Annotated in this window: 31 protein-coding genes, 1 tRNA gene, 1 other RNA gene and 3 pseudogenes (1 of these 36 only partly in view); 9 read left to right on the forward strand and 27 right to left on the reverse strand. The window is 57.2% G+C overall.

The window, feature by feature from the left end; genetic code table 11:
* The 9 genes from ACUTSU_RS15945 to bcsR form a co-directional block, all read right to left on the reverse strand.
* Window positions 1-1,116 carry the 5' portion of a M16 family metallopeptidase gene (locus tag ACUTSU_RS15945; protein ID WP_445652228.1) on the reverse strand. 378 nt of this gene lie to the left of the window's left edge, so 1,116 of the gene's 1,494 nt are visible here — the first part of the coding sequence; its start codon is at window positions 1,114-1,116; its stop codon lies beyond the left edge, outside the window.
* 282 nt (window positions 1,117-1,398) lie between these two features.
* Window positions 1,399-2,688: a dicarboxylate/amino acid:cation symporter gene (locus ACUTSU_RS15950; protein WP_445652229.1), complete on the reverse strand. Its 1,290-nt coding sequence runs from the start codon at window positions 2,686-2,688 to the stop codon at window positions 1,399-1,401.
* Between the two features lie 291 nt (window positions 2,689-2,979).
* Entirely contained in the window at window positions 2,980-4,986 is a 2,007-nt protein-coding gene (hmsP, locus tag ACUTSU_RS15955; RefSeq protein ID WP_445654382.1) for a biofilm formation regulator HmsP, read from the reverse strand.
* Between the two features lie 290 nt (window positions 4,987-5,276).
* Window positions 5,277-8,750, reverse strand: coding sequence for a cellulose synthase complex outer membrane protein BcsC (gene bcsC / locus ACUTSU_RS15960; RefSeq protein WP_445652231.1), 3,474 nt, complete (start codon window positions 8,748-8,750; stop codon window positions 5,277-5,279).
* Window positions 8,732-9,844 carry a cellulose synthase complex periplasmic endoglucanase BcsZ gene (bcsZ, locus tag ACUTSU_RS15965; protein WP_445654383.1) on the reverse strand — a complete coding sequence of 371 codons (1,113 nt, stop codon included), beginning with the start codon at window positions 9,842-9,844 and terminating at the stop codon, window positions 8,732-8,734. Before bcsZ ends, bcsC begins: the two co-directional genes overlap by 19 nt.
* Window positions 9,845-9,849: 5 nt before the next feature.
* Window positions 9,850-12,159, reverse strand: coding sequence for a cellulose biosynthesis cyclic di-GMP-binding regulatory protein BcsB (bcsB, locus tag ACUTSU_RS15970; protein WP_445654384.1), 2,310 nt, complete (start codon window positions 12,157-12,159; stop codon window positions 9,850-9,852).
* A gap of 55 nt (window positions 12,160-12,214) precedes the next feature.
* On the reverse strand, window positions 12,215-14,818 hold the full coding sequence (bcsA, locus tag ACUTSU_RS15975; protein ID WP_445654385.1) for a UDP-forming cellulose synthase catalytic subunit: 2,604 nt from the start codon (window positions 14,816-14,818) through the stop codon (window positions 12,215-12,217).
* Window positions 14,815-15,552: a cellulose biosynthesis protein BcsQ gene (gene bcsQ, locus ACUTSU_RS15980; protein ID WP_445652235.1), complete on the reverse strand. Its 738-nt coding sequence runs from the start codon at window positions 15,550-15,552 to the stop codon at window positions 14,815-14,817. Before bcsQ ends, bcsA begins: the two co-directional genes overlap by 4 nt.
* Window positions 15,553-15,555: 3 nt before the next feature.
* Window positions 15,556-15,747, reverse strand: coding sequence for a cellulose biosynthesis protein BcsR (gene bcsR, locus ACUTSU_RS15985; protein WP_318430272.1), 192 nt, complete (start codon window positions 15,745-15,747; stop codon window positions 15,556-15,558).
* Window positions 15,748-15,945: 198 nt separating this feature from the next.
* On the opposite strand from bcsR, the gene bcsE reads away from it, so the two are divergent.
* The 3 genes from bcsE to bcsG are packed head-to-tail and all read left to right on the forward strand — an operon-like array spanning window position 15,946 to window position 19,352.
* A complete protein-coding gene (gene bcsE, locus ACUTSU_RS15990; RefSeq protein ID WP_445652236.1) occupies window positions 15,946-17,514 on the forward strand; it encodes a cellulose biosynthesis protein BcsE in 1,569 nt (522 codons plus the stop codon).
* Window positions 17,501-17,716, forward strand: coding sequence for a cellulose biosynthesis protein BcsF (gene bcsF, locus ACUTSU_RS15995; RefSeq protein WP_445652237.1), 216 nt, complete (start codon window positions 17,501-17,503; stop codon window positions 17,714-17,716). Before bcsE ends, bcsF begins: the two co-directional genes overlap by 14 nt.
* Window positions 17,700-19,352, forward strand: coding sequence for a cellulose biosynthesis protein BcsG (gene bcsG / locus ACUTSU_RS16000; protein WP_445652238.1), 1,653 nt, complete (start codon window positions 17,700-17,702; stop codon window positions 19,350-19,352). The genes bcsF and bcsG overlap by 17 nt, the downstream gene beginning before the upstream one ends.
* A 279-nt stretch (window positions 19,353-19,631) precedes the next feature.
* On the opposite strand, the gene dppF is transcribed toward bcsG, so the two are convergent.
* The 14 genes from dppF to ACUTSU_RS16070 form a co-directional block, all read right to left on the reverse strand.
* Window positions 19,632-20,621 carry a dipeptide ABC transporter ATP-binding subunit DppF gene (gene dppF / locus ACUTSU_RS16005; RefSeq protein WP_445652239.1) on the reverse strand — a complete coding sequence of 330 codons (990 nt, stop codon included), beginning with the start codon at window positions 20,619-20,621 and terminating at the stop codon, window positions 19,632-19,634.
* Window positions 20,618-21,598 (reverse strand): dipeptide ABC transporter ATP-binding protein, encoded by a 981-nt coding sequence (gene dppD, locus ACUTSU_RS16010; protein WP_445652240.1) that lies wholly within the window; start codon window positions 21,596-21,598, stop codon window positions 20,618-20,620. Before dppD ends, dppF begins: the two co-directional genes overlap by 4 nt.
* 14 nt (window positions 21,599-21,612) lie before the next feature.
* Complete coding sequence (gene dppC, locus ACUTSU_RS16015) at window positions 21,613-22,515, reverse strand: dipeptide ABC transporter permease DppC (RefSeq protein ID WP_445652241.1); 903 nt, start codon at window positions 22,513-22,515, stop codon at window positions 21,613-21,615.
* Window positions 22,516-22,526: 11 nt separating this feature from the next.
* A complete protein-coding gene (gene dppB, locus ACUTSU_RS16020; protein ID WP_020824728.1) occupies window positions 22,527-23,546 on the reverse strand; it encodes a dipeptide ABC transporter permease DppB in 1,020 nt (339 codons plus the stop codon).
* Window positions 23,547-23,716: 170 nt separating this feature from the next.
* A complete protein-coding gene (dppA, locus tag ACUTSU_RS16025; protein ID WP_445652242.1) occupies window positions 23,717-25,324 on the reverse strand; it encodes a dipeptide ABC transporter periplasmic-binding protein DppA in 1,608 nt (535 codons plus the stop codon).
* Window positions 25,325-25,926: 602 nt separating this feature from the next.
* Window positions 25,927-27,618, reverse strand: a complete 1,692-nt coding sequence (locus ACUTSU_RS16030; protein WP_445652243.1) for a glycosyl hydrolase family 18 protein — start codon at window positions 27,616-27,618, stop codon at window positions 25,927-25,929.
* A 385-nt stretch (window positions 27,619-28,003) separates the two neighbouring features.
* Window positions 28,004-28,131, reverse strand: a non-coding RNA gene (locus ACUTSU_RS16035) — RtT sRNA.
* A 34-nt stretch (window positions 28,132-28,165) separates the two neighbouring features.
* Window positions 28,166-28,242: transfer RNA gene (locus ACUTSU_RS16040), tRNA-Pro, on the reverse strand.
* 120 nt (window positions 28,243-28,362) lie between these two features.
* Window positions 28,363-29,694: an MFS transporter gene (locus ACUTSU_RS16045; RefSeq protein WP_445652244.1), complete on the reverse strand. Its 1,332-nt coding sequence runs from the start codon at window positions 29,692-29,694 to the stop codon at window positions 28,363-28,365.
* Between the two features lie 94 nt (window positions 29,695-29,788).
* Complete coding sequence (gene uhpB / locus ACUTSU_RS16050) at window positions 29,789-31,330, reverse strand: signal transduction histidine-protein kinase/phosphatase UhpB (protein ID WP_445652258.1); 1,542 nt, start codon at window positions 31,328-31,330, stop codon at window positions 29,789-29,791.
* Window positions 31,330-31,920 (reverse strand): transcriptional regulator UhpA, encoded by a 591-nt coding sequence (uhpA, locus tag ACUTSU_RS16055; RefSeq protein WP_445652245.1) that lies wholly within the window; start codon window positions 31,918-31,920, stop codon window positions 31,330-31,332. The genes uhpB and uhpA overlap by 1 nt, the downstream gene beginning before the upstream one ends.
* Before the next feature lie 119 nt (window positions 31,921-32,039).
* Complete coding sequence (gene eptB / locus ACUTSU_RS16060) at window positions 32,040-33,734, reverse strand: kdo(2)-lipid A phosphoethanolamine 7''-transferase (RefSeq protein WP_445652246.1); 1,695 nt, start codon at window positions 33,732-33,734, stop codon at window positions 32,040-32,042.
* Between the two features lie 224 nt (window positions 33,735-33,958).
* The gene (locus tag ACUTSU_RS16065) at window positions 33,959-34,384 is read right to left on the reverse strand and encodes an organic hydroperoxide resistance protein (RefSeq protein WP_004950797.1); all 426 of its coding nucleotides are present in this window, start codon (window positions 34,382-34,384) and stop codon (window positions 33,959-33,961) included.
* Window positions 34,385-34,540: 156 nt separating this feature from the next.
* A complete protein-coding gene (locus ACUTSU_RS16070; RefSeq protein WP_445652247.1) occupies window positions 34,541-35,005 on the reverse strand; it encodes a MarR family winged helix-turn-helix transcriptional regulator in 465 nt (154 codons plus the stop codon).
* Window positions 35,006-35,113: 108 nt separating this feature from the next.
* Between ACUTSU_RS16070 and ACUTSU_RS16075 the strand changes: the two are divergent.
* Window positions 35,114-35,320 (forward strand): annotated as a pseudogene (locus ACUTSU_RS16075) (GTP pyrophosphokinase); the annotation flags it as partial.
* A 12-nt stretch (window positions 35,321-35,332) separates the two neighbouring features.
* Here the strand turns inward: ACUTSU_RS16075 and ACUTSU_RS16080 are convergent.
* A complete protein-coding gene (locus tag ACUTSU_RS16080) occupies window positions 35,333-36,091 on the reverse strand; it encodes an SDR family NAD(P)-dependent oxidoreductase (RefSeq protein WP_445652248.1) in 759 nt (252 codons plus the stop codon).
* A 114-nt stretch (window positions 36,092-36,205) separates the two neighbouring features.
* Between ACUTSU_RS16080 and ACUTSU_RS16085 the strand changes: the two genes are divergently transcribed.
* Both ACUTSU_RS16085 and ACUTSU_RS16090 read left to right on the forward strand, forming a co-directional pair.
* Window positions 36,206-37,069: a LysR family transcriptional regulator gene (locus ACUTSU_RS16085; protein WP_445654386.1), complete on the forward strand. Its 864-nt coding sequence runs from the start codon at window positions 36,206-36,208 to the stop codon at window positions 37,067-37,069.
* A 93-nt stretch (window positions 37,070-37,162) separates the two neighbouring features.
* On the forward strand, window positions 37,163-37,912 hold the full coding sequence (locus tag ACUTSU_RS16090) for an NAD-dependent epimerase/dehydratase family protein (protein ID WP_445654387.1): 750 nt from the start codon (window positions 37,163-37,165) through the stop codon (window positions 37,910-37,912).
* On the opposite strand, the gene ACUTSU_RS16095 is transcribed toward ACUTSU_RS16090, so the two are convergent.
* Window positions 37,909-39,357, reverse strand: a complete 1,449-nt coding sequence (locus ACUTSU_RS16095; protein WP_445654388.1) for an alpha/beta hydrolase — start codon at window positions 39,355-39,357, stop codon at window positions 37,909-37,911. The genes ACUTSU_RS16090 and ACUTSU_RS16095 overlap by 4 nt on opposite strands.
* Before the next feature lie 103 nt (window positions 39,358-39,460).
* The gene (locus ACUTSU_RS16100; protein WP_445652252.1) at window positions 39,461-39,697 is read right to left on the reverse strand and encodes a DUF4282 domain-containing protein; all 237 of its coding nucleotides are present in this window, start codon (window positions 39,695-39,697) and stop codon (window positions 39,461-39,463) included.
* A 199-nt stretch (window positions 39,698-39,896) separates the two neighbouring features.
* Between ACUTSU_RS16100 and ACUTSU_RS16105 the strand changes: the two are divergent.
* Window positions 39,897-40,022, forward strand: a pseudogene (locus tag ACUTSU_RS16105) (histidine phosphatase family protein); the annotation flags it as partial.
* 70 nt (window positions 40,023-40,092) lie between these two features.
* Here the strand turns inward: ACUTSU_RS16105 and ACUTSU_RS16110 are convergent.
* A pseudogene (locus ACUTSU_RS16110) lies at window positions 40,093-40,248 on the reverse strand (transposase); the annotation flags it as partial.
* 258 nt (window positions 40,249-40,506) lie between these two features.
* On the opposite strand from ACUTSU_RS16110, the gene ACUTSU_RS16115 reads away from it, so the two are divergent.
* Together ACUTSU_RS16115 and ACUTSU_RS16120 are read left to right on the forward strand one after the other, a co-directional pair.
* Window positions 40,507-42,153, forward strand: coding sequence for a ShlB/FhaC/HecB family hemolysin secretion/activation protein (locus ACUTSU_RS16115; protein WP_445654391.1), 1,647 nt, complete (start codon window positions 40,507-40,509; stop codon window positions 42,151-42,153).
* 68 nt (window positions 42,154-42,221) lie between these two features.
* Window positions 42,222-50,834: two-partner secretion domain-containing protein (locus tag ACUTSU_RS16120; RefSeq protein ID WP_445654389.1), on the forward strand; the 8,613-nt coding region annotated here is incomplete at its 3' end.

Consider the following 50,834-nt stretch of genomic DNA (forward strand, 5'->3'; position numbering starts at 1 on the left):
AAACTCGTCCTGCGACAAGCCGTTATTACGCACGTTAGCCAACTCACGGGCGATAAAGTCCAGGCTGTTGTTCAGGTTGTTGTTTGGGGTGTCCAGATGGATGGCACATTGGGCGCGTTGGTATTGCACGCGGCAATCGAAGCCCAGATGCAGGTTTTTCTGGTCACTTTTGTCCAGTACCTGTTGGAGATGCCAGAACAACGCTTCGCGAGCCATATCACCGCGCCAATAGCGGCTCAGATTTTGCGAATCACGGATCGGGTGCCAGGGTGCATCCCACATGATTGACAGCGTATCCTGTTTCACCTGCTCGCTGATCAGGCTGACCGGCTGCGGTGGCAGGGACGTCAGCGTTGGCATCAGGGCCGGCGTTTCACGCTTGCCTTGCAGCGGCGAGAAGGCTTTGTTGATTTGCTCGCTCAGGCTACGGATGTCTACCTTGCCCACCACGTACAGCGTCATCGCGTCTGGGGTGTACCACTGCTGGTAGAATTTCTTCAGTTGATCAACATTCACCGGTCGCTTGGGTGGCTGGGCCGGATCGTGCGCCAGCATCGCCGAGCCTTTCAGCCGATAGCGCCACCAGGCATCTTTGGGATTCGGTGGGAAAGTGCCAACCGGATCGACACTGGAGTTGACCACCGCATGCACCGTCTGTTCGTCAATCGCCAGTTTGCCGGTCGTATCGGAAAGCCATGCCAGCGCTTCTTTCAGCAGGTCTGGGCGGTTATTCGGCAAACTGAGATTGTAAATGGTGAAGTCATAAGAACTGATGGCCGGCGGCAGAGGCCGTTCGCTGTCTACGCTTTGTTGCCACAGTGAACGCAACTGCGGTGGCGTAAAGCTTTCGCTGCGCGCCAACGACAGGCGCGGCAACAGATGGGCAAAGCCAATCTGCTGTGAAGACTCCACTAAAGAGCCGGTGTTAACCATCAACCGCAGCTCGACGCGATCGCTCGGCCGCTGCGGTGTGTCTAATATCTGCCATGAGAACCCGTTGGCCAAGGCCCCCTGCTGCCAGGCAGGATCGGGTTGTAGTGCTTCAGCCTGCACGCTGCTGTTGGCTGCAGCCAACAGCAGCCCACCTGCTATGAGATGAATTCTGGTGCCCTGCATGTGAACCCCTACTTAATGACTATCCAATTTCTTTATGCAAATGCGGATATTCCATTTACCGGAATATTAGGCTGCAACCAACAGCCTACAAACAAAACGCCCTGAGTTTCACAGTGGGGCGGGAAGCAGAAAGTGTACCATCGAGTTAGACCGCGCGCCTTTGCGGATGTCACTCATTAGTGTGAAAAATAATGGATAACCGTATTTTTAATGCAAGAAATCATTACGCGGGGGGATAAAACATCACCGATTGCCGTGGCAACCGGTGATTTGAGGATAAAATCAGGCTGAAGGCAGCGTTTTATCGGCTCCTGAGCCAGGATTGTTGGACAGGGTGTCATGCAGCTGTTTTTCATCCAGCTGTTTACACCATTTTGCCACCACCACCGTGGCCACACCGTTACCGACCAGATTGGTCAGCGCACGGGCTTCAGACATAAAGCGGTCAATGCCCAGAATCAGCGCCAGACCGGCCAGCGGCAGATGGCCGACGGCAGAAATGGTGGCGGCCAGCACGATAAAGCCACTGCCGGTCACCCCTGCCGCCCCTTTCGAGGACAGCAACAGCACCACCAGCAGCGTCACCTGATGGATAACATCCATATGGGTGTTGGTCGCCTGCGCGATAAATACCGCAGCCATGGTCAGGTAGATTGAGGTGCCGTCCAGGTTAAACGAATAGCCGGTCGGAATAACCAGGCCCACCACCGATTTTTTGCAGCCCAGTTTTTCCATCTTGTCGAGCATGCGTGGCAGTACCGACTCGGAAGAAGAGGTGCCGAGCACGATCAGCAACTCTTCTCTTATATAACGAACAAACTTGAAAATGCTGAAGCCGTTGGCGCGGGCAATCGAGCCCAACACCACCACCACGAACAGAACGCAGGTGAGATAGAAACAGGCGATCAACTGACCGAGCTGCAGCAGCGAGCCCACGCCGTACTTGCCTATGGTGAACGCCATGGCCCCAAAAGCCCCCAACGGCGCCAGGCGCATAATCATATTGATGATGCCGAAGATCACGCGGGAGAAGCTTTCAATCACATTGAAGATCAGTTGGCCCTTATCACCCAGGCGATGCAGGGCAAAACCGAACAACACGGCAAACAGCAGCACCTGCAGAATATTGCCGCTGGCGAAGGCACCAATCACGCTACCGGGGATGATGTCCAGCAGGAACGGGACAATGCCCTGCTGCTGGGCTTGTTCGGCGTAAACGGCCACCGCTTTGGCATCCAGCGTGCCGGGGTCGATGTTCATCCCGGCGCCCGGTTGTACCAGGTTGACTATCAGCAAACCAATCAGCAGCGCAATGGTACTGACAATTTCAAAATAGAGCAGTGCAATCGCACCGGTGCGACCTACAGCCTTCATGCTCTCCATACCCGCGATACCGGTCACCACGGTACAGAAGATCACCGGAGCGATGATCATTTTAATCAGTTTGACGAATCCATCGCCCAGAGGTTTCATCTGCGCGCCAATGTCAGGGTAAAAATGGCCAAGCAGGACGCCCAGCGTAATCGCTGTCAGCACCTGAAAATAGAGGCTCTTAAAGATAGTGAGTTTCATATGAACATCCTTTGGGGGAAATACACGCACCAGGCGGTAGTCTAGTTATCTCGCCTGTTCATCGCTTGCGCGGAAAATAACACCCACCTAACAACATGGAAATAATTTGTTGCACCAATAGATACATGTTGATACGAATTTAAGAGCTGAAACGCGCCAGCTCGAATGCAAGGCTGTAAATTGCGTAACCCATTGTTTGCATTAACTCAAAAGGGGTAGGAACCACTGGCGGTTTTCGGGCGGGCTTAGCGGGCGACGCGGATGTCGCCCAGACGGAAGGCAAAAGGCGGATCAGGCCGAAGGCCGGCAAAACTCGGCTTCAAACTCACTGCGCGGCAGCGGGCGAGAAAACAGGAACCCCTGACCGCTGTGAATGCCGTGCTGCAACAGCCAGTCACGTTGCTCGTCATTTTCGACGCCTTCGGCCATCACCGGCAGCGCCAGCACCTCAGAAATCGAACTGACAATACGCACTATGGCGTCGTCCGTCGGCAGGCCCTGAATAAAGCTCTTGTCGATTTTAATCAAATCGATCGGCAGGCATTTCAACCGGTTAAGGTAATTAAGACTGGAATACCCCATGCCAAAATCGTCCAGCGCAATGGAAAGCCCCAAGCCGTGCAACTCCCGGAACAACGCCAATGCACGGTCGAGATCGTCAATACGCACCGTTTCGGTAATTTCCAGCAGCAATTTACACGGGTCAATCTGATACTGCGCCAGCAGGCTCTTAAGATGTGGAATAAAATCTTCATGCTTCATCTGGATCGGGGAGACATTGACCGCCAGCGGCAGCGTAATGCCCCGGGCCTGCCAATCCGCCAGGATCAGGCAAGCCTCTTCCAGTACCCAGTTGCCGAGCGGCACAATCACACCCAGCTCTTCGGCTAATGGAATGACCTCGGCCGGCAGGGTAAAGCTGCCGTCGTACTGCTGCCAGCGCAGCAGGGCTTCGGCACCGATCACCGCGTTGGACTGCATCTCGACCTGCGGCTGTAAAAACAGGGTGAAACGGCGTTGCTCGATGGCTTGCAGGATTTCACTTTCCTGCGTCAGTCGTTTCTGCGTACGCTCCGTCAGGCTTGGCTCGAAGAACAACACCTGATTTTTACCTTCACGATGCGCCGACATCATCGCCGAGGTAGCACTGCGCAGTAGCTGTTCCGCGCTTTCCCCCGGATTAAGAGAATGGGCGATACCGATGCTGGCGTTGGGTCGCAGCGGCATGTCCTGCAAGCTCAGCGGCGCATTAATCTCTGCCATGATACGCCGCGCCAATTGCATGGCGTGGAACGGCCGCTCAACACCTTTAGCCAGAATGGCAAACTCGGTTTTGCTCAGTTGCGCCAGCACGCCGTTTTCATCGATGCACTCACGCAGTTTTTTCACCAACGTCAACAGCAGCGCCTCACGCATTGCCGGGTTGAGCACACCGGAGGCCTCATGTAAGGTTTCGATGCCGATAACCAGCAAGTTAAAACGCTCAGGCCGCAGGCTGGAAGCAATATGCTGCTCCAGCAGCGCGGTAAACAGCGCCTGATTCGGCAGCTCGGTAACCGGATGATGGGTGCTCATACGGCTCATTTCGGCATAGGCTTTGGCCAGCCGCTGCTGATTGCGGTTGTAATTGCGCACCAACAACCCCAGTTCGTCGTCCTGGTGTAACGCCGGCAGCATCAATTGATGGTAAGGCGCTTCTTCCTGGGAAATATTTTCCAGCTCTTTGGCCATCGCGCGTAACGGATGCACCATCAATCGGTTCATACACCAGCTGATAGAAACCGACAGAATCAACGCCAACAGCAAGTAGGTCGATAACATGGTCGACAGAATGCTGAGAATGAATTGGTACATGCGGAACGAATCGGCCTGCAGCACCAGATAAGCCAGCGGCTGCGGGTTGGTCGGCACGCGCTCCAGCGAATAGAGCGGCACGGAAATCTGGATTGGCAGCTCGAACAGGCGAGCAATCAGCGTCGGTACCGGGCGCTCTGGCGGAAAATTGGCGTGCAATGCCTGGAATTCGTTCGGCAGTACGATATCCGCCCGGCTCAGGATACCTACCGGCAGCAGGGTGTTCAGCACCCGCTTGGTTTCCGGCACGTCCATGCGCAGCACGGCCTCCGCCAGCGGCTGGCGTACGGAATAAGCAATATTTTCCAGTTGCTGGGCATAGTCATCCCTGCGCTGCTGCACAAAATGGAATAACTGGATCACGATAAAGATACAGATTGTCACCAGCGCCACGCCGGAAACCGTTGCCATCTGTTTAATCGTTAATGAACGCCTGACCCGCAAACCTGCTCTCCGCTAATTCGGGCTGAAATAAAAAAGGGATGAATAATACCCATCCCTCATACCGGTCTGAGTATACTCGATCGTCAGATGTTTTTATCTGGCCATACCCAGGACAAAACCTAGAAAACCGCGGGTTTCAGTCTTTTCCTAATGAAACGCGGCTTGCGAAGCCGGTTATTAGTGATAGCGCACCTCGGTGCACCAGGCCCGGATATCTCAGGCTACATACCAAACTCACACAGGGTAGCAAAACTACCCTGTGCCGACACTCTGAATCTACCTGAGTTGGGTTACTTGAAATCGGCGTATGGCGTCAGCGGCTGCGGCGGTAAATCCAGGTCGCCTTGCCAACCGGCCATCGAATAGCGCAGATAAATCAATGCGTGGCTCGGCGTATAGTCTTTCGCCTGCTGGATATCGAACCCGGCACCCAGCGTCCAGTGTGAACTGAGGCGTCGCTCGACAATCGCCCGCAGGGTATAACCGACACCGGAAGAGGAACTGCCGTCTTCTACCGCAAACTTGTCCGGCAGCGAATCCGGGATCAGCCCCTGCAGCGGATAACGTTGCTGACTGTTGGTTTTCGAATGGGACAACGACACCGACCCACCCAGCTCCCATGACCAGTTCTCGGTCCGCTGGCGATAATTGACCGGCACCGCCAGCGACATATATTGCTGCGGACTGTAATAGCCCCCCTGGCCGAGAGAGTAACCACTTAAATCCTTCTGATAGTGCCACAGCATGGTGTTCAGCCCGACGGTGACGCGGCGATTATCTTCATTGACCAGCTTGTAATAATAACCGGCCATAAAGCGTTCACGTTGGTTATCCTCAACGTTTTTACCGGTCAACTGATGCGCGCTGAGATCGGCCCAGACGCCATGAGCCTCGCCACGATCGTAGCTGCCGCTCAGACTGACCCCGGTGGCGCGTACGCCGCCCCAGGTGGTGCCGGTGTTCGGATCTTTGGTGCCACCAAACGCCAGCAATGAGCTGGAAATCGGTCGACGCGAAGCCGCCAACGTCCAGCCAATGTGGTTCCAGTCATTGCTGTAGGCCAACCCGCCTACCCAGTCGACCACCTCAAAACCCATCGGCGTGGTGCCGATGTCCCCTGACCAGCGATCGTTCTGCCAGCCAACCGCCACGCTGGTGCCGGTAGTTTTCTGATGTTCGTCGCCGCTACAACCCTGAGTATTACAGGTGCCAAAGGTCTCGTAATATTTGCCACTGCCGTCGGTAGAGAAACTGCCGGCATCCAACTGCACGGTATCGGAACGGAAAAATGCCCGCCCGTCGTACAGCGGCATATCCACCTGCAGCATGGTGTCATGCGCTTTGTAATCGGAGATACCACCGGTACCGCTCGAGCCCCAATAATCGTGATCGAGCGTGACGTTAACATCCTGCTGGCGGTACAAATCTGCCGCATCCGAGCGAATACCCCGCTTGAGCCAGTCGTCACCCGGATTGTTGCGTGTCAGATAGGTATAACTGTCGTTATCCTGCGGCACGTCTGGCGCAATGCCGCTGGCCACCATCGCCTGTTTGTAATCCTGTTGCGCCAGCGCCGGTTGTAGCTGGTCGCGCTCGAGCCGCGCCGCATCACGGTAAATCAACGCCTTCGACTGGCTTGCCGGCTCTGGTTGGGCGGCGGTTTTTAGCCGGGTAAAGATATCGGTGGCTTTTTGCGGTTCGCCAACGGCAGACCAGGCGTTAGCCTCCCGTCGCTCGCTGTTAGCTGATGGTGTCGGCTCCGGCGTTTTAGTTTGCAGCTGTTGGCGTGCTTCGCTCAGCTTGCCCTGCGCCACATAGGCCTCGATTTCGCCCAGCCGCGCATCCGGGTTATTCGGTTCGCGTGTCCGCACCCGCTGATAGTCAGCCAGTGCAGCGTCATAATCACCGCGTACCAGCGCCCAATCGGCCAACTGGAGATCGATACGGGTATCCGCCGACTGCCGACGCAGGTAAGCCACCGCGCCCGGCTCGTCACCCGCGGCGCGTAACTGCTCGGCATGCTCCAGGGTCGCCTGCATTTTCAAGCGCTGCGCCAGTTCGCGCATATTGTCGTTCCACTGTGCGCTGGGCAAGGCATTCAACTGTGCGAGCGCCTGCGGGTCGCGATCGCTGCTGGAAAGATACAGCGCATAGGCATAGGCTAACTGTGGATTATCATGCTGTTTTTGCGCCAACCGAGCGAACAGGGCATCCGCCTGCTGTGGCTGCCCAGCCTGACGCAGCGTTTGCGCGTAGTGATAGGTCAACCAGACATCATCGGGGTCCATCTGCTGGGCGCGACGGTATTTTTCCGCCGCCTGATGCCACTGCTGCTGCTGTACCAGCTGCTCGGCCTGCTGCTTGAGCATATCGAGCTGCAAACCCTCGAGCGTCTTGCTCATTTTGTTTTGCTGGCTGCGCGGCAGGCCGTTGAGATAGGCCAGCGCCTTTTCCGGCGATTGCCGTTGGTAAATATTCACCAGGCCACGCACCGCACTACCGCTGCCCGGATCCAGCCGTAATGCCTGCTGATAAAAACGTTCGGCGGCAGCGTCATCTTTACGCGCGACCGCAACATCACCCAAGCCGATCACCGCACTGCTGTCGGTGTTGTCGAATTGCCGTGCCTGTTGGTATTTTTGCTGGGCCAGTGCCAGATTGCCGGCTTTCAACGCCTTGTCACCTTCGTCGACCGCCAGCCAATAGCTGTTGCTCTTGATCAGACTCTGCCATTTACTGCTGCCATAACCGCTTTTGTCGGCCTGCAATGCCTGGCGGAACAGGCTCAAGGCCTGCGGCCGATTACCGGCGCGGGAGTAAGCCTGCCCGAGCGCGCCCAGCACTTCGGCATCATTGGGGGAAGCCGCCAGCGCTTTCTTCAGTTCGGGAATGGCGGCACGGCTGCCGCCCTTGTCGACCTGCGCCAACCCACGCACCCGTGCCTGATAGGCCGGATCCGACAACAACGCCTGCTGCCGGGCCAGCTCTTGCCGGGCGCTGACCGCCTGATCGCCGGTTTCAAACACCCCGAGAAAACGGTTAAGGGCCGCCACGCTTTGCGGGCTGACCGGCATGGCTTTCACTTTCTCCAGCCACAGATCGGCCGCCTCCCCGCGCCCGACCGGGTCGGCCGCCACTTTCTGCAGCAAATCATAGGCCTGCGCGTCACGATCCTGACTAAACAGCATCCGCGCCAGCGACATGCGCAGCGGCACGTTGCCGGAATATTGTTGATCCAGCGCCTGCAGTTTTTTCAGTGCCGCCGCTTCCTGCCCCGGCAGCCGTGCCACCAGTCGCCAGTATTCCACCGCCAGTTCAAGCGTCGGCGGATCCCCGTGGAACAGGGCATCATACTGCGCCTTGGCCTCCGGCAAACGACCCGCAGTCGCCATCAACCGCGCCTGCTGCAGCTTTTGGCGGGTTTCCGGCTGGGTCAGCAACATATTCATTTCCGCCTGGCGATAGGCGCTGGACTGCGGCGCAATCTTTTTCAGCTTATCCAGCTGCTGCTGCGCCAACGCCTGATTCCCCTGGCGTAACGCCAGGCGCATACGCGCTGAAATCACCTCCGGGTTGTTCGGATCCATCAGCTCAAGCCGATAGAGCGATTGGCGAACCAGCTCATCTTTATTGCCGGCCTCGCCAACGCGCACCTGCTCCAGCAGCCATTGTTCCGGCGCAACGGTTTCTGCCCCCTGCGCCTGTGGCAATATCGCCAGACTTAAAGGCACCAGACCCAGCCAGTTTATTCGGAAGTTACGCATTGGCCGCCCCAAGAGGGTTGAAGTTCACCCTGCCGATTAAAACGATAACGTTGTTGATCCCATCCCTGGCCGAACAGCGCCAGCGAGGCGCTGAAATAGGCGGTGTCGCCCGGCGGGTTTTGCTTAATACGTTGGCGCTGTACCTGCAACGCCTCGGGTTGATTGGCCAGCATCGGCAGTATCGAGGCAGAGAAACCCACCGGGCCGTCACCCGTGGTTTTGCCGTTGGCGGTGTCGGTTTTCTCCGGCGGTACGCCCTGTTGAACGGTGAGCTGTGCCATAGGTTGCAACTTTTTGAGCAGCGCCGCCTTGTGTTGATCGTCGTCTGCCAGCATACCGGCCCACAAATAGGCCCGGATGGCGTCATAGCTGCCGATGTTCGGTTTGACGGTGTCCGGCTGCCAGCCTTTTCCGGCCTGCCACACTACCCAGTCCGGCAAGAAGCCGTGGGGGGCAGTTTCCAGCCATAGCCGTTGATTGGTCTGCTGCATCGCACGCCACGGACCGTTCAACGCGGCAAAACGCACCAACAGTTGCGGCGGCAGGTAGCTTGGATTGAGCCGCCAGCGATCTTCCGCCACAAACCCCACCTTACCCGGTAACAGCATCAGCCCCAGACCGGGAATATCAGTCACTTCTTCACGGGCAATACGCTGCAACAGCAAGGTACCCAGGGTCTGATAGCGACGACTTTTCCACAGGCGTCCGGCCTCCAACAGGTTATAGGCAATCCACAAGTCGGAATCGGAGGCCGAATTGCTGTCCAGCACCGTCCACTGTTTTTTATCGTCCTCACCCCATAGCCAGGCCGGCAAATGGGCGCTGAGATCGCCCGCTGCCAGATTATTTTCCGTCCACGCCAGCAGTTGGTCGAAAGCAGGCCGATCGTTGGCCACCAGCGCGAAGAACAGGCCATAACTCTGGCCTTCCGAGGTAGTAATACGGTTCGGGCTACTCGGGTCGATCACCCGCCCCTGCTCGCTGATATAAAACTGTTTGTACTGTTGCCAGGCAGGCCACTCGCAGGTGGCTACCGCGCTGAATGAGCACAGTAGCAACATGCCGAATGTCAGACGCTTCAATACCGCAGGCATAGCGATTAATCCCGATCTTCAGGCGACAGACGGCGACGACTGAAGGCCTTCAGGCCACGCCACAGCATCAGCGCCAGAACCACCACCACCACTACCGCAATCACCGCCAACAGCATCGGGTGAGTCGACAGCGCATGCCAGATACGCTCCCACCACGGCAGGTGACCGACATAATAAACGTCGCCCACGCGCAGGCTGTTCACCCCCGATTCCCGGATCACCGCCACCGAACCAAACACCGCCGCACGCTTGCCACTGTCCAGCAGTGCATCGTTGAGCAGGTCGTAGCCTCGCGGGCTGTCGGCCAGCAATGCCACGATGCTGCGCTGACTGTTAAACGGTGACTGCACGCCGACAATCGCCGACATCGCGCCTTCGGAACTGATGGTGGTCTGGTTGTCGGGTTTGGTGTCCTCCGGCAATACATCCATTGTCGGCAGCGCCAACTGCCGCGTCGGCACTTTCACCCAGCTTTGGGTGGCATCGACCAGCAGGTTGATTTTTTTGTCGTCCCGCAGTTCCGGCGGAATAGTGCCGATCATCAGAATATCGGCGTCACGCTGTTTGGCTTGCGACCAGTCGTCACTCACCGTCACCGCCAGCGCCGGATAACCGGTCTGGGCGCCGATAACGCCCATCGCGTTCAGCAGTGCGCTAACCTGCGGTGGCTGTGGCTGCTTGTTCACCAGCACCAGCGTTTGCGACAAATCAGCCAAACGGCTGAACGGGAAACCGGCATTGGCGAAGGCGCGCAGGTCCGGCATCGCCATAAAGTGACGGTACCCGGAGAAATCAATGGTCGATGAACCGTCGATGATTGCGTGGTTTTGGGTGAAGGAATACGTCTCGCAACGCCCTTCCGCCCCACTGGCCAGCAGCGTGGTGTAATCAAAGTCGAAACGCATCTGGTTGCTGGCACCCAGCCGCAGCGCCGGAATATTGACGCTCTTGTCGGAATCGATCAGCCCCTGGGTCAGTGGCAAATGCAACAGTTGGGTACCCTGTTCGTGCTCCGGCACCAGCGAATAGGCCTGCACAAACTGGTTGTTCAGGCTGACGCTCAGGCGCGAGCCGTCCTGAATGCGCGGCGCGGTGTAACGATATTTCAGATGCATATCAATGCCGGTACTGCGGATCAGGAACAGGTCCGGCGGCAGGTTCATGGTCAGCGAGATCGGGCCAGGCTCGATGCCGCTGGTCTGCAGTTGTTCAGCGTACTGTTGCAGCTCGGCAAAGGTCATCGGCCTGTCGGTACGCACCCAGTTCGGCGCGTCGTACGGCTGGCGCGGCGCCAGTTGTTCGACCTTATCCACCGTGACGTTCTGACCGCGGAACAGGATGTTACCCTGCGCAATGCCTTTCACGGCGGTGATCAGGTCGTTGTCATCACGCCCCTGCACCAGCAGCAGTTTGATGTAGGGATTATCCGGATGGCTGATCATCTCCACCGTCGGGCCGTTGACCGGCGGATAATCGCGCAGGAAGTCCGGGCGCTGCTTGTTGGTGGCAAAGACGATGGCATGCTGTTCCGGCAGCTTGTTATACAGCGTCGGGAACGACTGGCCGCGCCACTGAGCTTTGCTGCCGAACCACGAGGCCAGAATGCCCGCAGCCCGCTGCTGGGTGACATCGGGCTGACCGGCAAACACCATTGGCAGGGTCAGCGGTCGGTTGTCGCGACTGTCAAAGAAAGGCTCCGGGAAATGCGAAAGCTCGTTTTTCACCGGCAGGGTTTGGTAGCGTAGATTCAACGAACTGGATTTGCTGACTTCGAGCCACAGCGTGGTGTTTGCCGGGTTTTCACAAATGTTCTGGTAATGGCCAACGAACACCAACCGCACACGGTTAAAATCGGTGATATAGCGCGGATCGATCGCCATCTGGATACGATTGGGTTTGCCGAGCTGCTCTTTGGCGAGGGTGGTCACGCCCATCAGTTCGTCATTGAGGTACACCTTGACGTGTGACTCCACCGGGATCAGCGAAGGTGACGGGGTGAATTCCAGATCGAGCATCGCCTGCGACACCACTTCATCGCTGCGCACACCGAATTCGACCTGGCCATCCGGCCGGGTGCCACGCAGGGTAAAGGTGCCCGGTGGCGGCGCAATTTTGGCAAACTGCAATTGCACGTCACGCACCGGCGCATTCGGATCCTCCGGCACGACCGATCTCATGGGTGTCGTCACCACTGCGTCGGCAGGCACCGCCAGCGGCGGTTGTGCGGCAACGGTCGGCGCGGTGGCAGTTTCAGCCTGAGACAGGGTGCTGATGCCTAAGGCCAGGGCGGTAAACCAGGTTATTTTTCTCGTCATCGTATCATCATCAATGTTAGAGCCTGGGAGCCAGGCGAGTAAGCAGGCGGTTTGCCTATACCACTGTCTCTTTTTGGCTGAAGGCCGGAGCCCTGCCGACGCCGTGCGGGATAAATGACGCTATCCAGCCAATCAGCGTCGTGGTTCCAACCAGCAAGCGGCGCACCAACGGCGGTGCATAATCCGCCATACGTATATAACCCCGGAAGCCCAACGCCAGAACGTCGCGCAGGCTTTCGATCGGTTTATCTTCAGGGAAGCCGTCCTGCCACAACGCCCAGGTATCGGCACGGGCAAAGGTGCACTGAATAAAATCAATATGTTCACGGGTGCTGAGGCCAACCATGCGGATGCCCACCTTGCTGCCGAAAGCGCGCGTCACCACGCACGGGAAGCTGTATTCCTGCTGGCCGCGCTTGAGCAGCAGCGACACCTTGTCACCATCTTTGAGCGCATCCTCCACGCGCATCTCAATCCCCACCCCACCGTCGGAATAATCACGCAGCGTGCAGGGGAACAGATGGCCGTCGGCACGAGCAATGGCGGCCGGCATGGCAATCTCCACCCGGTGCGCCTGGCGAACCTGCTTGGCCTCTACCGCCACCGCCACCGCGCCACCGAGAATGGTCATGTTGTACAACACCCACACCAGGCTGATGATCACCGTCATCACTTCGTCCGTCGGGCCGTAACCCAGACGCCAGACACCGAACACCAACCCGGCCAGGTTCAATATCACCAGGAACATATAGGGCCGGGTAATCACCCAGTCGACATGCTCTTCCCCCACCAGCCCGCCTTTGGCGGTCACGTTGAATTTGCCCTTGTGCGGATTAAACAGCGCCACCGTGGTCGGCCGGGCGATGTACCAGGCCAGCACCGTCTCGTAGATCTCGCTCCAGAAAGAGTGGCGGTATTTACCCTGAATGCGCGAGTTGGTCAGGCTGGCGTGGATCATATGCGGCAGCACATACAGCGCGATCGCCAGTGCCGGAGCAAAGATGATATAGGCGTGCAACAGCAGGAAGGCCAAAGGTGCGGTGAGGAAGATCAGCCGCGGAATGCCGGAAAGGAAGTGCAGCATGGCGTTGGCATAACACAACCGCTGCGCCAGTTTCAGCCCCTTGCCGAACAACGGGTTATCCAGTCGGAAGATCTGCACCATGCCCCGCGCCCAGCGAATACGCTGGCCAATGTGCGCCGACAGGCTTTCGGTCGCCAACCCCGCCGCCTGCGGGATACGGATATAGGCCGAAGTATGCCCACGACGGTGCAAACGCAGCGAGGTGTGGGCATCTTCGGTAACGGTTTCCACCGCAATACCGCCGATTTCATCCAGCGCGCTGCGCCGTAAGATAGCGCAGGAGCCGCAGAAGAAAGTCGCGTCCCACATATCGTTGCCATCCTGCACCAGACCATAGAACAGCGTGCCTTCGTTCGGCGTCTGACGAAAACGACCGAGGTTGCGTTCAAATGGATCCGGCGAGAAGAAGTGATGCGGAGTCTGTAGCATCGCCAGCTTTTTGTCTTTGAAGAACCAGCCCATAGTCAATTGCAGGAAAGAGCGCGTCGGCACGTGGTCGCAGTCGAAAATCGCCACAAACTCACCGGTAGCCTGCTTCAAGGCGTTATTGATGTTACCGGCCTTGGCGTGTTCATGGGTGGGTCGGGCAATATATTTCACCCCCACCTCTTCGGCGAAGGCCTTGAATTCAGGCCGGTTGCCGTCGTCGAGAATGTAAATGGTGACTTTCTCTTTCGGCCAGTCGATACCCAATGCAGCGTAGATAGTAGGCTTCACTACCTCCAGGTCTTCGTTATAGGTGGGAACCAGTAGATCGATGGTCGGCCAGGTCGAACTGTCGGCGGGCATAGGTACCGGCTGGCGGTTAAGCGGCCAGACGGTCTGGAAATAACCCAGTACCAGTACCACCCAGGCATAGGTTTCCGCCACCAGCAACAGCAGACCACAGGTCAGACTTAGCGGATCGTCCCAGTTCAGCGTGGCGGTATAGCGCCACCACAGGTAGCGGCAGGACACGGTCAACGACAGCACGATCAGCATCAGCGCTGGCAGGCGGCCCGGCACCCGGCGCACCACCATGGCGATGCCCCACAACAACAGCACAAACACAAACTGCGCTGGCAGGTCGAACGGCTGTGAAATACACAGGATCGCCAGGATTGCCGCCAATACACCGACAAGAATAAACAGCACGCGGCGCACACGCCGGTTCATCCGGCTCAGCCGTGCTACCGAGCGCTGCTCCAGCCCGGTATTTTCCAGCCGCTGTGGCACCGTCTTCAGCCAATTGGCGTAGCGTAATTGCAGGCGCTGCCAACCAGCAAAACGAGGGCTAATCAGCGGTTCACGATCGGTACGGAACACCAACAGCCACAGTCCCTGCAACAGATAACGCAGCACATCCGCCGGCCGCGGGCGGCTAAACGACAGATGCGGAAACCAATAGGCACGACCGACCCGTAGCCGTTGCCAGCCCGGGGATTCAAAGCGCAGAAAAATCCAGCCCAACGCCACCAACAGCGTAGTGAAAAAGGCGGTAAAGGCCGAAGAGCCATGCCGGCGGTAAGCGCGATAACGCGTCTGCACCGCCTGTTGGACAGGCGGCACCAGCAGCAGGCTCATCACCCGGCTCATGGGGCCGTATCCTTCAGGTTGATCAGACACCAGTTTGCCAACGTCAACACTTCATCTGCGGCCAGGCTTTCCGGTCGGTACTCGCCCAGCGGCTGCTTGACCGCCAGCGCCTCGGCCATCGCCTCATCACGGTGGATAACCACCGGCAACAGCCCGCCCAGGGTTTGCAACCATAGCTGATGCAAATCCTGCTGGAGCTGGCTGGCAGCGAAATAGTGGTTAATCAGGAAACGGCAGCCTTCCGGCAATGCCTGTTGATGCAACCGCACCTGGCAGTTAGCGTCTGGGGCGATCAGTATAAACACAGAGTCCGCCAACGGCAGTGCCTGCGCGGCCAACAGTGGGTCATCCGCCGGTAAATCCAGCAGGATCCAGTTGTACTGAGCACTGGCGCTTAGCTGCGCCAGATTCTCCTGCCAGTGGTTAGGATGTTGCCGGCAATATTGTTGTAAACTTAACCGCCCTGCCGCGGTGAGTCGGCCAAAGGGGAGAAAGTCGAGGTTTTCGCAGTAGTGCATTGCGCCCTGCTGCCATTCGCCGCCATCCTGCTCCGCTCTGGCCCAGCCGCGCGCCAGCTCAAACGGCGTATTAAAATGCAGACGCAGCTGGTTATCCGGCGCGAAATCGACGGCCAGCACCGACTCGCCCAACTGCTGTAATGCCCACGCAAGCGCCGCGGTGACCGACGTTGTGCCCATCCCGCCTCGCAAACCCTGCAGCGCAATCACTGGCATAAATTACTGGCTCCCCGTGGTCTGCACAAGTTCGGCCAGCAGTGGCCAGCGAGTCATCATCTGCGTTAAACGCTCCTGACGCGAAATATCGATATAACTTAATTTGGGTAAGGAAAATGCATGACTGAGGGCCAGCAGATCATCCTGTGTTTCTGGCGGTACTACTGCATGAAATCGCGTTAATTGATTATTCATTCTGCCGCCTTTAAAAATAGACTAATGTTAATTAACTATAGCAACGTAATAAAAAAAAATGGACAATAAGATGATTTCTAAAAGATATTATTACACATAATGTAAGATTTGTTATTATTGATCCCAATGATAATATGACTGAATAGCAATGCTCAGTTGGTCGCGACGACACTTTCAACGAAAGCAGAAACATAACCTATGGCGCAATCTTTCTCATTAGGTATTCAGCAGGTTTGGGAAGAACTGTCTGTCATGCAGGCCCCGGGCCTGTATTGGGTGAACATCGACCGTCAGACCGATGCTAACCTGCTCTGCCAACAAACCATAGCTGCCCAGGCCGCAACCAGCCAGGTGGCATTGATTTGCAGTGGGGGTAAACCTGACCGACTGCTGGCCGAACTGACCTCACCCGCGCTGAAAAAAATTCCGCTGTACCAGCTGCCGGAAAAAAAAGCCGCGCTGACGCATTTCAGCGACGATCTGATGCGCGCCTTAAAGCCCCAAAACCGCTTATTAATCCTGTTGGCCCACGCCAGCCTGTGGCAAACCTTCACCAGCGAAGAACTGCGTGACTGGACCCACGCTACTGGTGCCTGGCTGCGGCGACAAGGCTGTACTCTGCTGATCCTCAGCCATGGCGGCGGCGTCAACAAGCTCAAGGGACAACTCAGCGCCCAGCACCGGATCCTTAACGGCCTGTCCAGCCTACAGTGGCAACAGGGCTGCGCACAGTATTTGGTTAACTGGTGGAGTACCGAAAACGGCATCAATGCCAACCAACTGCTGACGCTGTACGCCGGTGAAAACGGCTGGCAAGGTGACGATGACAGCAACAAACCCTCGCCGACCTCCATTCGCAGCGATGAAGGGCTTTATCTGGCCCAACAGAGCATTCTGGAAGGTGCACCGCCGCTGTCGGCCAACTGGCAACTGCTGGAAAGCAATGCGCTACTGGCGCAGCACGGCATGCTGACACTCTCGGCAACGTTGATTTTTGCCCTGTACCAAAGCGATGATATTGATGCACTGGCGCACCAAATCCACAGCCTGCGCCGCCAGCGCGGTAACGGGCTGAAAATCGTCGTGCGCGAGATGAGCGCCAGCCTGCGTTACAGCGACGAACGCCTGCTGTTGGCCTGTGGCGCCAACCTGATTGTGCCGCACGTGGCACCGCTGTCGCGCTTTCTGACCATGCTAGAGGGCATCCAGGGGCAACGCTTCTCACGCCACGTTCCGGCAGATATCGACGCCCTGCTGGCCGGACTGCGACCGTTGCAGCTGAAGGGTTACCTGCGGCCGGATGATTTTAGTCAGGCGGTAAATTCATTGATGGCCAACACGCTGCTGCCGGAAGACGGCAAAGGCGTGATGGTCGCCCTGCGCCCGGCCCCAGGGCTGCGTGCCGAGCAGGCGATGACCCTGTGTTTTTTGCGCCGCTTCGGCGATGTAATGACCGTGGTGCAAGGCCGACTGGTGCTATTCCTTTCCACCTGCCGGATTAACGATTTGGATACCGCCCTGAAATTTATCTTCCGCCTGCCGGTGGATGAAGCCTTCAGCAACCGGGTGGTGTGGTATCAGGATGTCGATATTATTTCAGAAATCAAACGACTGGCGCACAACGCCCCTGTTCCGTTGGGCGCGGCGACCGCACCGGTGGCACCACGTCAGACCGCCGCCGAGGCAGTAAGCCCGCAGGAACGCCGTCAACCGGTGGCCTTCACGCTAACCACCACGGCACAGGAGAACAAGCATGTTGAATCTTAGCGATATTGTGCAGTTGATTACCCTGTGCGCCATTATTTTTATTCCACTGGGCTATGCCTTTCATCGGCGTTTCCCGCACTGCCGTCAATACTGGCAAAACCTGTTGTTATCACCGCGCTATTTAAAATCCGCCGGGTTATGGGTGCGCGAAGGTTCTTCATCTCAGATTAAGCGTAAAAACAGCCATGAAGCCAACAAATAACCCGCAATCCGATAACTCCCTGTGGCGCTACTGGCGTGGGCTGGGGGGTTGGAACTACTACTTCCTGGTCAAGTTTGCCCTGCTGTGGTTCGGGTACCTGAACTTCCACGCGCTGCCAAACCTGGTGTTCATGGCGTTTCTGTTGATGCCGATACCGGCACTGCGTGTGCACCGCTGGCGCCATTATGTGGCGATCCCGATAGGTTTCGCGCTGTTTTATCACGACACCTGGCTACCTGGTATCAACAGCATCATGAGTCAGGGTTCGCAATTGACCGGCTTCAGTGCCCAATATCTGCTGGAGCTGACCAATCGCTTTATCAATTGGCAGATGATCGGCGCTGCCTTTGTGATGCTGATTGCCTATCTGTTTTTATCCCAGTGGATACGGGTAACGGTGTTCACCGTTGCCGCGCTGGTGTGGCTGAACCTGGTCAATATTGCCGGCCCGGCAGTGTCACTGCTGCCGGCCAGCACCACGGCCTCCAACAGCAGCACACAGGCGGTGGCTACCCCGGCTGCCGGTGGTGATAATGCCCCGGCGGACAGCGCACCGCCAACCAGCGCCAACCTCACGGCCTACCTGAATCAGTTTTACGACAAGGAAAAAGCCCGCGCCACCGCCTTCCCGGCCAGCCTGCCTGCCGATGCTCAGCCGTTCGACCTGCTGGTGATCAATATCTGTTCGCTGGCCTGGGCCGACATTGATGCGGCGAAACTGGAAAACCATCCGCTGTGGTCGAAGATGGACATCATGTTCGACAACTTCAACTCGGCAACCGCCTACAGCGGCCCGGCGGCCATCCGTTTGCTGCGCGCCAGCTGCGGCCAGCCCTCGCACCACGACCTGTATCAACCGGTAAACCAGCAGTGCTATCTGTTTGATAATCTGGCCAAGCTGGGCTTCAAGGAACAACTGATGCTCGATCACTCTGGCGTATTCGGCAACTTCCTGAAAGAGCTGCGCGAACAGGGTGATATGCAGGCACCGCTGATGTCTCAGGCCGGGATCGGCAATGAGCTGGCGTCGTTTGACGGCGAACCGATATACAACGATCTGGAACTGCTCACCCGCTGGCTGGATCTGCAGCAAAAGGCTGGCGATACCCGCAGTGCCACCTTCTTCAACATCATTCCACTGCACGACGGCAACCGTTTCGTCGGCTCCAACAAGAGCGCGGACTATCAGCCACGGGCGCAGAAGCTGTTCGATCAGTTGAATACCTTCCTTGACCAACTGGAGAAATCCGGGCGCAAGGTAATGGTGGTATTTGTACCGGAGCACGGCGCAGCCCTGGTGGGCGATAAAATGCAGATGTCCGGCCTGCGGGATATCCCAAGCCCGAACATTACCCATATGCCGGTGGGCATCAAACTGGTGGGCATGAAAGCGCCGCATCAGGGCAGTACGCTGCAGATTAAGACGCCGAGCAGCTACCTGGCGCTTTCCGAGCTGGTCTCACGGCTGGTCGACGGCAAAGCCTTCATTGCCCCAAGCGTCGACTGGCAGGCGCTGACGCAGAACCTGCCGCAGACAGCGGTCATTTCGGAGAATGATAACGCCATCGTGATGCAATACCAGGGTAAATCCTACATCCGCTTGAACGGTGGTGATTGGGTGCCTTACCCCCAGTAAATGCATCTAAAAATCTTTCCATGAATATTCAGCACGCCTTCGGGCGTGCTTTTTTATAGCTGATATCAGGCAACATGAAATTTAAGCGATTTATTTATTATAATCGTGAGAATATTCCTAAATAACAATTATTTCGTTAGGATTTCGTTAAGAGAAAAAATCGTTATTAATACAAATTAATTAATTTCCCAACAAAATAATTAACAAACCAGTGGGTTTAATCAAAAAAAATGCCGGCGTAAATGCCGGCATTTAAATTAATCGCTCTTGATAACAAAGTCATGTCACAGGATTTTCATCCTGATCGACCGCAAAGCAGGCAACCATCTGTTCACCGTATTGCTTCAACTGTGGCTGCAGCTGGGTACATGGCCCAAAAGCACGACGGCAGCGGGCATTGAATGCACAACCCGGCGGTGGATTCATCGGGCTGGGCAGCTCGCCGGTCAGCTTGATGCGTTCACGACGCATATCCGGATTCAGACGTGGCGTCGCGGACAGTAGCGCCTGGGTATACGGATGGCGCGGGTTGTTGAAAATGGCATCTTTGCTGCCCTTTTCCACGCAGCGGCCGAGATACATCACCATCACTTCGTCGGCAATATGCTCCACTACCGACAAATCATGCGAGATGAACACATAGGACAGCCCCAAATCCTGCTGCAGATCCATCATCAGATTCAGTACCTGCGCTCGCACCGAGACATCGAGGGCGGAGACAGGTTCATCGGCAATCACCACGTCCGGGTTAAGCATCAGACCACGGGCGATAGCAATACGCTGGCGTTGCCCACCGGAAAACATGTGCGGATAGCGATCATAGTGTTCGGTTTTCAGGCCAACCTTGGCCATCATCTCCAGCGCTTTCTCACGACGTTGAGCGCTGTTTAGCCCGGTATTGATCTGCAGCGGCTCCTCGAGGATCTGCCCGACCTTTTTACGTGGGTTAAGCGATCCATAAGGATTCTGGAACACAATCTGGATCTTCTGGCGCCGCAGCTTCTCAGCGGTGACGTCAGGCTTTAGCAGATCCTGCCCCTGATAATACAGCTCACCGCCGGTCGGCACTTCAATCATCGTCAACAGACGGCCCAGCGTTGACTTGCCACAGCCGGATTCGCCCACCACCGCCAGCGTTTTACCACGCTCAAGGGTGAAAGAGACGCCGTCCAGGGCTTTAACCAGCCGTTCCGGGGCAAAGATGCCCTTCTTGACCGGGTAGTGTTTCTTCAGGTCAATCGCCTGCAACAAGGGTTGGTTCTGGCTCATACGGTCGGCCTCCCCGCATCATCCAGCGGTGTGTGACATTTAACCTGACGGCCGGGAATGCTGCGCAGTTCCGGCTCCTCAACACGGCAACGCTCAGTGGCGTACGGGCAACGCGGGTTGAGTAAACAACCGCTTGGGCGGTCATATTTGCCCGGTACCACACCAGGCAGCGAAGCCAGCCGCGCCTTATCGGCCGCGAACTCCGGCAGCGCTCGCAGCAGCGCCTGAGTATAAGGATGCCGCGGTGCGCGGAAAATTTCCGATGCTTTACCGGATTCCACCACCTGACCGGCATACATCACGATAATATGATGCGCCGCCTCGGACACCAGCGCCAAATCGTGAGTAATCAACAACAGCGCCATATTTTCACGCTGCTGCAATTCCAACAGCAGCTCGATAATTTGCGCCTGAATGGTCACATCGAGTGCGGTAGTGGGTTCATCGGCAATCAGCAGTTTTGGCCGACAGGCAATCGCCATGGCGATCATCACGCGCTGGCTCATACCACCGGAAAGCTGGTGCGGATATACATCCAGACGCGAGGCCGGATCGGGGATGCCCACCTGCGTCAGCAGGTCGATAGCCCGCTGACGACGGGTACGCCGATTACCGCCCTGATGTACCTTCAGCGCTTCCATAATCTGGAAGCCGACGGTGTAGCACGGGTTCAGGCTGGTCATCGGATCCTGGAAAATCATCGCCACTTCCGAGCCCACCAGTTGGCGGCGCTCTTTTTCGGAAATCTTGCGCAGATCCTGGCCGTTAAACTCCAGCTTTTCGGCCATCACCTTACCGGGGAAATCGATCAGCCCCATAATCGCCAGCGAACTGACGGACTTGCCGGAGCCGGATTCACCAACGATCCCCACCACCTGGCCCTGCTCCACGCTGTAGCTGATACGATCTACCGCGCGGAAAGGGGTACCTTCGTCACCGAAGTGCACCGAAAGCTTGTCTACATTTAATAACGCCATCTCTCTCGTCCTCTTTACTGCTTGAGTTTGGGGTCGAGAGCATCACGCAAGCCGTCCCCCATCAGGTTAAATGCCAGCACCGTCAGCAGGATCGCCACGCCAGGGAAGGTCACGACCCACCAAGCGCTTTGTGCGAACTGCAACACGTCGGAGAGCATGGTGCCCCACTCCGGCGTAGGCGGCTGTGCACCCATACCCAGGAAGCCGAGAGCGGCCATATCCAGGATAGCGTTCGAGAAACCAAGAGAAGCCTGGACGATCAAGGGTGCCAGGCAGTTTGGCAGGATGTTGATAAACATTTGGCGCATCGCACCGGCACCCGCCACGCGTGAAGCAGTGACGTAGTCGCGGTTCACTTCCACCAGCACCGCCGCGCGGGTCAGACGCACATAGTGCGGCAGAGCGACGAAGGTCAGCGCCAGCGAGGCGTTAACGATGGAGGGGCCGAAAATCGCCACCAGCACCAGCGCCAGCAGCAGGCTTGGCAACGCCAGCATGATGTCGACGATACGCATAATGATCGCATCCACCACGCCGCCGAAGTAACCGGCCAACAGGCCCAGCACCACGCCCATGATCAGCGACAGCACCACCACCAGACAGCCGACCAGCAGCGACAGTCGCGCACCGTACATCAGGCGCGACAACACATCGCGACCCACATCGTCGGTACCGAGGAGATATTGCCAACTGCCGCCTTCCTGCCACACCGGAGGCTTAAGCAGCGCGTCGCGGAACTGATCCGCCGGTGCATGCGGCGCCAATACTCCGGCTCCGATGGCAATCACAAACATCAGAACGATATACACCAGACCGACAACGGCCCCTTTATTGCGCTTGAAATAGTGCCAGAACTCCTGAAACGGGGTCATGGGCTTCGGCGCACCTTTAACTACAGACTCAGTGATTTGAGACATCAGAGCGCCCCTTATTTCTTGTGGCGAATACGCGGGTTGACCACACCGTAGAGCACGTCTACCAGCAGGTTAACCAGAATAATCATACAGGCGACCAGCAATACGCCGCCCTGAACAACCGGATAGTCGCGACGTTGCAGCGCATCCATCAACCAACGCCCCAGGCCCGGCCAGGAGAAGATGGTTTCGGTCAGGATGGCACCGGCCAGCATGGTGCCGACTTGCAGGCCAATCACCGTTACCACCGGCAGCAAAGCGTTGCGCAGCGCATGCACCACAATCACCCGCATACGGCTCACACCTTTGGCGCGCGCGGTACGGATGTAATCTTCGCCCAACACTTCCAGCATTGAGGAGCGCGTCATACGCACGATCACCGCCAGCGGAATGGTGCCGAGTACGATAGCAGGCAGGATCATATGCATCACGGCATCAGCGAAGTCGCCCGGCTCGCCCCAAATCAGGGTATCAATCAGCATAAAGCCGGTTAACGGCAAGGTATCGTCGAGGAACACCGTGTCGCTGACCCGCCCCGATACCGGCGTCAGGTTTAGCTGCACCGAGACCAGCATGATCAGCATCATGCCCCACCAGAAAATCGGCATCGAGTAGCCGGTCAGTGATATACCCACCGCGGTGTGATCGAATATTGAGCCTCGCCTGACTGCCGCCAGCACCCCGACCGGGATACCCACCAGCACGGCAAAAATCATCGCGCAGAACCCTAATTCCAGCGTGGCCTTGAAGCGTGGAACAAACTCATCCCAAACGGAGATGCGGCTTTTGAGGGACGTACCCAAATCACCCTGCAACACGTTGGATACGTAAGAGAAATATTGTTGATAGAGCGGTTTATCCAGCCCCATTTCCGCCATCAACTGCGCATGGCGTTCTGCGGAGATCCCGCGTTCCCCGGCCATGATGGTCACCGGGTCACCGGGGATCATATGGACGAATGCAAAAGTCAGCAAAGTTATGCCGATAAACGTTGGGATAACTAACCCCAAACGTCGGAGTATGAACTGCAACATATCCCGAACTCTCTGTATAAAGTGCCCGGCAGCTCATCGTCCGCCAGGCTTATTAAAGCTCACACACTTTGAACAATCCTGATGCCATACGCCGGAGACTGGTCAGCAGAAGCGCAACCTGTTGCGCCCCTGCCAAGTCCATTCGTGTGTCGCCGGCTTAACGGCCAGAATTAATCTAGAGAGACATTCTCAAAGTGATGCTTACCAAGCGGATCCACAACATAGCCCTTCACTTCCTTACGCACTGGCTCGTAAACGGTGGAGTGGGCGACAATCAGTGCCGGAGCCTGATCGTGCATCACTACCTGAGCCTGTTTGTACAGTTCGATGCGTTTGTCGTGGTTCGATTCAGCGCGTGCCGGTTGGATCAGATCTTCAAACGGCTTGTAGCACCAGCGAGAGTAGTTGGAACCATCTTTCGCCGCCGCACAGCTAAACAGCGTGGCGAAGAAGTTGTCCGGATCCCCGTTGTCGCCGGTCCAGCCCATCATCACCGTCTGATGCTCGCCCGCTTTGGCGCGCTTGAGGTACTCACCCCACTCATAGGTCACGATTTTGGCTTTCACGCCGATTTTCGCCCAGTCAGACTGGATCATTTCCGCCATGCGGCGCGCGTTCGGGTTGTACGGACGCTGTACCGGCATAGCCCACAGATCGATGGCGAAGCCGTCTGCCATGCCCGCTTCTTTCAGCAGCTCTTTGGCCTTGACCGGATCGTAGGTGTAATCCTTCACCGCGTCGTTATAGCCCCACATGGTTGGCGGGATCAGGTTTTTAGCCGCCTGGCCTGCGCCCTGGTACACCGCGTCGATGATCGCCTGCTTGTTGACCGCCAGGGTCAACGCCTGACGCACCTTCAGGTTATCCAGCGGTTTTTTCTCAACATTGAACGACAGGTAGCCAACGTTCAGCCCCGGTTGTTCCATCAGGTTGATGGTTTTGTCCTGCTTCATGCGGGCGATGTCAGCCGGGTTCGGGAACGGCATCACCTGACATTCGTTTTTCTGCAGCTTGGCGTAACGCACTGAAGCGTCTGGCGTGATAGAGAACACTAAACGGTCGATCTTCGGCTTGGTGCCCCAGAAACCGTCGAATGCCTTATAAAGGATTTTGGAGTCTTTCTGGTATTGCAGCAGTTGGAACGGACCGGTACCGATTGGGTTCAGGTCAACTTTTTCCGGAGTACCGGCTTTCATCATCACGTCGGCGTATTCGGCAGACAGAATGGATGCGAAGTCCATACCCAGGTCAGCCACAAACGGGGCTTCCGGACGGTTCAGCACGAAACGGACTGTGGAATCGTCCACCTTCTCGATTTTGGCAATCAGCTTCGGCATGTCCATGCCTTCAAAGTACTCATAGCTGCCGCCGGAGACTTTGTGATAGGCATTTTTCGCGTCAAGCTGGCGTTCGAAGGAGAACACCACGTCGTCGGCGTTGAAATCACGGGTCGGTTTGAAGTCTTTGCTGCTCTGCCACTTCACACCTTTACGCAGGTGGAAGGTGTAGGTTTTGCCGTCTTCGCTGACATCCCATTTTTCAGCCAGGCCCGGTTGCAGTTCGGTGGTGCCGATTTTGAATTCGACCAGACGGTTGTAAATAGGGACCGAGCTGGCGTCATAGGTGGTACCCGAGGTGAACAGCTGCGGGTTGAACCCTTCCGGGGAACCTTCAGAACAGTAAACCAGAGTCTTGGCTTGCACGCTGGCCGCAACGGTCAACGCAATCAGCCCAATACCGAATTTCAGAATCCCTGTTTTTCCCAAGGAACTTGTCATCGCTTGTGCTCCATTATGTGATGTGATGTGTGTATTACCGCCAGAGCCTGTATTTTTTATTGCGCGGCCTGTGCAGTCGGTGCCCGAAGGCTGGAGGGATAATTGCGCAAGAGAGCCGGGGGAACGCATCCCGGTGGGGGCGTCTGAGCGCGTGGCATTCACTCAAACAACTCTCGCTCTTACCCCTGAGGCTACCAAATTGCCAACTGTTTGGGGTGTCGTCAATATAACCAGTGGGGATTTACGCAGACTGTGAGAAACAGCAAACAAACATAAAAAAAACCTTTTTTTAACATTTGCAGTATGAAAACTTATGCTATACGGTCAAATTTAGTTCGATAGGCTGTGTTGCAGAAAATTACTGGTGTTTAACTCCGATAAAAAACTAAAAAAGTTTGTTGTCGAATGATGAATATCTGAACGGTTATTTTTGTGATCGACGTAAAAGACAGGACGAAATGCTGTCCTGTTACCCGAAAGGGTGAGCCATCGGTGCATTTTTTTAGCCGGGTGACGCCACAATCTATCCAGCGTAAAAAAACTTTCGTCTGTTAAAAAGCCGGGGGCAAAAGGATATCCCCCGGCAACGTGCTACAACCGATTTATTGCGTGCCGGCGCTGTTGCCCAGGCTGCTATTCATATTATTCAGAATATCGCCGTTATCAGCGTCGATTTCCCAGGAGAACAACCCGCCCAACTGCTTATCCAGCACATACTTGCCCTTCGCCTGTACCGAGCGGGCATCGTCAAAGGTGATCAAGTCGCCGGTGGAAGGTTTGAATACATAAGGCGCTTCGGCAGTGGCGTCGTAGCTGTACTGCCATTCACCGCTCATAAACTCATTGGCGATTTGGCGGTAATCGACGATGCCATTTTCCCAGGTGCCTTTTACCGGGCCGGTCGCGGTACCAGTAAACGGAATGTTGTTCTGGTAGCCATTAACACCGGTCCAGCCACGGCCGTACATGGCAGTACCCACCACGATTTTGCCCGGCTTCACCCCCTGCGTCAGCAGCGCATTGACGCCATTCACCGTGGTATATGCTGTATCCGGTTTCCAGGACGGTGCTTTCAGTGCTGTCTGATGGCCCAAGTTTTTCAGATCGAAGGCGCCATAGAAGTCGTAACTCATCAGGAAGATGTGATCCATCGAGTTCTGCGCAGTGTTGTAGTCCACCTTGTCGATTTTGTCCTTGCCGGCGCTGATCGCAGAGGTCAGTTCATACTTGCGACCGGTTTCTGCGGAAAGCTGATCCAGCATCGCTCGCAGTTCTTTCATCAATTGCACATAGGTCGCCCCATCCTGCGCACTGCCCAGTTTCGGGTTAGCACCCTGCCCGCCCGGGAATTCCCAGTCGATATCCACACCGTCAAAGAACTTCCAGGTTTGCAGGAACTCTTTCACCGAGCCGACGAAACGATCGCGCTTGGCCTTGTCACCCATAAAGAAGAACGGATCGGACAAGGTCCAGCCGCCAATCGACGGCAGGATTTTCAGGTCTGGACGCGCCTGCTTCAGCGCCATCAACTGACCAAAGTTGCCTTTGTAGGGGTCATCCCAGGCGGTCACGCCTTTTTGCCCTTTCTGCAACGCGGCGAACGGATCGTGGATCGACACCTTGAAATCTTCACGGCCCTGGCAAGAACGTTGCAGCGCCTGGAAACTGCCTTCGATCTCTTTCAGACTGTCGTTGATGCCGTCACCGCCACAGATCGGAATAAAGCCGTACAGCAGATGCGTCAGGTTCTGTGCCGGCAGTTTATCAACGGTGAAATTACGGCCGTAGACGCCCCACTCAACAAAATAAGAACCTACTACTTTGCCGGAGTCTTGTTTATAAGGTTTATTCTTTTCCAACAGTGGTTCTTTTAACGGTGCCAAATGACTGCCATCGGTATCCGCCACTACAATTTCGGTAGCATCGCTGGCAGTACAACCGTCAGCATTACATAACGCCACCTGCATTTGATAACGTCCACCTTTATTAACTTTAAAGTTTGCCGTGCCCGAAGCACCGGTTGAGGCACCGCTCCAGACTTCTTTGCCATTTAATAATACTTTTGCCGTATTACCGGTATCGCCATTCCATAAATTCCATGAAACAGAAACGTCGGCGGCATCTTTTACCTTCACCAGGTTATTATAAGCCGTCGCCGCTTGATCGACTTCGACAATAGCGAACTTGGTATTGCCCCAGGCCAGTGTAGGCTTGCCCGGTGCGGCGGCCTGCGCCGCAGAGCACAGCGTGCTGCCGATCAACAACGCCAACAACGGTTTATTAAATTTGCGCATAACTGATTCCTTTATTCCGAGAGGATAAACGTAAAATATTTAATGACGGCCGAAGATTTTCGAAGCAGAATAATCCAGGCCGGTTAAAATGAATAAAAAAGCATTAATCTTTCCCACGTAACGGAAATCTATCATTCCCATTCCGCGTATTCAGACTATAGATAAAATAATCATTAAAACAATAGCGCTATCAACCAGATTTTATTTGGCAACGGTGAATTTATTTAAATATGAATAACAGAAGCAGCCAGGAATAAGGAGAGTGAATTAATTAGCGAGAAAGGATGAATGTTTTTTATGGGAAAAAGTGAGTTCTGGAGCTGGGTGCAAAACACAAACTACAGGCGAAAAAAAACCTGCTTTAAAAAGCAGGTTTTCTTGAATGTGGTCGGCGAGAGAGGATTACTGCATCTACGATGCTGCCCTGCGGGCCGTTGCTAAAGCAACGTTGTCTCGCTACGCTCGGCTCAAACCTCCTTCGGAGGCTCTCATCCTATAAATTACAGACGAAAAAAAACCTGCTTTAAAAAGCAGGTTTTCTTGAATGTGGTCGGCGAGAGAGGATTCGAACCTCCGACCCACTGGTCCCAAACCAGTTGCGCTACCAAGCTGCGCTACTCGCCGATGCGGGGCGCATCTTACTGCTGACGATCATACGCGTCAATAACTTTCTTATCCCGGCTAATCAAGTGGTGATAAAAGCGGCATAAAGCGCGCCACAGCAGCCTGCAGCGCACTTTTTCATCATGCCTTCGCCGTTTTCAGCGCCGGTGATTGAGCACGCAAGAATGGCAGCAGGAACAACGCAGACAAACAGGCAGCGATCGAGATCACCACGAAGAAACCGTTCCAGTGCCAGATTTCCATGATGCGGGCAATCGGGTAGCCGGACAACGCCGCCCCCAGGTAAGCAAACAGGCCGACAAAACCGGTTGCCGCCCCGGCAGCATCCTTGTGCGAACATTCCGCCGCCGCCATGCCAATCAGCATCTGTGGGCCAAAGATGAAGAAACCGATAGCAAAGAAGCAGGCCGCCTGCAGCAGGAAAGTGATACCTGGCATGATCCACAGCGCCGCAACCGACAGGAAGATCCCGATGGCGAAGATCAGGTTCATTGGCCCACGATTACCGCGGAACAGCTTGTCAGAACCCCAACCGGCCACCAGCGAACCAATAAAGCCGCCCACTTCAAACAGCGAGATCGCCGAGTTGGCGGTCATCAGCGAATAGCCCTTTTCCTGGGTCAGGTACAGGTTGCCCCAGTCGTTAATGGCTGTACGTACGATGTACACCAGCACGTAGGATACCGCCAACAGCCAGATGTACTTGTTGGTCAACACGTAGCGTTTGATGATTTCGCGGTTGGTCAGCCCCTGACCTTCCGATTCCTGCACCAGTTCCATGGCGTCGTTGCGCCATTTACCCACGCTAGGCAGCCCCATGGTGGAGGGCTTGTCACGCAGGCGCCAACACATCAACAGGCCCAACACCACGCCGATAATGCCCGGAATAATCATGCCGTAGCGCCAGCTGAAGTGCAGCGAGATAAAGCCAACCAGCAGCGGGATAAGCGCACCGCCAAAGTTATGTGATGTATTCCAGATCGCCCACCAACTGCCGCGTTCGGAACGCGAGTACCAACTTGTAAGGATCTTGGAGCATGGCGGCCAGCCCCAGCCCTGGAAGAAGGCGTTGAGGACCCACAGCGTCCCCAGCATTAGCAGAGAGGAACTGAGGCCGAAGAAGATATTGAGTATGCCGGTCATAATCAGGCCCAACCCCATAAAATAGCGCGGGTTGGAACGATCGCTGATCATGCCTGAGATAAACTTCGAGCAGCCGTAAGTGATGTAGAACAGCGTACCGAGGATGCCGACGTCAGACATTGTCAGGCCAAGATCGCTCAGCATCGCCGGCATGATGAAGTTGAAGCTTTTGCGCGTGAAGTAAAACGCGGCATAGCCGATGTACATCGTCCACATCAGCTGGATGCGCCAGTATTTATAGCTGGCATCGATCTGTTTTTGATCGGAAACCGGCGGCACATCATCGCGGCTTTTAAGGAAAGACCACATGTGAAACCTCAGAGAATATGAAAAGTGCCGCTATCATGCTGCGCGCGCGCGGAAATGACTTACGCCGGATTCCCGACGCGGCTAGGAGTATTTCCTAGTTTGGCCCTTCCGCCGGTGAAACTGTGGGTAAGATCACATTCAAACAGGTGCCATTCTCCGACGTCAGCCGCAGGCGGCCGCCCAGTGCGCTGATGCGCTCCTGCATGCCGCGCAGACCATAGCCAGGCTCATGATGGGCCAGATCGATACCCACGCCGTTATCGCGAATGGTCAGCAGCACCTGCGGCAACCGCCCTTTTCGCTGACGAAAACGTGCATCCAGCTCAATCCGGCTGGCGGCGGCGTGACGACAGACATTGGTCACCCCTTCCTGACACACCCGATACAGAGTAATTTTCAACGTCTCATCCAGCAGTTCATCCGGCACCTGCCACTGCATCACGCTCACCAGCGACGAATCCTGCGGCAATGATTCACGCAGCATCGCCGCCACCGCCGCCGACAGCGGCAAATTATTCAGCGCAGCCGGCCACAGCTGGGTCAACACATCATGCACGCCGTCATACACCCGCAGCGCCAGGGTATCTATCGCTTCAGCGCAGCCCATCACCTGCGGCTGTGGCACCAACCGTTTGATAATACTGGCTTGAGTGCGGATCACGGTGATAGTTTGACCGACCTCGTCGTGCAACTCCCGCGCCACCTCGCGCCGGGTCTGTTCTTCTGCCGTAACCAGCGCACGCGCCAGTTGGCGGTTTTCCGTCAGCCGCAGCCGCAGTTGCTGGTTCAGTTCGCGCTGGCGTTGAATACCCGCACCGAGCAACAGACCGGTCAGGCTCTGGGCCAGCAGCGACAGCAGCAAATCTCGGTGTGACTCGGGTTGTGGCGGTTCGTTGGCCACCAGTACCACACCATTAAGCAGGGTTGCCAACAGCGCGCCCTGCCAGCCATAGCGATAGGACATAAAGACGATCGGAATGGCCAGGCAAAAGGGGGCAAAACGGCGCAGTTCGGCGGCATTGACCTGCTGTTGCAGCCAGATACTGAGCGCAAACAGCAGTAAATAGCTGGCCAGATGGCGCAACCGTAGCGTCACAGGCTTATGGATCAGGCCCGGTTCGAGCGGCACCCAGATCTGCCGCGCCAGGTAATGCCACAGCAGCAGGCAAGTCGGGGCAATGGTGAATCCGCCCGCCAACCCCAGCAACAGGGCTCTGGCACCCTCACCGTTCACTACCTGCCACACCAGCGCCTGCAGCAACGCGGCCACCGCCACCACCGCGCCCTGCAACAATGGCCATTGCCATTCGCTGTCGCTTTCCTGATGCCGCAGTAGCCAAGGGGAGGCCACCAGACTGAGCAACACCGTCAGTACCAGCACCACCACCGAAGCCCACAGTGCTGGCCCGTAACCGAACTGATCGGCCAACACCACCATCAGCAACAGATCGGCCAACAGGATGCCCGGCCAGAAGCGGTAAGGACTTTGCAGCAGAATGCCCATACGCAGACCAAACGGGAACAGCAACAGCGCCTGCCACGGCGGGTCGATCAGCGCGGTACCAATGCCCCACAGGCAAAACGCACTGGTGGCATAGATAAAGAACAACGCCAGTTGACTGATCAGGCGTTGCATCACAGGTTCAGCATCCGCTTCGCCAGTTCGACGTTGTTGTTGATACCCAGCTTGGCGAACAGATTGGCGCGGTGCACGTGTACCGTTTTGGGTGACAAACCCAGCGCAGCAGCAATCTCCCGCACCTCCTGCCCTTGCGCCAGTAACAGTGCGATTTCACGTTCACGACGGGTCAGTGGGTCCACCTTCACCCGCGTCAATTGCTGGGCGATTTCAGGCATCAGATACACGCCGCCGCTGGCGACGGTGCGCACCGCGGTGATTAAATCTTCCGGCTTACAGCGTTTGGACAAGAACCCGCAGGCACCGCGCTCCAGCGCCAGTTCCACCAGCGCCGGGTTGTCATGCATTGACAGCATCACCACCCGAATACCCGAGGGAATATCCGCCAGCAGATCCAGTCCACTGCCGTCCGGCATCGAAATATCACAGATGCAGATTTCCGCCTCCAGACCGGGCAGGCCGGCGCGGGCCTGAGCAGCGCTGCTGAACTCGCCGACCACCTGAATATCCGGCTCCAGCGACAGCAGTTGCACAAAACCCGATCGCACAATGTCATGATCGTCAATAAACGCCACGCGCAAGGTCATGGAAATCTCCGGTCCGAGGGGGAAAGTCTGCAAGTATACCGTAAGCCTGAGCCGGATGAATTGATGGAGGGAAGGTATTCGCGTGAATTGCCGGGCGCAGTCGCGCCCGGCATGGGGAATTACAGCGGGGTCGCCGCTGCTTTTTCCTGCGGAATATTACACCAGTTGTTTTCCGCCACAATGCCGCCGTTCGGCGAGGTATAACCGAGGCAACCGAGAATGGTATCGAACAGCTCGACATGGCGGTGGGTCTTGCCAACCCGCTGCTGCGCCTGCAATTGCTCGAAAGCACTGCGATGCTGTGGGTCTTCCAGGAACTTGTCGGATGCCCATACCATCATTGGCACGCGGAACTGCTCCACCGGCGCCATTTCACGCGGCGTACCATGCAGGTGCGAATTCTCGCCTATCGATTCGCCGTGATCGGAAGAATAGAACACAATGGCCTTCTTCTCGCGCACCTGGTCAATCACATTGGCGATAAAGCTGTCGGTATACAGCACCGAGTTATCGAAGGCGTTAACCAACTGCTCCTTAGAGCAGAAATCGTCAACGCCGAGACACTCCGGCTGATAGCGTGCGTAGCTGCGTGGATAACGTTGGGAATAGAGATAATGTGAGCCTTTGGTATGCAGGATCACCAGATGCTTACCCTTGGGATAACGGGCCAGCGACTCCTTCATTTCATCCACCAGCAGCATATCGTCAACCGATTTGCCGTCGTTGCGCTTTTCGGAGGCGATCATCTCGCGGAAAGAATAGTTGTTCACTTCGGTATTATTATAGAACCAAACCTCACTCTGCATGGCGAACAGCTCGGAGGTGAAGCCCAGATCTTTCATTACTGCGAACACGTTTTGCTCTTTCAGCGTCCGTTGCGGGTTATCTGCCGTGCCGCCTTCCCGCACGAACATACAGCGCAACGACAGTTTGGTGGCGGTATCACAAGACGTACCGCGGAACGCCACCAGATTTTTCTCTTTGGACAGCCGTGGGGTGGTGTCACGGTCATAGCCAAGAATGCCCATGTGATCCCAGCGGGTGGTTTCACCAATGATAAATACCACGTAGGTATCATCAATATCGGCCGGTGCCACATAGGTAAAGTTCTTGGCCGGGTCGAACAAATTGGCCTGATCCTGACTTTCGTCATAACGGGTATAGGCAAACAGCCCCAACGCCGACAGCCAGTTGGATGGCAAATAGGAATGCGCGACCACGCCACCGTAGCTTGGCAAGTCCACATTGGTGATTTTTTCCTGCGCGCTTTGCTCGTTATCCAGCATACGCAGCGGCACCCAGACCAGCGCCACTACCGCCACCAGCACCACCAGCGGTTTTATCCGGTGTCCAGGCGTTTTCAGTTGCTCGATCAGGGTATAACGCAGGTTGTTTTTCCAGATGCACAGCAGCGGCAATACGCTGAGCACCACCATCCACAGCACGAAGTGCATGCCGACCACTTCTTTCGACAGGTCAACATCGGTGGTCATCACCGACACCACGATGCCGTAGCCGATCACCACGTTGAAAAACGTCATGTAATAGCTGGCCGCCACGGAAATCAGCACCAACAGCGAGGCAGTAATTCGATAGAACAGCCGGCCGCCGAGCGAAACCAGCCGCATAATAAAGAAGGTGAAAAGAACGATGGCGATAACCTCGGTTACCGCAGAAATAACCTTAATCCCCTGAATGCCGTGCGAAAATGAATCAAAGCGACGATAGAAAACGGAAAGGTTCAAAAAGATGCCGATATAGATCGCTAACAATAACGATAAATTCTGCTGTGATAGCGATTTAACTTTGTTCATGTAACGCGATGGCTCCGGGGGCTTTAACAGTTCTGAAGTCAGTCAGACATTCGATGCGGCTGCAGGTTCAGCCGATCGGCAATAAGCGCTATTTTGGGGGTAAGAATCAAGAGAATTCTCACAAAATAACCATTTTTGCCATTTTTTGTACAAGAGATAAAGGGGGAAGAGACGAGAAATGGAGGGCTGAACCCTCCATTTGTTCCGCGATATTGGCGAAAATCTTACTTAACGTTAAGCGTTACATCAATATTGCCACGGGTGGCGTTGGAATAAGGGCAGACCACGTGGGCTTTTTTCACCAAGTCTTCCGCCACGCTGCGCTCGATACCCGGCAGAGTGATATCCAACTGCACTTCGATACCGAAACCGTTGGGGATTTCGCCAATACCGACGGTGCCGTCAATTTTGGCTTCGGCCGGGATCTTCACTTTTTCTTTCGCCGCGACAAACTTCAGTGCGCCGAGAAAGCAGGCCGAATAACCGGCAGCAAACAACTGTTCCGGGTTGGTGACTTCCCCGCCCGCGCCACCCATTTCTTTCGGCACGCCCAGTTTGACATCCAACACACCGTCAGATGAGGTCGCACGGCCATCGCGGCCACCGGTTGCGGTGGCATGAGCACGGTACACAACTTTTTCAATCGACATACATCATTCCTTCTTTCTGGTTGGAGGCAAGACGACAATTCCTGCTGGCGGAACGTCGTCATTGGTATATCTTTCACGATTAAATCGCACGCTATATATTTACTGCTTAATTCCAGTGTAGTCCACCCGTGCCGATCCTGCGTCCGGCACTGGGGATCAAAGCTGGTTGATCAGCTTGCCGCGCAGCTTTTCCAACTGCTGTTTGATATTGACGATTTCATCAAGGCTGCAATCGGTAGCGCAGAATACAGCTTCCGGTACCGACTGCGCTTTCTCACGCAATGCACGACCGGCATCGGTTAACGCGATAATCACCTGCCGCTCATCGGTGGTGGCGCGGTAACGCGCCAACAAACCGGCGGACTCCAGGCGTTTCAGCAATGGCGTCAGGGTGGCGGAATCGAGAAATAGCCGTTCGCCAATGTCCGTGACCCTGATTTCATCCCGCTCCCACAGCACCAGCATCACCAGATATTGCGGATAGGTGAGATCAAGCTGGCTCAGCAGTTTGCGATACACCTTGTTCAGAGCCAGGTTGGCGGAGTACAGGGCAAAGCAAAGTTGCTGATCAAGCAGCAGCAGGTTTTTCGCTGTCGGTGGTTCGGTGTTTTCGATTTTCATGCTCTGAATATAGATAGCGCACGATGTAATAGCAAGCTATTTTTCAGCCAATATGCTACCTTGTTAAAAGCAGGGGATACCACAGAGAGGTGCTGTGTGGAGGGAAAGGACTATGATAGCCATTTCGCCCAAACCTACCTGATCGAAAAACAGCGGCTGCTGGAAGTGCTGACCGAAGGGGACCCTACTTTATGGCAGCAGGCGTATCATATCGTCGAAAAGGGGCTGGAAAAGCTGCGGTTGCCTCCGTATAACGTCCCAGCAAACTGGTTTGAACATGCCCGCCAGCGCTACCGTGAAAGCGATGCGGCATAACCGACAACGACTTCAGTGCGCAAAATAATGCATACCACCATCCACCGGGATCACGGCGCCAGTGATATAGCGCGCTAGTGGGGAACAAAGAAACGCGGCCAGATAGGCCATATCTTCCGGTTCGCCAAAATAGCCTATCGGGATATTCTGCTCGATAAATGCCTGGCGTGCTTCCTCGCTGGGGTGGAGTTTTTCACGTACCTGTTCGCTATTTATTCGTCCGGGCTGCAGAGTATTAACCGTAACGCCCTGCGCCGCCACGTCGCCTGCCAGCCCCTTGGCCCATAGGTGCAATGCCCCTTTGGCGGCGGTGGCGGCATTCAAGCTGCGCGGCTCCATCGAACCACTGATGTTGATCACTCGTCCCCAGCCCTGCGCCAGCATCCGAGGCAACAAGGCGTGAGTCACCCGGCGTGCCGGCGTAAAGTTCAGGGCAAAAGCTTCTTCCCAGCCAGCGTCGCCTTCGCTCAACGTGGTCGGGCGGGCTCCGCCGACCGCATTAATCACAATATCGATGGTCTCGAAACGCTGCATCACCTGCGAAAGCATGCCCTCGAGCGCTTGCGCATTGGTGATATCTGCCGCGATAGCACAGGGCCGAATGCCACCGGCTTGTTCAACTTCATCCGCCAAGGCCTGCAAACGATCTGCCCGGCGCGCCGTCGCCACCACAGTCACTCCCTGCGCCGCTAACACCCGCACCATTCCCGCACCGATCCCTTCGCTGGCGCCGGTCACCAGCGCGATACGCCCCTGCAGACACAAATTCATAAGATACCCTAATTAAATAATTCAATGTAGTGACAAAGATAACGCCATTGAATCATGTCCCAGCCTGTGTGAATATTCCGTAAATTCGCGGTAATACTGTGCAGGAATTCACTGATGTTCGATTGGCAGGATCTCAAACACTTCGTGGTGCTGGCACGCACCGGTTCATTGTCGGCAGCGGCACGGGAGCTGGGTTGCGATCACGCCACGGTAGGGCGACGGGTGGCAGCACTGGAGAAAGCACTCGGCGTGCCGCTGATCCTGCGGCTGCCGCGCAGCACGCCGCTGACGCAGGGCGGAAAGGTCATTGCCGGCCTGGCGACCGACATCGAAAACCAAAGCCACGCCATTGTCCGCCATGCGCGCAGCATTGGTGAAACACCGCAAACTCAGGTGCGCATCAGCGCCCCGCCGTCGATTGCCGCGCGGGTTGTTGCCCCGCAGATTGCGCAATTTCACCATAATTTTCCGCATATTACGCTGGTACTCTCCGGCGAATCGGCTATCGCCGAACTGGATCGCGGTGACGCCGAAGTGGCGGTGCGCATGGTGCGCCCACAACAACCGGACCTGCTGGTGCAGCGCATTGGCATGATGCGCTACGCGTTGTATGCCACGCCACAGCACGCCGCCCTGCCGGAGGCGGCGCGGGCCTTTATCGCCTACGACCACCACTACCAAAACCAGCCCCATCAGCAATGGCTGCAACAGCTGTTGCAGGGTCGTCCGGTGGTGTTTCAGGCCAGCGACCTGTTCTCGTTGCAAGAAGCCGCACGATCGGGACTGGGAGCGGTAGTATTGCCGACATTTGTTGCCGATGGTGACCCAGACATGGTGACAATGCCGACTTCAATAGCGGCACCGACTCGCGAGCTGTGGTTGGTCACTTACCCGGACCTGGCTCGCTCGACGGCCGTGCGCGCGGTCATGAATTTCCTGGCCGAAATCATTGGGGAAAAATGCCCGCTGGCGCGCTAAAGCATAAGACATTCTAATTTGATACTGGACAAATCTGACGCAGCGGATTATTACTGGTCACCACAGAATGGACTTTAGGGGCTGGCTGAGATCATGATTTTGCGTACTGAATTTGGACGAATTCTGATTACCGGCGCGGGCGGCCGGGTGGCGACGGCATTCCGCCAATCGGTGGGAAATCGCTACCCACTGCGGCTGGCGGAAAAAGACCTCGGGCGGCTGACCAACCTGCAGCCAAATGATGAGATCATCAGCTTCGACATTGCCGATATCGCCGCCTGCCGCGCGGCCTGCGCCGATATCGATACCGTGTTGCACCTGGCGGCCGATCCCTCCCCCGATGCAGACTTTTGCCACTCGCTGATGGATAACAATATCCTCGGCACCTTCAATATATTCCGCGCAGCAAAAGACGCCGGCTGTAAGCGCGTAGTCTTCGCCAGCAGCGCACAGGCGGTAGAAGGTTATGCGCTGGATTATCAGATTAGGCCGCAGGACGCACCAAAACCGAAAAATATGTATGGCGTCAGCAAGGCGTTTGGCGAAGGCATCGCCGCCTATTTTGCCCATCAGGAAGGTCTTTCTGCGCTGTCGGTACGCATTGCCAACTTCACCACACTCGAGCCCGGTGAGCAGCTCAGCGCTCGCGATATGAGCGCTTTTCTCAGCCACCGCGACGCTGCCGATCTGCTGGAGCGCTGCCTGCGCGTTGAAGGCGTGCACCATGCGGTGGTGCACGGCGTTTCCAATAACCGCTACAAACGGCTATCGCTGAAGGAAACCAGCCAGCTGCTTGGTTACTACCCGCAGGACGACGCATTTAGCATCCTCGGTTTCGACTAAAGTTTGCTATCAATGCGCTGCAGCAGGTAAGGGAAAAACGGGTTGGAAGCAATACGCATCAGCGAATCGAGACTAACCACTAATACTGAGCTTTCACCGCGCGCAGCAAGGGTGCCAAGGCTAATGCCGAACTCATCACGCCGCACCGGAAAACGGCCATAAAGAGAATCGCTTACCGGGAATGGCAACGCCACATGCGACAACGAATAAATATCCGCTGGGTAAGTCATGCCCAGTAGCTGCTCACTGGCCGTAGTTGCCCCGGCTGGCGTTACGCTGGCGATCGCCTCAGTGCTTTCCGGTGAGGCGTTGGCGATCACCGTGGTCTGATAACGGCGTGGAGGCGGCGGCAGCAGTTGGCCGACCGCCGCAGCCGCATTTGGCCGCAGCAGCGGCCCGAAGTTTACCGTACGATTGACATCAAACAGCACCAGTTCGCTACCGTTAGCCGGCAATTCGTTGTATAACGCGCGGATCACCGCCCGGGTGCTGACCGTGGAATCCATTACTGACTGGAAGGTCAGTATCGGCGCTAATTTATCCAGCTTGCCATCACGCGCCCCCCGGGCAATTTGCTGTTGCAGACCATTACTGAGCAGATAAGACTGACGCGCTCCGTTCACCGGGAACGAGTTGTATTTGAAAGGGTTAAACTCCGGCAGAACCCCGAGCCATGCGGCTTTGGCAAACGCAGGGAACACCGCAGGCCAACCGGCAATACCGGCGAAACGGGCAAAACTGGTCACGCCGATCATCGGTGAGACCAACACCAGTCGCTGTGGAGCTGCCAATTGCGGATCGTCCAATGCATCCAGCGCGTACTTCATCGCCAGCGCACCGCCGTTGGAAAAGCCCACGATATGCAGCGGCTTATCGTCCCCGGCTTTGCTGCGCGCCTCGCGCACGGCTAAACGTGTCGCCGCCAACCAGTCTTGCCATTCAATATCGGTCAACGCACCCGGCACCGTACCGTGCGCCGGCAGGCGAATACCGACCGCCACATATCCCTGTTGCCGGTAGTTCTCGGCAATGTGTCGCAGGCTATAAGGGGAATCGGTCAGGCCGTGCAACAGCACCACCGCACCACGCGGTTCGCCCTGTGGCAACAGTTCATAGGAACGGTTCCAGTCTTGGGCGAAGTGCTCCGGGTATATCGGGCTGCCGTCAAAGTAGCGGTTGAGCGGAATACGTTCGCTGGCGGAGAGTTTGTCCGTGACGTTAGCCTTCACCTCATCAAACACCCGACTCTCTGCGGCCAGATAGCCTGGCCAGTCGGTCTTGTCCAGTTCGGTGGCCGACAGTTCATGCGGCACAAAGGTGTGCCAGGGTTCCAGCGCCGGGCCGTTTTGGGTATCGTAAATCCGTACCGCAAACAGTGTGAGCAGCACGCTGACCATCACGATCGTCAGCCGTTTGGTCCATTTGATTATCGCCCTGGAAGGCATGCTCACTCCTGAATTCACGATGATCCCAGCAGCGATTATAGAAGTTAAATGCCCACAGGGGCAGGCAGAACAACGTCGGGCTAGCCCGACGTTGTGACATGAATTACGGCTTTTCGGAGATTTTGCGCAGATATTCGTTATTTTTAAACGCAATAATGATCATTTCAAAGCAGACGCGAGTAAACACGCCACCGATGATGATTGCGAAAAGACCACGGAAAAACTCACCGTAGAACATCGCCCCAATCCCGCCAACAATAATGCCCAGCAGGCACAGCCAGTAGACACCAGTGATGATTTTCGGCGTCAGCATCGCATCAAAAAAGAAAATGTTTTTCATTGTAAATCCTTTCTTAGGCCAGTATTTAATTATCCCAGAGGCGCCGCATCGGTGCGGAAAGCCCGTTTTGTTACATCGGTAATGATAGCGAGTAACGCGACCAAAAGCGCAGAGAAATCAGCAAGCCATTACATAAGGGTTTAGGATGTTTAACAAAGTAGCTCACAATTTACTCGGTGTTTTGGCGGCGTTGTAGCTATTGGGCCAAAGCGCACTGACGCAGGAAACACTGATCTTTGTGCGGCATGGGGAAAAACCGGCTAATAACAGTGGGCAGTTAACCTGTAAAGGACTAAATCGTGCACTGGCATTGCCGGACATGCTGCAGGATAAAGCCAAATGACCTTCTGCTGGCTAAACCAAGTGGAGTCAGGGATCATCACTGGACATGGCTACCCGGTATGCATGTCACGCAGTTGTTTGACCCATTTCGTTATAGTGGAAAGACCTACATCCATAGCCTTAGCGGCATCAGAGAGGGTGTAGTTTTGATCGACAACCAACTGAGCAGATTCGCGTTTGAATTCAGGACTAAAATTTCTTCTTTTCATTGAAGCACCTGTGTTGTTCTGAGGTGGGCATATCACCTCTGTTCAGGTGGCCAAATTCAGTAAACCACTTCAGTCTCCCCGAAAACATAATTCGCTTGCTTTCTGATCTTGCTGGCGGATAATGCGCCAAATTACATATCTTTACACTTTATGATGAAATGGATTTTCATGAAAAGGACTTTTCTTTCGCACGGATTCACATCGAAGGCGGTGAGCCACGTTCTCGCTGGTGTTCTCTTCGCCGGCGCTTTCCCAGGCATGGCCGCCACGCCCTCCGACGCCCCGGAACGGGCAGCTTCCGCCATTGATGCCCTTGAGCAGCAGCGCCAGCAGGAGCGCGAGCGTGCCCTGCAACAGCAAAATGTCCCACAGGCCGATGCGCGCCTTTCCCGTCCCGAGGCCGTGTTGCCGGATTATCCTGCCAATGAGTCCCCTTGCTTCGCCATCAACCGGCTTACCCTTGTCGGGGAAGCGGCCGAACGCTTTCAGTGGGCGGTGGACGCGGCAGCCGATGCCAAAGGCCGCTGCCTGGGCGGCCAGGGCATTGTGCTTGCCATCAATAAAGTACAGAACGCCATACTGGCCAAAGGCTATGTCACCACGCGGGTGATGGCGCAGGAGCAGGACCTGACTCAGGGCGTGTTGACGCTGACGCTGCAACCGGGGCGTATTGGCGACATCCGCTTTGATGAACCGGTCTCCTGGCGCGGACGGCTGTGGAACGCCATTCCGGCCTCACGCGGTGATATTCTCAACCTGCGTGATATCGAGCAGGGGCTGGAGAACTTCAGGCGGGTACCCAGCGCCAATGCCGACATCAAAATCATCCCCGGCGCCCAGGACGCCACCAGTGACCTGCAGGTCAACTGGCACGAGGGGCGGCCGGTGCGACTCAGTCTGGGGTTGGACGACAGCGGCTCCAAAAGCACCGGGCGTTATCTCGGTTCGGCCACCCTGGCAATCGATGCCCCCTTTGCGCAAAATGACCTTTTCTATGCCAACATCGGCAAGGATGTGTTTCAGCACGGGCCGTTCGGCAACCGTTCGCATGCGCTGAACTACTTTTTCCCGGTGGGGTATTGGGCCTTCTCGGCCAACTACAACGACTACACCTACCATCAGAACATCCCCAACGCCAACGAGGTGCTGCGTTACAGCGGCAAGAGCGACAACATTCAGTTGACCGTCTCCCGATTGCTGTACCGCGACCAGTCGCACAAGTTAACGCTTAACCTGCGGGGCTACCGCAAGCACTCCACCAACCACGCGGATGACATCGAGCTGACCCAACAAAAACGCCGCACCGCAGGCTGGGAAATTGGGCTGAACCAGCGCAGTTATTTCGGTACCACCACGTTGGATGCGAACATCAGTTGGCGGCGCGGAACCGGGGCGCTGGGCGCCCTGCGCGCACCGGAGGAGGTCAACCATGACGGGTCTGCCCGTACAGGTATATTGCTCGGTGATGCAGCCATCAATATCCCCTTTGCCTTGGGCGAGCAGCCGTGGCGGATTTACACCAGCTTGCGGAGCCAGTGGAGCCCGAATGCGCTGACGCCGCAGGAGCGGATGGCGATTGCCGGGCGTTACACGGTGCGCGGCTTTGACGGTGAGCAGATGCTGTCCGGCGAAAAGGGCCTGCTGTGGCGTAACGAAATCGCCTGGAATGTGTTATCCGGCGGGCACGAACTGTATCTGGCTGCCGACTATGGCCGGGTGGATGGCCCGAGCACCCGCCCCCGCTACCTGGTGGGGCATCAGCTGGTAGGCAGTGCACTCGGCGTGCGTGGCGCGCTGTGGGGACGATTCAGCTATGACCTGTTTGCCGGCGTACCGCTCTACAAGCCAGAAGGCTTCCACACCTCCGGTGCTATCGCGGGTTTTAGCGTGAATCTGGAAATCTGAACATCACGATACCGACCACTGTGCTTATATTGACCTGACTGGACTGACTTTTCTCACGGATGTGACCCATGAATAAACATTGCTACCGCCTCATCTTCAGCCGCACCCACGGGGAATTGCGGGTGGTGTCCGAACTGGCCCGTAGTTGCAGCAACGAACCAGGGCAACGCCTCGGCACGGGGATAACGGACGCTCACCGTCTGTGGGTGACCGTGCGACGGTCGGTGTGGCTGCTGGGACTGGCCCTGTTCGCCGGACCGGTAATGGCGAATGGCATTGTGGCGGACGGTGCGGCTGCGCCGGGTCAGCGACCGGAGGTCATCAATACCCAGAACGGCTTGCCGCAGGTCAACATCACCGCCCCCAATCAGGCTGGGATCTCACATAACCAATATCAACAATTCGACGTCGACCCCAAAGGCGCCATCCTCAACAACTCGGCGGTGATGACCGCCACCCAGATGGCCGGGATGATCCAGGGTAACCCCAACCTCAATCCCAACGCTGCACCGGCTCGCGTCATCCTCAACGAGGTTAACAGCAACAACCCCAGCCAACTGCGCGGCTTTATGGAAGTGGCCGGTGGCAAGGCGCAGGTGATTGTGGCCAACCCCGCCGGTATTGTCTGCAACGGCTGCGGCACCATCAACGCCGGGCGCATGACGCTGACCACCGGCAAACCGCAGATGAACGCCGACGGCAGCGTGGCGGGTTATCAGGTCGAACGCGGCGTGGTGCGCATCGAGGGCGGTGGGCTCAACGGCGATGCGCGTCATGATACCGAGTACGTCGACATCCTGGCGCGCGCGGTGGAGATCAACGCCGGCGTCTGGGCCAAAGAAGGCGTGTCGGTGGTGGCCGGGCGTAACCGGGTGAGTGCGGACGGTAAAACCGCGACGCCGCTTTCAGATAACGGCAGCGCCAAACCGGAGCTTGCCATCGACATGGGCCAGATGGGCGGCATGTACAGCGGCAGTATCCGCATGATTGGCACCGAAGCCGGCGTCGGCGTGCGCAATCAGAACGGGCAGGTGCAGGCAGGCAAAACGCTCACCGTCAGCAGCGAAGGTAAGCTCAGTTGGCAGTCTGGTGCGCCAGATGCGGGCACGCAAGCCGGCGGTGATATTCAGCTGGCGGCAAAAGGCGACATCGAGACGCACGGCAAAGTGTATAGCGGTGGTCAACTGGCCGTGCAGAGTCGCGAGGGAATGTTAACGCAATCCGGTACGCTGGCAGCGGCCGGGGATGTGCGCCTGAACGCCGCGCACGGTATACAGAGCAGCGGCCATCTGCTGGCGGGCAGTGATACCAACAGCCTGCTGGTCCAGGATGCCAACCTGCAGCTTGATAGCCAGGGCGATATCCGTACCAGTGGCAGTCTGCTTGCCAAAAAGAATGTCAACGCGTCCGGCCGCCGGGTGGATATCAGCGGCGCACGGGTTGCGGCCGGCCGTACCGCGCTGACGGCTCGCGAAGGCGGTGTGGCACTGCGCCAATCCACCGTAGACAGCGGTGAGCTGGCCGTGAGCACGAAAGGAAATGTGGATGCGCAGCAGGCGCAGGTCAAGTCCGGGCGCTGGACGGTGGATGCCGACAACCTGTTCAACCAACAGGCTACCTGGTCACAGACCGGTGACGGTGAGAGCGGATTCACCCTGGCGGGCAAGTTGGATAACAGTGACGGTGCCATTGAGACGCAGAACCTCCTGCTTTCGGCCGGTCAACTGGTCAATCAGCGTGGCCGCCTGGTGGCGCTGGGCGGCGCGGCACAACACTGGCGGGTGGGTGGCCTGCTCGACAATGCCGGCGGCACGATGGGCAGCAACGGCAACCTGCGCCTGGATGCCGGGCGACTCGATAATCAGAGCGGCACGGTAAAAACCCAGGCGGGCTTCACGCTCCTTGCTGACGGCGCGGTGAATAATGCCGGGGGCAACCTGCTGGCCGGGAACGGCCTGACGATTGAGGCAGGCAGCGAGATGAATAACGCGTCCGGTACCCTGAGCGGCGATGACGTGCGTCTGGTGGCGCAGCGGCTGGATAACTCGCAGGGGCAGATCATCGGTCAGGGCAATCTCGACCTGACGTCCAGCCGCCTGGATAATCAACGCGGCCTCATTGGCGCCGGCAAAGCGCTGGATGTTCACGCCGGCAACTGGGACAACCGTGGCGGCACGGCGCAAGGCGAAACGGCCGTCACGGCAACGGCAGGCACCCTCAATAATGACGGTGGTAAGCTGCTGTCCGGCCAATCGCTAGCCCTGAATACCACGGGCAATGCCACCAACCGCGGCGGCGAAATCAGCGCCGCAGTGCTAACGGCAACGTCTGACCGTCTCGACAACACCCAGGGCAAAGTGATTGGCCAGCAGCGCCTTGATGTGAATGCCCGCCAGGGGTTGGACAACACGCAAGGGCTGTTGGGTGCCGGCGAGTTACTGGCGGTACGTACCGCAGGTGAATTGAATAACCATCGAGGCACGGTGCAGGGGAATGGGCAAACCACCGTGGCAGCGCGGGACATCCGCAACGAAGCCGGCAAGCTGCTGGGCGGGCAGCAGCTCGCCTTAACCAGCTCGGGGATACTGGGTAATCGCGAGGGTGAAATCAGCGGCGAGTCGCTCACGCTGACGACACAGAAAATGGACAATGCGCAGGGCAAAATCATTGCCGATCAGGATCTGAATCTGACGACGCATCAGGCATTGGGCAATGCTGACGGCTGGCTTGAAGCCGGCAACGTCCTCTCCGTACAAAGCGGCGGTGACTGGGATAACCGTGCGGGGACCGCACAAGGTGGCCATCAGGTCACCGCCAGCACGCAATCATTCGACAATACCGGTGGTCGGCTGCAGTCCGGCGGTAACCTGACGCTTGACGCCGCAGGCGATATTTTCAACCACACTGGCAAGCTGACCGCGCAACAGGCCCTCACCGTTAAAGGCGTTGCAACCAGCCTGTTCGACAACGATACAGGCTCACTGCAAAGCGGCGGCAACTTATCTCTGCAGGGCGGGCAACTGACCAACCGCGCCGCCGGTGTGGTACTCAGTGGGCAGGCGCTGTCTCTGAGTCTGTCGGGGGGCTGGGACAACCAGAGCGGCACCCTGACCGGCAATGGGCGCACGCAGGTACGCGCCGCTAATCTGTTGAATGGACAGGGTGCTATCAACGCACTGGATAGCCTAGACATGCAATTCACCGGCCAACTGGATAACAGCCAGGGCCGGATTTTCAGCGCATCGTCGCAGACTTTACAGGCGCAGACACTCTCCAACGCGCAGGGCTGGATAGGCAGTCAGGGTAGCTGGCAGGCCGTCAGTCGTGGTTTTGACAACACGGACGGCAGCGTACAAAGCCAGCAGGATGCACAGCTTGCATCTGACTGGCTGGGTAACGCCCGAGGTGTGCTACAGTCGGCACATGATCTGGTGCTGCACGTTGTGCAGGACATCGACAACCGGGCCGGCAAGGTCTCGGCGCAGGGGCAACTGGCTGTCGCGGGCGACAAAGACGGCGAACACGCCGGCGCCATCAATAACGCCGGCGGTCAGTGGCTGGCCGGAGAGGCGCTGCATATCGCCGCCCGCGCGCTCGACAATACGCAGGGCGGGCTGCTCTACAGCCAGAAACAACAACGTCTTACGCTGAGCGGCGCGCTGAACAACCGCGATGGGAAAGTACAAAGTGGCGAGGCGCTTCAACTTGACGCACAAACGCTGAACAATGCCGGCGGGACGATAGACGGCCAGCAACAGGTGGCGCTGCGCATTCTTGGCTTACTGGAAAATACCGACGGCGCGGTGCGCAGCAATGGTGACCAGCAGGTGTCAGCGGCTGGTATCGATAACCGTCAGGGTATATTCAGCAGCCGTGGCGGCATTGCCCTGACAACGGCACAACTGAACAATGCGGGTGGCACACTCATCAGTCAGGGCTCGGGTGCCTACCGTTTCGACACGCTCAACAACCAGCAAGGCAAGCTGCACAGCGGCGACGCGCTCACACTTGAGGGCGCGCAGGTCAACAACCAGGGTGGGCAACTGGTGTCGACCCAGGGGATGAGGCTTAAGGCCGGGGCGCTCGACAACAGTCGTCAGGGCACGATGAGCAGCCAGGCGGGGCTGAATGTGCAGACCGATCGTCTGAACAACCGCGACGGCGGGCTGATACTGAGCACCTCCCGCACTAACATCACCGCCCGTGACGTCGACAACACGTCAGGCCGGTTGCAAAGTGCGGGCCCCCTCACCTTCACGGATGTCGCCACGCTGGATAACCGCCAGGGGCGCATCCTGGCCAACGGCAACCTTGAGATTAACACCGCTCTCTCCCCTGGCGACTCGTCGCTGACGTTGCTTAACCAGGGCGGGCGCGTGGAGAGCGCGGCTCAACTGACAGCGCATGCGCGCACCCTGAATAACCAGAACGGCACCCTGCTGGGGCTACAGGCGCTAACGTTGTCCGCGCAGCAGGACTACACCCATCAGGCCGGCGACACCGTCAGCAGTAACGGCACAGTGACGTTCTCTCTGAGCGGCGCCTTTACCAACCTGGCGGACTGGTTGCTGCCGGGTAATCTGGTGCTCACTGCGGCCGGCATTACCAATCCGGCCACCCTGGTGAGCAAAACGCTGCAACTGACGACCGGGGCATTGCAAAACACCGGGCGTATTGAGGCTGACAGCATGACGCTGAGCGTCGATACCCTGGACAACGCCGCGGCGCTGATGGGTGACGACATCACCGTGCGCGGGCGCGTCATCGACAACCACGGTACGCCTGCCGTGATGGCGGCGACGCAGAGCCTGACGTTGCAGACTGGGGAGCGCTTGACTAACCGCGACGGCGCCCTACTTTACAGCGGTGACCGTCTGTCACTGCGCAGTGATGATTTGCTCGAGAACCGGGCAAGTTTTATTGAAGCTGACGGTGATGTCACGGTCGAAGCCCGTCGCCTGAACAACCTGCGTGAAGGGCTGGTGATTGAACGTGACGCCGAGAAGCGCGACTACAAATGGCACCGCTACAACTACTACTGGCGCTCTTATGGCTCAAAGGTCAACCCCGATAAGAACACCATGGCGCCGACCACCCAGCAACTGACCTTCCAGGATGACGCGGCGGCGCAAACCAACCGCTACGGCACCCTGCTGAACATTGATGCGCCGGGCAAGCGTGCACAGGTGCGGGTCAAAGACAATAAGGGGCAACTGACCGACCTGTGGGTCAACTACCTGGCGCTCAAGCCGAATGCCGATGGCAGCTATGCGATGACGTTCTATGAAACGCGCGGGGGAAATCAGCTGGCGTCCATCCCGACGCCTTACCAAAACGGCTTCCATTGGGAGCACGACTGGACGCAGGTGATGACCTGGGACCCCGAGAAGCACATCGATATCGACAGCGCGCCGTTCGTCACCGATTACAACAACCTGCGTGAGCGTACCGCCACCGGTACGGTGACGCGCGACAAACTGGTCTCCGAGGGCATTGGCGCGCGCATTCTGGCCGGCGGCAACATGGTGTTGCGCATCACCGGTGCATTGCTCAATGACGCCAGTGTTATCACCGCCAACGGTAATTTGACGCAGGACGGTGGCGGCAGCGTGGACAACCGCGCTTACTCGGTCAACGAACGACGTCAGGAGCATATCGTTGACCACATGGATAAAGACACCCACCACTGGTATCCGACGTACAACCGTGATGAGACCACGGCGCTGGCGACCGTTGACGGCGTGATCACCGGCAACGGCACGGTCACCATCAACGGGATCCGCATCACCAATACCACGGTCAATCAGGCACAAATCAGCCAGCTTCAGGCGGTATTAAACGCCGTGGATGCCGAACGTGCCGAACTTGAGCGCAACCCGCTGGCCTTCACGGTAGAGGGCACCGGCCGCCAGGATGGCGACACGGCGCTTGCGCCGGGCGAGCAAGTGACAAAATCGGGTACCACGCCGTCCTCGCCGCTGGGGCGTCCGCTGCTGCCGGCAGAGCTGGCGCTGACGCAGTTACAGCATCTGGGCAATGTGGCCACCGCCATTCCCAATAACGCGCTGTTCAGCCAGCACACGGCGACCGGCAGCCCATTCCTGGTGGTGACCGACGAGCGCTTTACCCACCGCGACAACTTTATCAGCAGTGACTACATGCTCGAGCGCGTAGGGTATGACCCCGCGCAGGCCCATAAGCGCCTGGGCGACGGCTTTTACGAGCAGCGGCTGGTACGCGAGCAGGTGCTGGCGCTGACCGGCAAACCGTCCGTCAAGGGCTGGGATGTGATGGCGCAGTACCAGCAACTGATGAATCATGGCACTAAAGTCGCCCAAGAATTCCATCTGGTGCCGGGCGTGGCCCTGACGCCGGAGCAGATTGCGGCGCTGCAACAGGATATCGTCTGGCTGGTGAGCGAAACGGTACAAACGGCCGACGGCCTGCAAACGGTGTGGGTGCCTAAGGTGTATCTGGCGCAAACCACGCTGCGCCTGACCGGCGATGGCGCGGTGATTGGCGGCGGTAACCTGCAGCTCTCGGCCGGCAGCATCACCAATGCCGGTAACCTGTTCGCCGACAAGGCGCTGACCGTAGATGCCGGGCAGTTCCTGCATCAGGGCGGCGACATCAAAGCGGGCAGCATCGACGTGCAGGCCGACAGCCTGACCCTGAGCACCAACCTGCAAGATGCCTTGCGCCAGGCTATGATGAGCGCCGACGATATTCGCCTGCGCGGCACCGATATCACGCTCACGGGGGCGAAGCTTGATGCGACAGATACGCTCAACCTGAGTGCGCGTAACAACCTGACCATCACCGCCGCGAAAAGTAGCCATACCGCCGATCTTGAGGTTATTTCCGGTTCAATGGGTAACCGCACCCACGGCGGCACGGAAGCGGCAGGCTCCCGGATGGCGCACGTCAACGGTGAATGGCAGCAGGCGCTGGGCAGTGAGCTGAACGCCGGCGGCAACCTCTCACTGGCGGCCGGACGGGATGTCACCTTACAGGGCAGCCAGGCTAAGGCGGGGGGCAACGCCCGCGTAGAGGCCGGTGGCGACATCAACCTCAAGGCTGAAACCACCACCAACAGAACGCATCTTGAGGCCAACAGCCGCACCTCGTCGGTCAGCAACAGCCGCGAGGAAGAACGCCTGACGCTCAGCACGCTGAGTGGTGACCAGAGCGTGGCCCTGGTAGCGGGCAATCGCCTACTGGCCGCAGGCGCACAAGTTGACAGTAAAGAGGGACGCATTGGTATCAGTGCGCAGGACGTGACCATTAAAGACGCGCGCACCCGCACGCAGGACCAGGACAGCGAAAATAAACGCAAGGGCAAAACCCGCAGCCATCGCGAAGAGCAAACCGAGCGCGAAATCAGCACCGGCAGCACCTTCAGCGGGCGCGACGGTGTGACCGTGATCGGGCGCGAAGGTGACGTCACGGTTACCGGCAGTACCCTGCACAGTGACCAGGGCGCCATCGCGCTGCAGGCGAAAAAGGAGGTGACCCTTAACCACACCACCGACAGCGAACATCGCGTCTCCAACGAGGAGAGTCGCGGACGGAAAACCAAAGGTGAGCGCGCCGAAGAAACCCTGCGGGAAAATGTGGTGGGCAGCACCCTCAACGGGCGCGACGGCGTCACTGTGGTAGCGCAGGACGGCAGCATCACCGCCACGGCCAGCACCCTTCACAGTGACCAGGGCGCTGTTACCCTGCAGGCGAAGCAGGATGTGACCCTCAATACCGCTACCGAACGCGAGTCGACCTTCAGTGAAGAGCGGTCTCAGAAAAAAGGCTTCCTGAAAAAAAGCAGCAGCCACAGTATCGCCAACGATACGACCACGCGCGAGAAAGGCAGCCTGCTCAGCGGGAACAGTGTCAGCCTCAGCGCCGGCAATAACCTGACGGTTACCGGCTCGGCCATTGCTGCCGACCAGGATGTCAACCTGCAGGCCGGCCGTAACGTCGACATCGGTGCGGCCACCGAGACCGACACGCATTACCGGCTGGAAGAGAAGAAAAAGAGCGGCCTGCTGGGCAGCGGCGGTATCGGCTTCACCATTGGCAAACAGTCGAGAAAACACGAAATCGACGAGAAAGGCCGGACCCAGAGCCAAAGCGTCAGTACCGTCGGCAGCAGCCAGGGCAGCGTTAATATTACGGCGGGCAACCAACTGCACATTGGCGGTGCCGACCTGGTGGCGGGCAAGGATCTGGCTCTTACCGGCGACAGCGTGATTATCGATCCCGGCTACGATCAGCGCACACGTAAAGAAACCTTCGAGCAGAAGCAGAGCGGCCTGAGTGTGGCGCTGTCGGGCACCGTGGGTAGCGCACTCAACACCACGGTCAGCTCGGCGCAACAGGCGAGGAAAGAAGGCGACGGGCGCCTGAACGCCCTGCAAAACACCAAGGCAGCGCTGTCCGGCGTGCAGGCTGCACAGGCCTGGGAACGTGACGATGCCCTGACCGCGTCGGCAGAGACGAAAAACGCCGCTGCCGGTTTGCAGCCCGGAGACGAAGGTGCGGCGCAAGGCGCCACCAACACGGTGGGCATCAGCGCCTCTTATGGCAGCCAGTCGTCGAAGAGTGAAACCCGTACCGACAGCAGTCAGTCGCAGGGTAGCACGCTCAACGCCGGGCAAAATCTGTCAATAACGGCGACCGGTAAA

The sequence above is a fragment of the Serratia sp. NA_13 genome, assembly GCF_052691735.1.

What these genes read in the sequence shown, in the direction of transcription:
- ACUTSU_RS15950 (WP_445652229.1), bottom strand. Translation starts at nt 2,688, where the DNA reads ATGAAACTCACTATCTTTAAGAGCCTCTATTTTCAGGTGCTGACAGCG.
- bcsC (WP_445652231.1), bottom strand. Translation starts at nt 8,750, where the DNA reads ATGCGTAACTTCCGAATAAACTGGCTGGGTCTGGTGCCTTTAAGTCTG.
- bcsZ (WP_445654383.1), bottom strand. Translation starts at nt 9,844, where the DNA reads ATGCCTGCGGTATTGAAGCGTCTGACATTCGGCATGTTGCTACTGTGC.
- bcsB (WP_445654384.1), bottom strand. Translation starts at nt 12,159, where the DNA reads ATGACGAGAAAAATAACCTGGTTTACCGCCCTGGCCTTAGGCATCAGC.
- bcsA (WP_445654385.1), bottom strand. Translation starts at nt 14,818, where the DNA reads ATGAGCCGGGTGATGAGCCTGCTGCTGGTGCCGCCTGTCCAACAGGCG.
- bcsQ (WP_445652235.1), bottom strand. Translation starts at nt 15,552, where the DNA reads ATGCCAGTGATTGCGCTGCAGGGTTTGCGAGGCGGGATGGGCACAACG.
- bcsR (WP_318430272.1), bottom strand. Translation starts at nt 15,747, where the DNA reads ATGAATAATCAATTAACGCGATTTCATGCAGTAGTACCGCCAGAAACA.
- bcsE (WP_445652236.1), top strand. Translation starts at nt 15,946, where the DNA reads ATGGCGCAATCTTTCTCATTAGGTATTCAGCAGGTTTGGGAAGAACTG.
- bcsF (WP_445652237.1), top strand. Translation starts at nt 17,501, where the DNA reads ATGTTGAATCTTAGCGATATTGTGCAGTTGATTACCCTGTGCGCCATT.
- bcsG (WP_445652238.1), top strand. Translation starts at nt 17,700, where the DNA reads ATGAAGCCAACAAATAACCCGCAATCCGATAACTCCCTGTGGCGCTAC.
- dppF (WP_445652239.1), bottom strand. Translation starts at nt 20,621, where the DNA reads ATGAGCCAGAACCAACCCTTGTTGCAGGCGATTGACCTGAAGAAACAC.
- dppD (WP_445652240.1), bottom strand. Translation starts at nt 21,598, where the DNA reads ATGGCGTTATTAAATGTAGACAAGCTTTCGGTGCACTTCGGTGACGAA.
- dppC (WP_445652241.1), bottom strand. Translation starts at nt 22,515, where the DNA reads ATGTCTCAAATCACTGAGTCTGTAGTTAAAGGTGCGCCGAAGCCCATG.
- dppB (WP_020824728.1), bottom strand. Translation starts at nt 23,546, where the DNA reads ATGTTGCAGTTCATACTCCGACGTTTGGGGTTAGTTATCCCAACGTTT.
- dppA (WP_445652242.1), bottom strand. Translation starts at nt 25,324, where the DNA reads ATGACAAGTTCCTTGGGAAAAACAGGGATTCTGAAATTCGGTATTGGG.
- ACUTSU_RS16030 (WP_445652243.1), bottom strand. Translation starts at nt 27,618, where the DNA reads ATGCGCAAATTTAATAAACCGTTGTTGGCGTTGTTGATCGGCAGCACG.
- ACUTSU_RS16045 (WP_445652244.1), bottom strand. Translation starts at nt 29,694, where the DNA reads ATGTGGTCTTTCCTTAAAAGCCGCGATGATGTGCCGCCGGTTTCCGAT.
- uhpB (WP_445652258.1), bottom strand. Translation starts at nt 31,330, where the DNA reads ATGCAACGCCTGATCAGTCAACTGGCGTTGTTCTTTATCTATGCCACC.
- uhpA (WP_445652245.1), bottom strand. Translation starts at nt 31,920, where the DNA reads ATGACCTTGCGCGTGGCGTTTATTGACGATCATGACATTGTGCGATCG.
- eptB (WP_445652246.1), bottom strand. Translation starts at nt 33,734, where the DNA reads ATGAACAAAGTTAAATCGCTATCACAGCAGAATTTATCGTTATTGTTA.
- ACUTSU_RS16065 (WP_004950797.1), bottom strand. Translation starts at nt 34,384, where the DNA reads ATGTCGATTGAAAAAGTTGTGTACCGTGCTCATGCCACCGCAACCGGT.
- ACUTSU_RS16070 (WP_445652247.1), bottom strand. Translation starts at nt 35,005, where the DNA reads ATGAAAATCGAAAACACCGAACCACCGACAGCGAAAAACCTGCTGCTG.
- ACUTSU_RS16080 (WP_445652248.1), bottom strand. Translation starts at nt 36,091, where the DNA reads ATGAATTTGTGTCTGCAGGGGCGTATCGCGCTGGTGACCGGCGCCAGC.
- ACUTSU_RS16085 (WP_445654386.1), top strand. Translation starts at nt 36,206, where the DNA reads ATGTTCGATTGGCAGGATCTCAAACACTTCGTGGTGCTGGCACGCACC.
- ACUTSU_RS16090 (WP_445654387.1), top strand. Translation starts at nt 37,163, where the DNA reads ATGATTTTGCGTACTGAATTTGGACGAATTCTGATTACCGGCGCGGGC.
- ACUTSU_RS16095 (WP_445654388.1), bottom strand. Translation starts at nt 39,357, where the DNA reads ATGCCTTCCAGGGCGATAATCAAATGGACCAAACGGCTGACGATCGTG.
- ACUTSU_RS16100 (WP_445652252.1), bottom strand. Translation starts at nt 39,697, where the DNA reads ATGAAAAACATTTTCTTTTTTGATGCGATGCTGACGCCGAAAATCATC.
- ACUTSU_RS16115 (WP_445654391.1), top strand. Translation starts at nt 40,507, where the DNA reads ATGGCCGCCACGCCCTCCGACGCCCCGGAACGGGCAGCTTCCGCCATT.